We start from the raw sequence: 56,855 nt of genomic DNA on the forward strand, positions 1-56,855 counted from the left end.
CAAACAATTCAGCCGTTGGATAATTGGTATATGCAAAAACAGGAACAATCTGACCTTCCTTGTCTTCCCAGTTCCAATGCGGCAAAATATGCAGGGTTTCGGCATTTTTATTCCAAATGCTGCGGTACAAATAGTAACGGTCTTTAGGAATGCTTGCCAAATCGATAATTCCAAACATCGAACTGTGATTAGGCCAGGAATTGATACTATACGGACTTGGTTCGCCCAAATAATCAAATCCGGTCCAGACAAATTGCCCTAAAGTCCATTCTTTATCATCGGACATGGCAAAATCTAAATCCGGCAGATTAGACCAGGAACAGGCTTCAAAATCATAAGAAGAGGATTGATGATCCTCATATTTAGCATCCAGTTTTTTTTCAACCGGAAATTTATAAATCCCACGCGAACTAACCGTTGAAGTAGTTTCGGAACCTAAAAGCATGTTTTGGGATAATTTGGCATAACCTTCTTCATAACGGTTTACACGATAGTTAAATCCCGGAATATCAATCATATTAGCAAATCCGTTTTCCAGTACGCAGCTCACCTGATCCATACCGCAGGTTACCAATCTTGTTGGGTCTTCGCGGTGGCAGATGTCCTGTAAAAACTTCGCCACCTTGTAACCGTCAGCACTGCATTGGGTAGGTACTTCATTTCCAATGCTCCATAAAACTACCGATGCATTATTGCGGTACTGATGCAACATATTAATCATATCTTTCTCTGCCCATTCGTCAAAAAAGCGGTGGTAGCCGTTTTTGCATTTGGCCTTATCCCATTCGTCAAAAGGTTCAATCATCATCATAAAACCCATTTCGTCACACAAAGCAACTAATTCAGGCGCCGGCATGTTGTGCGCCGTACGAATGGCATCGCAACCCATATTTTTTAACAAAGTAAATTGACGGCGCAAAGCAGCCACATTGATTGCTGCTCCTAATGGTCCTAAATCATGGTGGTTACACACGCCCTGAAATTTACGCAGTTTTCCGTTGAGGAAAAAACCTTTATCGGCAATAAACTTAATATCACGGATGCCAAAACGGGTCGTATAAGTATCTACTAATTGGTCTTTTAAAAACACTTTAGAAACAGCATTGTATAAAATTGGTGTTTCCGGAGACCATAAAGCTGGATTGTTTACGGTGAAATTTTGAACAAATGGTTCGCCATGATTCATTTTGCGGGTATCATTTTTAGTGGCAATCACTTTTCCGCTTTTATCCAGAATGTTGGTTTCAATTCTGATTTCGGTTTTATTAGGAACATTTTCTAATTTGGTTTCTAATCGAACCGATGCATAATCTTTAGCCACATAAGGAGTGGTGATATAAGTTCCCCAAACCGGCACGTGAACGGGGTTTGTGATGACCAAATGCACATTGCGGTACAATCCGGCTCCCGGATACCAGCGGGATGATTGTTCTTTGTTTTCTAAGCGAACAGCAAGCAGGTTTTTTTGTCCGTCGGTAGTCAATAAATCGGTAACATCTACATGAAAAGAGTTGTACCCATAAGGCCAAAAAGTAGCCTCTTTGCCATTCACCGAAACACGGGCTTCGCTCATGGCTCCATCAAAAATCAGACTAATGCGTTGTCCTTTTTGATAATCAGGAACATTAAATGAAGTTCTGTACCAACCCACACCCATATAAGGCAATCCGCCGGTTCTTCCGGTTTGACGTTTGGCTTCTTTTTCTAAGTTTTGGGTAATGGCCACTTTTTGAACATCATTATTTTCGTCAAATGGACCGTAAATAGCCCAATCGTGTGGGATAGTGATTTTTTGCCATTTTTTATCGTTAAAGCCAATTTGACTGGCTTCTTTAAAATCACCTTTGGAAAATAACCAGTTTTTATTTAGTAAAATGGATTTTCGGACTTCTTGAGCCTGAATAGAAGTGATGCTTAGAATAGTTAAGAAAAGGAATAGTTTTTTATAGTTCATTTTTGGGTGTTAATTTAGATTTCTAAAAACGCGCTGCAAAATAGAAAAATGATTTAGCTTGAGTATCCTGTATTTTTTCGCGTTTAGGCTCTTTTGTAAAAAATATAATCGGAATTTAGCGGTGCTATGTTATGAGATTTTAAATCAGTTGCTATTTGAGCACGATGATAGGTAGCATGATTAATCACATGAAAAAGAATATCCTGAACCGAATTAGTAAAGGAAATTCCTTTAGAGTTTTGATAATTTATTTTTTGGCTTAAATAAATGGTTTCCAGAATGTGGAGACTTTCGCTGTAATTAGTTTCATTGATTTTTTTCAGATTTTCTAATGGACGTATTTCCCAAACTTCAATATCCGGTTTTTGGTTTAAAATTCGGGCATTCCAAATTTCCTGAGCGTTAATTAAATGATTGAGTAACTGAATGGATTTTTCGGGAATGTTTTTCTGTTCTTTTTCAAATAATTGAATAAGTTGCTGATTGCAATGATAGTTGTATTCGAAAGTGCCTTTGAAAAAAATGTTGGTTTCCATTTTTATTAGATGCTACGTTATTTTTAAGTAACAACAAAGTTATTTGTTTTTATTTGCATTTTTATTTAAAAAAAAATACTTTTGCAGCATATTTATGAAAAATACTACTTATTATATCGCCGTTACTCCGCCTTGATTTTTAATCTTTAAAATCGAAGGGCATTCCTAAAAAAGAGCATTCAATTTTTGAAGGCAATTTTGTTATACACAATAATTTCATTTGTTGTTCAACAGCGATATATTTTTCATGTTTTTACTTTCTTTCGATTTTTGTATTCACACTAAGGATAATTCCTAAACCATTTTATTAATTTTTTTCGATATGATTTCAATAATTGAAATGATATCACAAACTCAATTTTTTTTTATGAAAAAAGTATTTAATTTATTTGATTTATCTCAGAAAGTAAATTATAAAACCGAAATTTTAGCTGGTCTTACAGTCGCCATGACGATGATTCCGGAGTCGCTTTCTTTTGCTATTTTGGCTGGTTTTCCACCTTTAGTAGGTTTGTATGCGGCTTTTATTATGGGATTGGTTACGGCTATTTTTGGCGGACGTCCCGGATTGGTGTCGGGTGGAGCAGGAGCTACGGTAATTGTGCTGATTGCTCTGATGAAATCGCATGGATTGGATTATGTATTTGCTGCGGTAGCTTTAGCGGGAGTCATTCAGATTTTGATTGGTGTGTTTAAATGGGGCAAGTTTATTCGTTTGGTTCCACAACCAGTGATGTTTGGTTTTGTGAATGGTTTGGCTGTAATCATTTTTATGTCTCAGATAGAGCAGTTTAAAAAAGTGGTTAACGGGGAGAGTACCTGGCTTACAGGGGCACCGTTGATGATTATGGCGGGCTTAGTTGCTTTGACTATTGCTATTGTAATGGTTTTTCCTAAAATAACAAAGGCAGTTCCTGCTTCGTTGGTTGCTATTATTGTGGTCTTTGGATTGGTTTTAGGATTGGGAATCGAAACCAAAACGGTAGCCGATATTGCATCGGTAAGTGGTGGATTTCCACCTTTTCATATTCCGAATATTCCTTTAGATTTAGAAACTTTACAATTGATTTTTCCTTATGGTCTGATTATGGCTTGCGTAGGATTGACCGAAGGTTTACTGACTTTGAATTTGGTAGATGAAATTACCGGAACAAAAGGAAATGGAAACCGCGAATGTGTGGCTCAGGGAAGTGCTAATATCTTGAACGGATTTTTCTTTGGAATGGGAGGTTGTCCAATGATTGCACAAACTTTAGTGAATTTGTCTGCCGGTTCCAGAGCGCGTTTATCCGGAATTGTAGCTGCTTTAACAATCCTTTGTATTGTGTTATTTGGCGCTCCGGTGATTGAAAAATTGCCTATGGCGGCTTTAGTGGGCGTGATGTTTATGGTAGCCATTGGTACTTTTGAATGGATTAGTTTGAGAATCATTAACAAAATGCCTAAACAGGATATTTTTGTTGGTGTTCTGGTAGCAATAGTTACTATTTTACTGCACAATCTGGCTTTGGCTGTTTTGATAGGGGTGATTATTTCGGCCTTAGTTTTTGCCTGGGAAAGTGCCAAACGCATCAGAGCCAGAAAATATACAGACGAAAAAGGAGTGAAGCATTATGAAATTTACGGCCCGTTATTTTTTGCTTCTACGACAGCATTTGCCGAAAAATTTGATGTTTTGAATGATCCAAACGAAGTAATTATTGATTTTAAAGAAAGTAAAATTGCCGACATGAGTGCTATTGATGCCGTTCATAAAATTACGGAGCGCTATGCTAAGATTGGGAAAACCGTGCATTTACGTCATTTAAGCGATGATTGCCGCGTATTGCTTGAAAATGCCGAGGGAATCATTGAGGTAAATATTTTGGAAGACCCAACTTATAAAGTAGTACCTTAAAATAAAGGTTGCTTAAATTCTTTTTTTTTGCCACAGATTTTACAGATTAAAACAGATTTATTTAAGTAATCTTTGAAATCTATATAATCTGTGGCTTTTTTAATAAATAGTTCAACGTTATTTATTTTTATAATCCTGATAAATTTGATTAATCGGAACACTGTCAGCAGTACCATCGTGAACAATTAAACGGTATTTTAAGACCGTAGGTTTTTTGTCAGATATCGGAACGGCTGTTGCTCCCGGATAAGGATACACGGCGTTTTGCATGCTTTTTTTGACGCGTAAAATCCAGGGATTTGGAAAGCCGGGATTTTGTGGATTGCATAAAATTGTCAATCCTGCCAATTGCTTATTTTTTCCAATAGAACCCGAAATATCCATCCATTCACTGGCAGGAATGGCTAGGTTGGTCGGGATGATTTTTCCTGTTGGAGCTGTAAAGACAACGTCTTCGTTCAGTTTGATTCTTGGTGAAAAACCACCATAACCTTTTTCATCTTCCGAGCCGCCAATTCGCATGTTAGGCTCTAAAGCCAATAAACTAATTTCAATATCAATCAGGCGATAGTGGTCTTGTTTTGGATGCACTCTGATAAGTGTTGTTTCTTTAACAAAGGGTTTTTCTTTACCACTTGTTGTTTTCCATAAAGGCGATTTCCAATGAACTATAGTTTGTATGGCTTTATTGTGGTCTTTTTGTTTTTTCTTTTTTACCGAAGCCACTTTCCAATTAAAATTTTCAATTTCCCAGCCGTCGCCTATTCGTTTGTTGCCAATATATAATTGGTGCCACGCCCAGAAAATTCCCCGATGATGCAGGTGATCGGCAGGAAAATCTTCACTTAAAACACTACCGTCTAAATTGTATAAGGGATGAATATAATTGGAACGAATATATTTTCCGTTCAATGATTTTTCGGCAGCCTGATAAGTCAAAACAGAGTCTTTACCTTCGGTAAAATAACTTTGCTTTTTTTCAATTTTTAAATGAATCTGGCTAAAAGCAATTTGTCCGGCTAATAATACTAAGCCTATGATGAAATGTTTAATTGCGAGCATTATTTGGTGATTTGTTCTAAATATTCGTCCAAATTTCCCAGAGCCATCGTGAATCCTTCTTTGAATCCCATAGCGATGATTTGTTCTAAATCGGCCAGTTTTTCATATTGAGCAACGATGTTTACAGTAGTGGTTTCACCATTATCCGTAAAGGTATTGGTCCATATAGTACGGGGAAAATCGGTGTTAATTGTACCGTTTTCGTCGCAAAAAGCATCTAAACCGGAGAAATTTTTTAAAAGTTCAATTTTTTGATAATCGTTTCTGCACCAGTGAATTATTCCTTCCGGACTTACCATGCCATAAAACCAGGAGCCTCCTTCTCTAAAATCCATTGATTTTGTTTTGGTTTGATAAGGTTTTGGAGCCCACCATAAGTCTAAAATTTCTGGTTTAGTCCAGGCATCCCAAACTAAGGGAAGTTGGGCTGCAAATTCTCTTTTTACGTTTACCGTGTTGTTTTCTTTGTTGACGATAAAGTCAAATTGTAGGTTCGTTTTCATCTGTTTTATTTTTAAGGTTTGCTAATACGTTATCTAATTCATTAAATCGGTTTTCCCAAATGGCTTTAAACTGGGTAAGCCATTGGTCAATTTCTTTCATTTTTTCAAGTTCTAGCTGGTAATAAATTTCCCTTCCTTTTTGCTCTTGTTTTAAAAGTTCGCATTCTGTTAGGATTCTCAAATGTTTTGAAATGGCTTGTCGGCTGGTTTCAAAATGTTCGGCAATAGCGTTAGGTGTCATGGCTTGAATAGCAATGAGTCCTATTATAGCTCGGCGGGTGGGATCGGCAATGGCCTGAAAAATATCTCTTCTCATTTGGATTTAAATTAATGAAACCAATCGGTTGTTAATTTAATCGCAATTAATTGGTTGCGCAAATTTTTAATGTTAAATTTTATTTTAGATGTAAGTTTTTAAGAGTATTAACAACTAATGTTTTAAAATCTTTACTTATGAAAACAATTCTTATAGCAGCGACTTTTTTTATGTTATGGGCTTGAGGACCGGAATCTTCGCCGGAAGGCAGATCAAAAATCAGAGATAGAAATCTACAAGAGCAACTGGACAGTTTAAAAATGGAAAATATTCAAATGAAAAAAGAGATTCTTTTGATAAAGGAAAAATTAAAAATGACTGTTAAATGAAGCTAATCCTGAATTTTGTTACTTTGGTTTATTCTAAAATAGAGGAACAATGAACACAGTTGAAAAAGAATTTTTAGCAATTGTTTCGCAATATCAGCCGATGTTGTACAAAATTGTTCGTTTGTATCGAGACAGCTTTGAAGACCGGGAAGATTTGTTTCAGGAAATCGTGTTTCAATTGTGGAAATCCTATCCTAATTTTCGGGGAGAAGCCCAAATAAAGACCTGGATGTACCGGATAGCTTTGAATACAGCTCTGGCTTCTTTCCGAAAAAACAGTACAAAAATCAATTATCTGTCTCAATTACCCGATTTAGCCGAAGAAATCATTAGCGACGAGCAAGTGTTGAGAGAAGAACGGTTATTTGCCGTTTTAAACTTGCTTGAAGATGGCGAAAAAGCATTGATTGCTCTGTATTTTGACGAATTATCCTATCAGCAAATGGCTGAAATTTTAGGAATAAATGAAAATTATGTTGGGGTAAAACTCAATCGGATAAAGACTAAAATTAAAAATCTTTTAAAAAAATAAATCATGGAATTAGAGGATTTAAAATCGGAATGGAAAACAGTAAAAACGATTTCTAAAGAGGAGACCGCTTTGTTGTTGATGTTGCAGGAAAACCGTCACCCGGTTTTGAAAAAAATCAGAAGACAAATTCAAATAGAAGTAAGCGCTTGGATAGCTTTTTTGCTGGTTTATTTTTCCATGTTTGACGGTGATAAAAAACCGTTTTGGGTAAATTATATTTTAATTTTTTCGTTCTTATTGCCCATTTTGCATAGTTTGTATGGCTATTTTTATAATAAATATGTAACAGACGGTTCAAATGTTAAAGTTGCATTGGAATTACTTTACAATCGTTTAAAGAAATATGCTTTTATAGCAGTGTTTAGCCGTGTTGCTTTGATTTCAGGTTTTTTATTATTTTTTGCGTATTCCATTGATTTTACAATATCTAAGTTTTTGATACTGCTGTTTTTAGGTATTGTTTTTTCATTTCAATTATTTGTGTTATTTCGACTTTGGAAAAAGCGATTAAAACAAATTTATCAGGATATTCAGATGATTTCAGAGACTAAATAAGACAAATCTTAAGAATTAATTAAAAAGGCTTTAAAAAATCACTAAAAGTGGGTATTGTAAAGAAAATGGAATTACTATACTTTTACAATATAATTAAACGGGGTATTAATTAACACTGTACCAAGATGACGAATTCAGAGAAAATTAGAAAAGTAAATGAATTGCTTATTGAAGTAATCAAAGATGAAGAACATCAGTCAGAAAGTTCTTTTAACGGTTTGAAAGATGTTGTTTTAAGTATTCTCGCAGATTATTGGCAAAACGAGAGAGAGCCAGCTATTTTTATGGAAAATGCTTTAATCGATTTAGATTAATAAAAATAACAGAATTTGTCATTTTAGGGTTTGATGAATTTTTTATAGAAAGCCACTTTTTTAAAGTGGCTTTTCTTATTTTACAAAGATTTCACCAATTAGATAACATTTTGCAAAACCACTTATGCGAACCCTGTTTTCCAATAATTCACAATCCAAATAACCTTTGCGTTTCGAAAGCTGAATGGCGGAAAATTTAGTTTTGTTTAATTCTTTTGCCCAAAAAGGAGTCAGGGTAGTATGAGCCGAACCCGTAACCGGATCTTCATTAATACCGGATTGAGGCGCAAAAAAACGGGAAACAAAATCGGAAGTTTTACCTTGAGCAGTAACAATAATTCCTCTTACGGGCCATTTTGAAAGTTTTTCAAAATCAGGTTCTAAGTTCAGAATTTCATCTTCATGGTCAAAAACAAACAAATAGTCTGTTTTACCTTTAAATGTTTTTTGTGGCTTTATATTGAATCCATCCGTTATTTGAGGGGTTAACTCCAGAGGTTTCAAGGTATCAACTGGGAAATTTAACGAAAGTAAATTGCCTTCTTTTGTTACTGTTAAATCGCCGCTTCTTGGAGAGAAAAAGTTAATAAGATTATCAGTATAATTTTCATAATTAAATAATACAAAAGCGGCTGCTAAAGTTGCATGTCCGCAAAGATCAACTTCAACGGTGGGAGTAAACCATCTGATTTCGTATTGCTCGTTGTTTTTTACATAAAAAACGGTTTCGGCAAGGTTGTTTTCGGCGGCAATTTTTTGCATCAAATCTTCACTAATCCATTTGTCTAATGGACAAACAGCAGCCGGATTTCCAGAAAAAACTTCATTGGTAAAAGCATCTATTTGATAAATTTTCATTGTAATTGTTGTTTGATTAATAATCCTAAAGTTTTGAGACTGTCTTCTACTTTTTCATCCCATTTAATGGCAAAATTCAGCCGCATGCAGTTGTTGTAACGGTTATGTTGGGTAAACATTCTTCCGGGAGCAAAGCCTATTTTGTGTTGAACGGCAATATCGTATAAAACCGCGGTATCAATTCTCGGGTCGAGTTCTAACCAAAGCACAAAACCGCCCTGAGGATTGGAAATTTTAGTGTTTTCCGGGAAATATTTTTCAATCGCTTTTTTAAAATGCAGGCAGTTGTTGTAAAGGGTATTTCTTAGAGTTCTTAAATGGTGTTCATAGCGACCGTGCTCCATAAAATCGGCAATGACTTCCTGATATAAGGGCGGACTGGACATGGTATTTAGTAGTTTTTTTCGAATCGTTTTTTCTTTGAATTTGCCCGGTGCAACCCAGCCTACCCGATAGCCCGGTGCTAAGGTTTTCGATACCGAACCACACCACAACACATTTCCTGTTTCGTCAAAAGCTTTGCAGGGTTTTGGTCGGCTGGCACCAAAGAAAATATCACCGTATAAATCGTCTTCAATCAAAGGAATATTATGTTTGCTAAGTAAGTGAACTACTTCTTTTTTATTTTCTTCAGGCATACAACTTCCTAAAGGATTGTTGAAATTGGTCACAAAACAACAGGCATTTATTTTAGGCAGTACTTTTTTTAAATCTTCAATTGAAATTCCGGTAACAGGATGTGTTGGTAATTCGATAATATGTAATCCCAAAGATTTTATCATTTGCAAAATGCCAAAATAAACAGGACTTTCGATAGCCACTGTATCACCGGGCTCGGTTACGGTTATTAAGGCATAAAAAAGTGCATTTAAAGCTCCCGAAGTAGTCACAATATCATCTTCTGTCAAATGACCGTCCCAGGTAAAAGACCATTTGGCAATATTTCTTCTCAAATTAATATTTCCCTGAGCGGGTTCGTAACCGGTTCCGCTGTCTTCTAAATTGCGTAAAACTTTTACAACTCCTTTGTTGAGTTTTGCAATGGGAAGCATACTTTTATCCACAACTCCAAGCGCAAATTGTGTAAAATCTTTGTGGGTCAAAGTGTTGAATACCTTACTGATTAAGTCTTCCGGAGTTTTTTCCTGCTGACTTAATTGTAACTGGCTTACAGAAGGGAGCTCCAGTTTGCTATGGAAAGAATGGCTTACATAAAATCCGGATTTGGGTTTTGATTCAATTAACGATTTACTTTCTAATTCTAAAAAAGCCTGTTTTACTGTATTGATGCTAATATTGTATATTTTTTGAATGGTTCGGATAGAAGGCAGTTTTTCTCCGGTTTTTAACGTTCCGGAGGAAATTTGGTCTTCAATGATTCGGGCAATTTTTAAATATAAAATCTCTCTGGGCATTCTTAACTTTTTTGTATCCTATAAAAGTAATAAATATTCTAACTGTAACCGTTTTTGATTTTTTAAGAATAAGAATAGTTTAACCAGTTAATAAGTCGGGTAATGGAAGAATCCAGATTTTTATAAGCCGAATTTTTCCCTTTTTCATTTAAAAACAGTTCTGATTTTTGAATCAAATTTTCCTGAAGGAAATAATGTTCAAAAGCAGTGTCGATATATGTTTTTAACTGATACTTGTCTGAATTTAAGTTTGATGCGTAAGAATATCCAACGATTTTATCGTTTAATTCTGCTACCAAAAGTGGTAATCCAAAGTGTTGGTTGAGTTTTGAGTTTCCCTTTTTTTGCTCCTGATACAGTTTGATAATTGTATCAAGATCTGCTATTGTTATTGCTCTGAAATTAAAATTGGCTTGTTGTTGTGCTGTTGTTTCCATACGTTGCTATTTTGGGTAAAGCTATTTATTTCCTAAAAACAAGTACAGATACAGAAATAATTTTGTTTATGGTTACAGATTGTTTTTGTTTTTTCAAATTTTAAAGCAGATAAAGCAAATTAAAATAGGAGATAATTTGTGTTTTATAAACAAAAAATCCTCTTTTTAAATTGAATTTAAAAGAGGATTTTACTGTGTAAATTAGTTGAGGTTTTTATAAAACGCTTTGATTTTTTCGATTACTGTTTGATATTCAGCATCCGTAAGTTGGGTTTTGTTGGGATTCATTTCGAAAACACTTCCAAAACCATAGCCATCTTTGTATTTAGGAACTACGTGAAAATGCAAATGCGACAGGGTGTCGGCATAGGCTCCGTAATTAATTTTGTCCGGATTAAAAGCTTTGGCAATAGCTTTAGCCGCGGTGGCAACGTCATCCATAAAAGCATTACGCTCTTCGTTACTTAATTCGTGAAATTCAACGCCGTGGTCTTTGTAAACCACATTTAAACGACCGGAGTAAGATTGTTCTTTGAACAGGAACAATTGCGATACTTTCAGGTCGGTAATTTTAATCATTAGGTTGTGCAGGGTTTCATTTTCCTGACAATACAAGCATTCAGAAACTGGTGAAGGCATATCTTGAGTTTTTATGGTTTGTTGTTTGTAACAAAGCTATTGATAGTATTTTATTTTTCCAGGTAACCTTTTTCTTTTAGGCGGGCAAAAACTTTTTCTCCAATTTCTTTGCCCCATTGTTGTCCCATCGTCATCGATTCCTGTACCACCTGAGGCATCGTAGCAACCATTTTTTTTCCAATAGGAGAGTTGTAAAAATTGATTAATTGGTCGATATCAGTTTCAGTATAATATTTCGCGTAAATAGGAGTGATTAAGTTAGTAATATCGTCCGCTTTCATTTCTTGTTTGGCTTCTTCCCAAAATTCCTGAGGAACAGCAGAAAAAGATTTTTTGAAAGAATCCATCATTTGATTCATGACCTGAATGCCTATTTTTCCAGATCCGGACAATTCCAGTAGTTGTTTTATTTTCTCTTCTTTGGAATTATTTTGAGCATTTCCCGCAAAGGAAAGTATCGTTATTCCTAAAATTAAAAGTGTTTTTTTCATGGATTGGTTTCTTAGAATTAAAAAGTTATTTCGTTTTAAATGTAAGGAATTAAATTTTGTAAATAAAAATTATCTCACAAAAAAAGCGCTCTCTTTCAAGAACGCTTTCTAAATATTTAAAAAATTATGATTTAGTTGTTTTCAATCCACTTTCTGGCGTTGACAAAGGCTTCCTGCCAAGGAGTAACTTCGTCGTTTCTATGGCTTGGGTAATTTGCCCAGTTCCATTGGAAAACCGAACGCTCAATGTGCGGCATGGTTACCAGGTGACGTCCTGTTTTATCACACAACATCGCTGTGTTAAAGTCGGAACCATTAGGGTTTGCAGGATAGCTGTCGTAACCGTATTTTCCAACGATATTGTAGTTTTCTTCACCCATTGGTAAGTTAAATTTACCTTCACCATGAGAAACCCAAACTCCCAAAGTTGTTCCGGCTAAAGTTGATAACATCACAGAATTGTTTTCCTGTACGGTTACCGAAGTAAAGATACTTTCGTGCTTGTGGCTGTTGTTGTGTAGCATTTTTCCGTGTACTTCATGCTCCGGATTAATTACTTCCAATTCCATGAATAATTGGCAACCGTTACAAATTCCAACAGATAAGGTATCTTCTCTTTTGAAGAAGTTTTTCAAAGCGTTGTTGGCTTTTTCGTTGTATTTGAAAGCTCCTGCCCAACCTTTAGCAGAACCTAATACGTCAGAATTGGAGAATCCACCCACAGCACCAATAAATTGAACATCTTCTAAATTCTCACGACCTGAAATCAAATCGGTCATGTGGATGTCTTTTACATCAAAACCGGCTAAATACATGGCGTTTGCCATTTCACGCTCGGAATTAGATCCTTTTTCACGAATAATAGCCGCTTTTGGTCTTGGTTTTGTAGCATCAACTTCCGGTTTTTTTCCTGTAAAATGAGCCGGGAAACTAAAGTTTAACGGTTGGTTTTTATAGTTGTCATAACGCTCTTGTGCTGTTCCGTTTTTAGATTGTTTTTGGTCTAATAAGAACGACGTTTTAAACCAAACGTCTCTGTATTTAGCAATATCTAATTTACAAGGACCAAAGTCTAAAGTAGCTTCATTAGTTACTGTTCCTAATTTGTGGAAAGCAACTCCGTTAGCATTTAATTTGTTTTCTAAAGCAGCGTCTTCATTAGCCTGGAATACAATTCCGATGTTTTCAGCAAAAAGATATTTGATGATGTCTTTTTCTTCGAATCCCGACGCTTCGGGAGAAAAGTCAATTTTAGCTCCTAAGTTTACATCAGCAAAACACATTTCTAATAAAGTAGTGATTAAACCACCGCTTCCAATATCGTGACCTGCGACGATATTTCCTTCCAGTATTAATTCCTGAATAGTGTTGAATGCTTTTTTAAAGAAAGCAGCGTCTTTAATCGTAGGTGTTTCAGCTCCAATTTTGTTTAAGATTTGAGCAAATGAAGAACCTCCTAATTTAAATTCATCCTGAGATAAATTGATATAATAGATAGAACCACCGTCTTTTTGTAAAACAGGTTCAACTACTTTTCTAATATCAGTACAGTTACCGGCAGCCGAAATAATAACCGTTCCCGGAGCGATTACTTCGTCATTTGGATATTTTTGTTTCATTGAAAGCGAATCTTTTCCGGTTGGAATATTGATTCCTAATTCGATTGCAAAATCCGAACAACCTTCAACAGCAGCATACAAACGGGCATCTTCACCTTCGTTTTTACAAGCCCACATCCAGTTAGCCGACAATGAAATCCCGCCTAATCCGTCTTTTATTGGTGCCCAGATAATATTTGATAAAGATTCTGCAATGGCATTGCGGCTTCCTGCTACCGGATCAATTAAAGCAGCAATAGGAGCATGACCAATAGAAGTGGCAATTCCTTCTTTTCCGTTAAAATCTAAAGCGACCACACCACAGTTGTTTAGAGGCAATTGTAATGGTCCGGCACATTGTTGTTTGGCTACTTTTCCACCCACACAACGGTCCACTTTATTAGTTAACCAGTCTTTAGAAGCAACGGCTTCCAATTGTAAAACCGCTTCTAAATAAGTAGCAATTTTATCTTTAGTATAATCTAATTCAGCGTAGTTATAGTCAACAGTAGTATCGGTAATAACTGTTTTTGGCGAACTTCCGAAGAAATCTTCCAAAGCATAATCCATTGGTTTAGCTCCGGTAGTTTTTGATTCGAATGTAAAACGGTGATCTCCGGTTACATCTCCCACCTGATACATTGGCGAACGCTCTCTGTCGGCAATTCTTTGCAACGTATCAATGTTTTTTTGACCAATAACCAATCCCATTCTTTCCTGAGATTCGTTACCAATTATTTCTTTAGCCGAAAGAGTAGGGTCACCCACAGGCAATTTGTCTAAATCAATTAATCCTCCTGTTTCTTCCACTAATTCCGAAAGACAGTTTAGGTGTCCACCTGCACCGTGATCGTGTATAGAAACAATTGGGTTGTTGTCGCTTTCTACCAATCCGCGAATGGCATTAGCCGCACGTTTTTGCATTTCCGGATTTGAACGTTGAATCGCGTTTAATTCAATTCCTGAACCGAAAGCTCCGGTATCAGCCGAAGAAACAGCCGCTCCACCCATTCCGATTCTATAATTTTCTCCACCAAGAATAACGATTTTATCACCTTCCTGTGGTTTGTGTTTGATGGCCTGGTCTAATTTTCCAAAACCAATTCCTCCTGCCTGCATGATTACTTTATCATAGCCTAATTTGCGGTCATTTTCGTTATGTTCAAATGTAAGAAGTGACCCTGTAATAAGCGGTTGTCCAAATTTATTTCCAAAATCAGAAGCTCCGTTTGAAGCTTTGATTAAGATGTCCATTGGCGTTTGGTACAACCATTTTCTTTCTTCAAGACCATTTTCCCAGTCCCGATTGCTATCGGGACTATCTTTTTCTAAACGGGAGTAAGAAGTCATGTAAACCGCAGTTCCTGCCAAAGGAAGCGAACCTTGTCCTCCTGCTAAACGGTCACGAATTTCACCTCCCGAACCTGTTGCAGCACCGTTGAAAGGCTCCACAGTTGTAGGGAAGTTGTGTGTTTCTGCTTTTAAGGAAATAACCGAATCAAATTCTTTTACTTCGTAAAAGTCAGCTTTGTCAGCCGTTTTTGGAGCAAATTGTTCGATTTTAGGTCCTTTTACAAAAGCCACATTGTCTTTGTAAGCCGAAACAATATCGTTAGGATTTTCCTGAGATGTTTTTTTGATTAATTTGAAAAGAGAAGTTTCTTTTTCCTGACCGTCAATAACAAAAGTTCCGTTGAAAATTTTGTGACGACAGTGCTCTGAATTCGCTTGTGAGAAAGCAAAAATTTCAGAATCCGTTAGTTTTCTTTCTAATTTGGTTGCCAAATTATTTAGATATTCTACTTCTTCTGAGCTTAAAGCCAAACCTTCCTGCTGGTTGTAAGCCTCAATGTTATCGATTTCTAAAATAGATTCCGGTTGAATATGGATAGTAAAAATATCCTGATTTAATTCGGTGTATTTTTGAGAAAGCATCGGATCAAAATCAGTAAAATCTTCTGAAGTACGATAAAATTCTTCGATACGAATGATTCCTGAAATCCCCATATTTTGAGTGATTTCCACTGCGTTGGTACTCCAAGGTGTAATCATTGTTGCGCGGGGACCAACAAAAAAATCCGTCAATACGGATTTCTCTATTTTAATTGCATTGGCAAAAAGCCAGTTCAGTTTAGAAATATCTTGAGCCGAAATTTCGCCTTGAGTTTGTACGGCAAAAATTGCGTTGCTTTGGTTTTCAAAGAAATGAATCATCGTAAATGTATAAGTTGTTCAATTAACGCTGCAAATTTAGTTTAAAAAAATAGTACGGACAAGTGTAAAAAAGACTTTTTAAAGTGGCGGTATTTAGGCAGTTTTTTTAGTTTTTTATTTCTGAAATAAGCTTCCGGATTTTACTATTCTGTAACTTTGTGGCCAATTAAAATTTAACTTTTTTAATTTCAAAAAAGCAGTAGTATGACTTTAGTTAGCGACCAAATTAGAAGAGTTTCCACTTTTTCGGAACTTGTTAATACCGAATTTAAAGGAACAATGAACGCTTTGTGCTGGTATAGAAATCTAGAAGGTGATTTTAAGGAAATTGTTTCTCAATTGCAATTAAATGAAGATATAACCGAAGTTTTAACCGAGGATTTGCAAGCTCTTCAATTATCAGAAAAAGGAAATTTAGCAAGGGGAACTATTCTGAATGATTTGCAATTATTAACTGATTTTGGTGCTTCGCCTTCGCTTAATTTATTGAAATGTTATGAGCGGGACGAGGAATTTGATTTCATTTCGACGGATGTTTATTCTTATCATGTGGATCGTTCTCCTGTTGCGACAGATACTTTTTTGTGTACCTATTATGGAGCAGCAAGTGATATAATTTCCAATGAGCAGGCAGAACAGAAAATTTTAATTCCTGAAATCAGAAAAAAACTTCAGGAGTTGTATAATGGATCTGCAGAAGAATTTGAGGACTTCCTGAAAGAGAATTATTTTGATTTGCATTATCAGGAAAAATCGAATTCAGAGCCTGTTAACTTAGGATTAGGACATCTGTGGCGACTGGCAGTCGATCATCCTGATCAGCAGGTTTTACCTTGTATTCACCGTGCCCCAAGGGAAAACGAAGGGGAATATCGGTTGTTGTTGATTTGTTAAGAAATATTAGTCAGACCGGATTAGTATTTTGGTTCTTTGAAATTAAACTTTAGCACCAAATAATTAAGATAAAAAGGGTGGTATAAAAAGATTAATTTAGCGTACAGTTGAAGTTAAGGCAAAACCTTAATAGCTTATAAAAGAATTAGAGAATATTTTGAATCAAATTAAAAATTCAATATGGGTATTAGAGAGAAAAAAATAATTAGAGTAATTTTTTTTATGATTATTCCTTTAATAGGGTTTTTGTATGTATTGTTGAGTTTTGGAATTCAAAATAGCGGAAAGAAAATTTCAGAATCAAAGTTTGAATTAACTGTCGAGAATAAAAACAACAAGCCTAAGGATGCTCCGGAAGGAATGGTTTGGATTCCCGGAGGCGAATTTTCAATGGGAAGTGATTTTGATGACGAGAGTTTGTGCAGTATCAAAGGAGTGACCAATGATGCCCGTCCGATTCACAGGGTTTATGTGGATGGATTTTGGATGGATAAAACCGAAGTGACTAATGAAGAATTTGCCGAATTTGTCAAAGCGACAGGCTATACAACTGTTGCAGAGAAAAAGCCTCTGGCAGAAGAATTTCCAGGAGTTCCTTTAGCTGAATTAATTGCCGGTTCGGCAGTTTTTACACCAACAAAAAGTAAGGTAGATTTGAATAATTATTTAGAATGGTGGCAATATATAGGAGGAGCTGATTGGCGACATCCTACAGGTCCGGATAGTAATATAATTGGCAAGGATAATTATCCGGTTGTGCATATTGCATTTGAAGATGCTGCAGCCTATGCAAAATGGGCCGGAAAACGTTTGCCTACTGAAGCCGAATGGGAATTTGCCGCCAGAGGAGGAAAGACAGGCGCATCTTATACTTGGGGAAATGTTTTTAAGCCGGAAGGAAAGTTTCAGGCTAATATTTATCAGGGAGATTTTCCAGTTGACCAAAGCGATACCGCAAAAGACGGTTTTGTAGGTCTGGCACCTGTAGCTCAATACAAACCTAATGGTTATGGCTTGTATGATATGGCTGGTAATGTTTGGGAATGGATAAATGATTGGTATAGCGAGGATTATTATCAGATTTTGTCAGAAAGTGGAAAAGTAACAAGAAATCCGCAAGGTCCTGAATCAAGTAATTATTTTGCTGAGCCAAATGCATTAACAAAAGTTCACAGAGGAGGATCATTCCTGTGTACAGACGAATATTGTACCAGATATTTAGTAGGTTCGCGAGGACACGGTGAAATAAAATCGTCTGCAAACCATATTGGGTTCAGATGTGTTAAATAGTTTTTTAAAAATTAGCAGCTTGTTTATAGTATATAACCCGTTGGGTGAAATTAGTTTTTGATGATAATTTTTCGTCAGTTCGAGTGATTTTCTCCCGAAGCCTCGGGAAGAAAATCGTATCGGGAACAAGAAAAATTTCATTAAAAACGGTTCTCGTCCCGATAGCTATCGGGACATTTTTTGTTCCGTCCCGAAGTGTCGGGATTATACAAAAAACACTCGAACTGACGTTTTTAATAATTCTAACTAACGGGTTAGTGTATAATTTGTTTTTTATTTTCTTTTTCTAACGTCTCTGTTGATAAAAAAAAACAGGTTATTTCTTAAATTTTAGCTTTGGGTGTCATAAAAAAATAAAAGGCTGTCAATTGATAATAATAATTCGATTTTTTTACATTTGCTATTAGCAATTGTGCTACTAAGCAGTTATTTTTTTAATAGCAACCTCTCAAGATTCAATTACTTAAACATACATTATTAAATTTTATATTTATTAAGTAATTTAAATTCCGTCGAAATTTTTTTTTTTGAAACAAAGTCATTTTTACTGTACTTTTTAATTTATTGAAACTTATGTCAAGAATATATATTATTGCAAGCCTGTTATTTTTTGGGTATTTGTTCAATTCATGCAATTCATCAAATGAGAATAAAGAAACTATAACTATAGGTTTTTCACAAAGTATTGATAATGATTTGTGGAGAAAATCGATGGATCATGCAATGGAAGTTGAAACATCACTTCATCCAAACGCTAAATTGATTATTTATAATGCCGATCGAAAAGTAAAAAAACAGATTCAGGATGTTGAAAAAATGATTCAGCAAAATATGGATGTAATAATTATTGCACCTTATGAATCCGATTCCATTGTTCCTGTTATTGAAAAAGCAAATCGAAAAGGAATCCCTGTTATAATTGTTGACAGAAAGGTAAATACGTTAAATTATACCGCTTTTTTGGGGGCTGACAATGTTGAAGTTGGTAAACTTGCCGGAAAACAAATTGTTTCTTTATCTAAAGGAAAAGGTACTGTTGTAGAAATAAGAGGCGAAATTGTAACCTATCCCGGGATTGAAAGAAGCAAGGGGCTGCAACAAATTTTAGATAAATATCCCGGAATACAAAAGATAAGTATTGATGCTGATGATTTTAATTCGCCTAAAAGTAACTTTGTCAGGTTATTAGATAGTTTACCGTCTATAGATTATGTATTTGGGTTTAACGATCTGATAGCTTATAATGCCTGGAAAATAGCTAAGGAGAAGCGACCAAATAATAAAATTAAGTTCATCGGTGTTGACGGATTAAATGGTACTAATGGAGGAGTAGAATTTGTTAAGGAAGGGGTGCTAACCGGTACGATTTTGTATCCAACAGGTGGTGCTGAAGCTATTAAACTAGCTTTGAAGATAAAAAACAAAGAAATCGTTCCAAAGATAAACAAGCTTAATACCACATTGATAGACACTCTTAATGCCGAAATTATGAGTAGTCAATTTGATAAAATATCCTTACAACAATCTGATATTGAAAATCAGCAACATTTTATTAAAGAACAATTACAAAAGTATAGTAGTCAAAGTAATCTGTTGAAAGCTTTAATTGTTTTAAGTCTTGTTATCTTTTTGTTTGCCATTCATAGTATTTATTCCCGAATAATAATTAGCAGAAAAAAGAAAGAACTTGAACTAACTAACGCAAAAATTATAAGCCAGCGTAATGAAATTGAAAAATTTGCCGATGAAATAAAACGCAGTAATGAGGTTCGGCTTAACTTTTTCACGGGGCTTTCGCATGAGTTTAAAACACCTTTAACCTTAATTATGAGTTCCACAGAATCTTTGATGGAAGAAGAAAAAATTAGAGATTCAAAACTCATCGAAGAGATGAAATTGATTTATAAAAATTCAAACCGATTATTACGATTAATTAATCAACTGTTGGATTTTAGAAAGGTTGAAGAACAAAAATTTACTTTACAAGCATCAAAAACCAATATTTATGATTTTACCAATGAAGTAATGATAAACTTTAAAGCCGAAGCGGCACGCAGGAATATTGATTTTCAATTGAGCTGTAAAAATCAAAATCTGGAATTGTTTATTGACCGGAATTTGATGGATAAAGTGTATTTTAATCTGCTTTCTAATGCCTTTAAATTTACTCCTGATAATGGTAAAATAAATATTTCTATAGTAGAAAATCAAGACAATACGGTTAAAATTAGTTTTAAAGATTCCGGAATTGGAATACCTGATAATGAGTTGTCTAATGTTTTTCAGCCATTTTTTAAAGCTTCTAATAACAGTAAAAACAGTTCCGGAATAGGACTTCATCTATCTAAAGAATTTGTTTTCTTACATCATGGTGCCATTGATTTAAAATCAAAACAGGGTAGTGAATTTGTAATTACGTTATTGAAAGGAAATAATCATTTGGCTAATGATGAAATTGTTGAAAATATTGAAAATAAAAATATTGCACAAAATATAATTACCGATCATTTGGAACTTGAATCCGAGGTTGAAAACTTTAATCTTGCTGCCGATTCTGAAAAACATTCTATTTTAATTATAGAAGATAACAGTGATTTGGTTGCTTTTTTACAGGCTAAATTATCCAAAGAATATACCGTCTATACTTCAGACGGAAGTGATGCAATTGAAAAAGCTATCGAAATCATACCCGATATTATTATCTGTGATATTAATTTGGTTGACAAGGACGGTTATGAAATTAGTAAAGCGCTGAAAAAAGATTTGCGTTCTTCGCATATTCCAATTATTATTTTAACGGCTCAAAGCAGTAAAGAAGCTGTGCTGAAAGGATTGCAAAGCGGAGTAGATCAGTACCTTACGAAGCCTTTTAGCCTTTCGATTTTGAAACAATCCCTTTCAAGTTTACTTTTTAACAGGGAAAAATTACGCTATTATTATACAAATAACATTTATCGTGTGGAGCCGGAATCCCGTTTTGGTAATCCGGAACAAACTTTTATTACTAAAATGAATGAAATCATTCAGGGTAATGTAGAGAATCCAAAATTTTCAGTTGAAGATTTAGCCGATAAAATGAGTGTATCAAGAGTTCAGTTGTACAGAAAAGTAAAAGCGATTATGGGAATTAATATTAGTGATCACATTAATAACATCAAATTAGAGAAAGCAGCCGAACTTTTAAAGCTCAATGAAATGAATATTTCGGAGATTGCGTATTCGCTTGGATTCTCTTCTCCAAATTATTTTTCGACCGCTTTTAAGAATAAATTTGGAGTTTCTCCTAAAGAATATAAAACATCACTATAAGATGTAACATAATCAGCTTCTTTTTAGGTAACATTTTCATATCTAAAGTTACAAAATCATAACTATATGGTTTTCGTAACAAAAACAGAATATCTGAAAACCATTGAAAACAAAGGGGTTATGCTTAAAATGATAATCTAGTAGTAATAGAAGAAATAAATTGTAACATCATTAAAAATAAGTTGCTTTTTTTACGAATAACTTAGCAAAACGTTTTTAATACATGTACAATGAATAAGATATTAATTTGGTCTGTTACTGCTGCACTGGCAGGATTTTTATTCGGTTTTGATACCGTAGTTATTTCAGGAGCTGATAAACAATTACAGCTCTTATGGCATTCTTCTGATGCTTTTCACGGGTCTGTTGTTATGGCAATGGCGCTTTGGGGAACAGTTATCGGAGCTATTTTTGGAGGAATTCCAACCAATAAGATAGGTCGTAAAAAAACATTATTCTGGATTGGTATTCTGTATTTTGTTTCAGCTATTGGAGCTGCACTTGCGAATGATCCTTATATTTTTGCCTTTTTCCGATTTATAGGAGGTTTAGGTGTTGGTGCGTCAACCATTGCTGCTCCGGCCTATGTTTCAGAAATTGCTCCGGCTGATAAACGAGGCCGTTTGGTTGCTCTCTATCAGTTTAATATCGTATTAGGGATTTTGGTAGCCTTTATTTCTAATTACTTTTTAAAAGATATTGGCGAAAACGCCTGGCGATGGATGGTTGGTGTTCAGGCAATTCCTTCTTTTATCTATATCCTTTTTATTATTACAATTCCGGAAAGTCCAAGATGGTTATTATCCAAAAACCGTATTGATGAAGCCCGTAAAGTACTTTTTACAATTGATCCATTAGCAAGTATCGAAGATTTTAGAGATGAATCGGGTGAGAATGGTGCGGCAAAGCATGAAAATATTTTCATGAAAAAATACCGTTTTCCACTTATTCTGGCTTTTTTGATTGCTTTTTTCAATCAGTTTTCCGGAATCAATGCTTTTTTATATTACGCTCCGAGAATTTTTGAAGAAGCTGGTTTAGGTCAAAATACCGCATTGTTAAGTAGTATCGGAATCGGAATTACGAACCTTGTTTTTACTTTAGTTGGAGTAAGTTTAATTGATAAATTAGGCAGAAAGGTATTGATGTATATTGGTTCTGTAGGCTATATTATCTCTTTAGGATTAGTTTCGGCAGCTTTTTATTTTGATTGGGGAGGTTTGTCTGTACCTGTTTTTCTTTTCCTGTTTATTGCTTCTCATGCTATAGGTCAGGGAGCTGTAATCTGGGTTTTTATTTCCGAGATTTTTCCAAATCATATTCGTGCTTCCGGACAGGCTTTTGGAAGTTCGGTCCACTGGGTTTTGGCGGCGATAATTCCATCCTTAATCCCTGTATTGTTTTCTGAAATTGGACCGTCGGTAGTGTTTTTAATTTTTACCTTGATGATGGTGCTGCAATTATTATTTGTGATGTTTTTAATGCCGGAAACCAAAGGAATTTCTTTAGAAACATTGAGCGAAAATTTGATTAATAAAAATACCAACAAAGATGATTTCAAAAAAACAGCTTCAGCTCGCGTTTTGTAGTGGGATTTTAATGATAATAGCAAGTTGCAAAACAGCTTCGGTCACAGCACAAACTACTAATGTTACTGTCACAACCGAAGAACAAATATATCGTCCTAATTTTCATTTTACACCCAAAAAAGGATGGATGAATGATCCTAACGGATTGTTCTATCTTAACGGTACTTATCATTTGTTTTTCCAGCATACACCATTTCAAAGTATCCCGGATTTTAGTAAGATGCACTGGGGGCATGCTATAAGCAAAGATTTAATAAAATGGGAAGAACTAACGCCTGCAATTGCTTATGATGAGAAAGGGGCAATTTTTTCCGGAAGTGCTGTTGTGGATAAGGATAATACATCGGGATTTGGTGATGGGACGAATGTTCCGGTGGTGGCCATTTTTACTTATCATAATATGCAAAAAGAAAAAGCGGGAGAAATCGATGCACAGTCTCAGGCAATAGCTTATTCTTTGGATAATGGTAAAACATGGACAAAATATAGTAATAATCCGGTTTTAAAAAATCCCGGAATAAAAGATTTCAGAGATCCTAAAGTATTTTGGGATGCCAAAAGAGAACAATGGGTGATGGGATTGGCTGCTCAGGACAGACAGCATTTTTATGCTTCCAAAAACCTTAAAGATTGGGTTTTTCTTTCCGAATTTGGAAAAGATGTTGGTGGTCATGGTGGTGTTTGGGAATGTCCGGATCTTTTTCCAATAAAAATAGAGGGAACTGAGGAAGAAAAATGGGTTCTTATTGTGAACATCAATCCGGGTGGTCCTAATGGAGGTTCGGCAGCACAATATTTTGTGGGTGATTTTGATGGTAAAAATTTTAAAATGGATGCCCTTTTTACCCAACAATTGCAAAAAGAAAAAGTGGCCTGGCTGGATTTAGGAAGAGACAATTATGCCAGTGTATCTTTTGATAATGTACCGGATAATAAAAGAGTCATCATCGGATGGATGTCCAACTGGGATTATGCATCACAAGTTCCTACAAATCAGTGGAGAGGGACTACAACGATTGCCCGTGAATTGAAATTAATAAAAAATGAGGATCATTATAGTTTGGTAAGTGAACCAGTTCATCAATTAGAAAATTACACTTCAAAATCAGTTAAGGAGAAAGGAATAACTGCTAATGAAAAGGTGACACTTGCAGAAAATAATGAAATTGATTTAACGAAAGCAGTTGTTGAATTGAGTTTAAAAGATTTAGAATTAGCAACTTATACTTTTGCTTTATCTAATAAGGAAGGAGAATTGTTGACTTTTGGGATCAATAATGCGGAACATTATTTGTTTATCGACCGTTCAAAATCAGGAAAAAATAATTTTTCGGATAAATTTTATCAACCGCTAACCAAAGCAATTTTGGACAAAAAACAAAAAGAGGCTGTTTTTAAAATTATTTTAGATAAAACATCTCTGGAGATTTTCTTTAATAATGGAGAAAAGGTCATGACAGATATATTTTTCAACAGTAGTCCTTTTACACGGTTGGATTTACTATCAGAAGGAAAAATCAATGTTCAAAATCTTGAAATTAACCAAATAAATATTAACTAAAAACAAACTAACCAATGAAATGTAAATTAATTTATTTTTTATGTTTCCTCTTTTCGATGTCCTTTCTTCAGGCACAGGAAACAGGAATTAAAGGTACTGTAATCTCATCCGAAGACGGATTGCCTTTGCCGGGAGCAACGGTATTGATTTCGGGTACCAATAAAAGTGTAAGCACTGATATTGATGGAAACTTTGCTTTTTCCAATGTTGCTTCTAACGGAAGTTTAATTATTTCTTATGTAGGATATAATTCGCAAACGATTCAAATAAAGGGACAAAAAAACTTTAAAATTGCCTTAATAGGCGAGAGTAATCAATTAACTGAAATTGTGGTTACGGGTTATTCAAAACAAAGAAAAACCGATATTACGGGAGCGGTAAGCGTTGTGGATATGAAAGAATTGTCTAAACAACCGGAACCAAATCCATTAAAAGGATTACAAGGAAGATTGGCTGGTGTGAAAGTGACCTCTGATGGTTCTCCGAGTGGGGCAAATACTAATATTGTGATTAGAGGTGTAGGAACACTTAATAATACTTCTCCTTTATTAGTAATTGACGGAATGCCTACAAAATCAGGAATGCATGAATTAAATCCTAATGATATTGAGTCGATTCAGGTTTTAAAAGATGCTTCTTCAGCCAGTATTTATGGTTCGCGTGCTTCAAACGGGGTGATTATTATTACCACCAAAAAAGGAAAAGCCGGCAATATGAAAATTGATTTCAGCCATTATACCGCATTATCATCTTACAGCAGAAGATTGAGTGTGTTGAATGTGGAACAGTACGGACAAGCACTTTGGCAAGCCAATATCAATGACGGTTTGAATCCAAACAGCAACAATTTAAGTTATCAGTTTGACTGGGAAGTGGCGAACAACAAGCCGCAATTAAATAAAATTCTGGTTCCTGAATATTTAGATGTCAATCAAACTTTAAAATCAGCAAATACCAACTGGTACGATGAAATTTCTCAAACAGGTATAGCACAATCGTATGATTTGGCTGCTTCAAATGCTTCAGACAAGGGAAGTTATCTGTTTTCTTTGGGGTATTACAACAACCAAGGTGTGGTAAAAACCACTGAATTTGAAAGAATTTCTGCCAGAATGAACAGCTCTTATAAATATTTTGACGGAAAACTGGTTATTGGTGAAAACTTTACGTTGAATCGTACAAATGAAGTTTCAGATCCGGGAGTTTTGGATCCGGCTTTGCGTGCTTTGCCTTTAATTCCTGTTCGTACAGTTGATGGAAAAGGTTGGGGAGGTCCTGTAGGAGGAATGAACGACAGACAAAACCCGGTTCGTTTATTAGAATACAACAAAGACAATAAATACGATTATTTACGATTATTCGGGAATGCTTATGCGGATTTAGAAATTGTAAAAAATCTACATATCAAAACCAGTTTTGGGGTAGATTATGGTTTTTACAAAAAAAGAAATTTACAACGTAGTTATGTTTCGGGTTATTTGCAGAATGACCAAAATTCGGTTACGATTGATCAATCGGTTAGTGATAAATGGACATGGACCAATACCGCTTTGTACAATGTGGAATTTGGAAAACATAAATTGAATTTATTGACAGGAACCGAGATGTACAAAGATGTTTTTGATACCAATACTTTAAGAAAAAATGACTTTTTGATTGAAACTCCGGATTATATGTACCCGGATGCCGGAACAGGAGAATCCTTTACTAGTGGCTCTTCAACAAGTTATTCTTTGCTTTCTTATTTTGGAAAAGTTGATTACGAATTCGACAATCGCTTTTTGTTATCAGGTACCATTAGACGAGATGGTTCTTCCCGTTTTGGAAAAAACAATCAGTTTGGAACATTCCCAGCAGTTTCGGCAGGATGGAGAATCAGTAATGAAGCATTTATGAAAGACAAAGCCGATTTTATTTCTGATTTAAAATTACGTGCGGGTTGGGGACAAACTGGTAATCAGGAAATCAGTAACACTGCTGTTTATAGTCTGTATTTGGCTAGCTATGCCGGCGGAAGTCCTACCTGGGCAACTTCTTTTGGAACGGCTTACGATATTGCAGGAAATGGAAACGGATTATTACCTTCCGGATTTATTGCTACCCAAACCGGTAATGATGATCTAAAATGGGAAACTACTACGCAAACAAATATTGGTTTGGATTTTGGATTTTTTAATCAAAAGCTTAGTGGTTCTATTGATTATTACAACAAACAAACCAAAGATATTTTGGTATTGCCACCTTATTTAGGAGTAATTGGTGAAGGAGGAAGCCGCTGGGTAAATGGTGCCGCTATGGAAAACAAAGGTTGGGAATTTGCCTTAGCCTACCATGATGAAACTTCTTTTGGATTGAAATATGATATTTCAGCAAACTTTTCAGCCAATAGAAATAAAATTACAAAACTACCGGATGAGGTTAAAAACAATTACGGTGGAAATGGTTTGGACGACAATATTTTAGGAAGACCTATTAACTCTATGTATGGTTATGTAACTGATGGTTTATTTAAATCACAGGATGAAGTTGATAATTCACCACTTCAGGAAGGAAAAGGTTTAGGGCGTATTCGTTATGTAGATTTAAACGGAGATGGTTCGATTACTGATAAAGACAGAACCTGGATTGGGAACCCTAATCCCGGATTCCAATACGGATTCAATGTTGGTTTAGGTTACAAAAACTTTGATTTGACTACTTTTTGGGAAGGAACCGGAAATGTTGATGTTATCAATAGAACTAAATACCAAACCGATTTTTGGAGTGTAGATGATGTGGGGTCTAACAAAGGAACACGATTGTTAAATGCCTGGTCTTTAGATAATCCAAATTCTACTATTCCGGCATTGACTACCATTGATAAAAATGCCGAATCGAGATTTTCTACCTATTATGTTGAAAACGGAAGTTATTTAAAGCTGCGTGTGTTGCAATTGGGCTATAGTTTTTCGAAAGAATTATTGCAAAAAATGAAATTGAACAGTTTTAGATTTTATGTAAGTGGTCAAAATTTATTTATTCTCGATGCAAAATCATTTACAGGTGTTGATCCGGAAAATGCTGGTTTTGGTTATCCGCAACCAACCACTTTTACTATGGGACTAAACCTGACTTTATAATCCAATAAAAATTTAGCAAAATGAAAAAAATAGTATATATAGCGAGTTTTTTAGTCTTAATAATCAGCTCGTCCTGTACCGATTTTTTAGATAATAATCCAAGAGGAGTTTTATCTGAAGACGATGTGGTAACTCCGCAGTCTATTGAAGGTTTTATGAATGCGGCTTACGCCCAATTAGGAAATGATCATTATGATTCTCCTTACAGCTTGTGGCCATTTGGGAATGTCCGTTCGGATGATGCATACAAAGGAGGTAGCGGAACCAATGACATACAGAATTTTCACTTTTTCGAAGTTTCTAATAATATCCGTCCGGATTTTGGCGAATTAGATTCTTTTTGGTACATCAGCTATGTGGGTGTTTCAAGAGTGAATAAAGCATTGAAAGCATTAGAAATAATCGATGAAAATGAATATCCTTTAAAAGAAAGAAGAATTGCCGAAATGCGTTTTCTTCGTGGTCATTTTTATTTTATGCTGAAAATAATGTATCGAAATGTACCTTACATTACCGAAGATATTCCGGTGGAAGATTATAAATTAATTGCTAATAATGCGCTTTCCAATGAAGCACTTTGGGAAAAGATTGCTGAAGATTTTGAAGCCGCTGCCGAAGTTTTACCAGATACACAGTCTCAGGTAGGAAGAGCAACCAAAAAAGCAGCTTATGCTTATTTGGCTAAAACCAGATTATATCAAGCCTATACACAAGATGAAAAATACAATGTTACAGGAACTAATGCAGCACATTTGCAACAGGTAGTAGACGCTAGCGAAAAAGTAATCGGAAAAGCCAGTTTGGAAGGCGATTTTGCCAACAACTTTTTACCTGGATCTTATGAAAACGGTCCGGAATCTCTTTTTGCAATTCAATTTTCAGACAATGATGGTACATTATATGGAAGATTAAACTTTTCAGATGTGCTTTCTACTCCGCAGGGATTGGGTTGCTGTGATTTCCACAAACCAAGTCAGAATTTGGTGAATGCTTTTAAGACCGATGCGAATGGTTTACCAGAATTTGACACTTATAATAATGATGATTTTGATTATAAAAACATCGATGAATTTACAGTGGATCCCAGATTGTATCATACTGTCGCTATGCCGGGATTGCCTTATAAATACGATCCGGAATATTTGTACGTAGAAGCTTGGGTACGTAATCCGGGAACTTATGGTTATTATGCTTCGCTAAAAGAAAATGTGGCTCCAAGTTGTAGCTGTGTGGTAAATATTGATCCTTTTTATGGAAATTCAAAAAACAGAATCCAAATAAGATATGCCGATGTTCTATTATTCAGAGCTGAGGCTTTAATCGAATTGGGAAGACAAGCAGAAGCTTTGCCATTAATTAATGAGGTGAGAAACAGAGCAGCACAAAGTACAGGCCGATTGACTTATGTTACCAATTTTAAAATAAACCCTTATGTTGATGGTGTAAATTGTACCTGGACTCAGGATTTTGCCCGAAAAGCATTGCGATTTGAAAGAAGATTGGAATTTGCTATGGAAGGTAGTCGTTTCTTTGATTTGGTGCGTTGGGGAGTGACCGAGGAAGTGATGAATACTTTTTATGAAGGAGAAAAATCAAAACGCAGCTATTATAGTGATGCGCATTTTGATGCCGAAAAAGAAGAGTATTGTCCGATACCATTGGCTCAGATTAACTTTAGTCAAGGTTTATACAAACAAAATTCGAATTATTAATTCTAATATTCAGAAAAGATGAAAATAACACTTAATAAAATAGGATACCTGTGGACAGTATTTTTTATAATGCTGTTAAGCCTGGCTTCCTGCGAAGATAATTTTAATGAAAGCGGATTAGATATTGACAGTCCTTCAAATGTTGCTTCTTTGACTGTAAATGGAGTAGAAGCAACGATAAGTCAGAATACAGGGGAAATCAATTTGGTTATGCCTTATGGTTCTGATGTAACTTCTGTAATCCCTGAAGTGGTCTTAGAAGACGGTGCAACTGCTAATATTGATTTTTCAGAAGCATTGGATTTAAGAAATACAATCAAATTTAGAGTTGTAAATGGTAATCTTTTTAAGGATTATACAATCAAAACAACCGTTTTGAGTCCGATTAAATCTTTTAGCATAAATAATGTAGCCGCAATTATTAATGATGCAGCCAAAACTATAACGCTTACTTTATCGGAAGGTACTGATTTAACCAATTTAAACCCTGTTATTGAAACCACAACTGGAGTTAGTATTTCTCCAACTTCAGGTACAACAATTGATTTTTCAAATCCTGTAACATTTGTAATTACGGCTAATGGTAAAACAGTAAATTATACTGCAAAAGTAGGCGTACCGGTACAAGGATTGGTGGTTGCATTTTTAGGAACAGCAGCCAACCGTGCAGCTATAACCAATATGGACGAAATAACCGCAGCCAACTGGTTTTTTGATACTTTTAACGGAGCTGAATATATTTCATTTGATGATATTGTAAATGGAGCTTCCTTAGCTGATATTGATGTAATCTGGTGGCATTTTGATTCGGCTACCAATTTACCAACGGTGGCATTCAAACCTGCAGTTACGCAGGCCTTGCAAGCATTTCGTGCCAATGGTGGAAATTTATTACTGACTTCTTTTGCTTCTCAATATGTTGATGCTTTAGGAATTGTTCCATCCGGCAAAGGACCAAATAATGTTTTTGGAGATTTCCTGCCTGGTGGCTGGGTTGACAGTAATTCATGGGGAATGTCTTTTAGAGGTCATGAAACACATCCAATTTTTGATGGTCTTACTACTTATGAAACCGGAAAAGCTTACTTGCTTCAAAGTGGTACTTACCGACTGAACCATACTGCCTGGTGGTTTGTCCCGGAATGGGGAGGTTATGTTAATGGTGCAGGTTGGAGAGATCAAACCGGGGGAACAAACTTAGCCAGTGAAGGTTGGGATGACAATCTAGATGGTCGTGTAACTATCGCAGAATGGCCAAATAACAATACTAATAAAAATGTTGTAGTAATTTCAATGGGAGCTTATGATTGGTATAATGAAGAAAGTAATGGTGTACCAAGTCAGGCAAACGAGTTTATTACAAACATTAAATTATTAACGCAAAACAGTATCAATTATTTAGCAATAAATAACTAAAATAAAAACAGATGAAAATTAAAAATATAATTCTGGGATCTTCAATTTTCTTTTCGCTGCTTTCCTGCAGTCAAAACGATGATACCTACATAGGTGGTTCTATTTCAGGAGGCGAATCGTCAATAGCCAGTATTTATCCTATTCCTCCATCCCAATGGATGGGGGGAAAGGATCCCTATTATAGTGCCGGTTATACCGGAGATATTATGCCATTTTTTGATAGTGGAAAATTTCATATTTATTTCCTGCACGATGCACAAAACAAGCCTGCCGGAAAAGGATTTCATGATATTCATGAATTTCAAACTACCGATTTGGCTCATTTCAGTTACAACGGTCAAATGATTCCTTATGGAAATGCAGATGAGGCAGATTTTGGTGTAGGAACCGGATCGGTGGTGAAGGTTGGAAACACCTATTATTTTTATTACACAGGGCATAATGCAATTCCTGCTTTTTTAGAATCAAATCCCAGAGAAAGTGTTCTTTGCGCTACAAGTACCGATTTGAAAAACTGGACCAAGATTTCAAATTTCAAAATTACCGCTCCGGCTGGTTATTTGGATTTTGATTTTAGAGATCCTCATGTTTTCTTTAATGAAGAATTGAATAAATATTCGATGTTGGTAAGTACACAAACAGATCCGGGAAGGAAAGCCGTTTTGTTGCATTTTACTTGTAGCAATCCTGCCACTGGAAATTGGGAAGTTCAGGTACCTATTTATACAACTACAGCAGAAGAAAATTATTTGATGATGGAATGTGCCGATGTTTTCAAAATGGGTAATTATTGGTATTTGCTTTTCTCTGAAAACTGGGGGAATAGCAAAGGGACTCATTATCGAATGGCAACTTCTCTAAATGGTCCTTGGATTAATCCGGCACAGGATATGATTGACGGAGAATATTTTTATGCAGCCAAAACGGCATCCGACGGGAACAAGCGTTATGCTTTTGGTTGGACAGCCAGAAAATCACCGCAAAATGACGCCGGAAATAAAGAATGGGCAGGAAATATGGTCATTCACCAAATCAGTCAAAATACGGATGGAACCTTGTCGTTTCTGGCACCACAGGTCGTAAAGGAATTATTTACTAAAGAAATTCTTTTAGAATCTGTAAATACAACTGGGACGGTTAGCGAAAATAATGCTAACTTTCAACTCAGTGGAAATGCCAGTGTTGATTTTAAAGCAGCCGGGAAAAAAGCGAAGATTAATGCTACGATTTCTTTAGGAAATACAACAACTTCGGCAGGATTTAAATTTGAAATTAATGATGCGGGAGATTATTACAAAATAGTTTTAGAACCGGAAAACAATCGAATAGCAGCTTACAATTCGGCGATGCAGTTGGTAGCACAAATTCCTTTTGCAATAGCTGAGGATGTTAATTATGAGGTAGAATTAATTTGTGATGGCAGTATTTGTACTTTTTACATTGGTGGAAATAAGGTGCTAAGCAATCGTATTTATAGCAGAGAACTTCATAAATGGGGATTGCTTTCAGAAGGAAACCAATTTAAAGTTTCAAATTTAACACTGAAAACAACCGAATAAATCAATTAACTTTTTAGATAAAATGACTAAAAACAAAAAAATAAAAGCATTCTCATTTGGAGAGGTACTGTGGGATGTTTTTCCAACACATAAAAAAATTGGAGGAGCTCCTTTGAACGTGGCTTTGAGAATGCAATCTTTAGGTGCCGATGTAGCCATGATAAGCAAAGTAGGGTTTGACGAGGACGGAGAGGCTATCGTTACATTTGTGAAAGAAAATGGAGTGCATACCAATTATATTCAGGCAGGAGCGGATTATAAGACAGGTGTAGTTCATGTAATGGTAAATGAGAAAGGAAATGCATCTTATGATATTTTATATCCATCAGCCTGGGACAAGATAAAAGCTGAAGACGGATTGATACATCAAATTTCAGATTCCGATGTTTTTGTTTTTGGAAGTTTGAGCGCCCGTGACGAAGATTCGCGGGCTACTTTAATGCATTTGTTAGAAAATAGTACTACTTATAAAGTTTTTGATGTTAACTTGAGAGCACCATACTATACTTTTGAATTGATTAGTCATTTGATGCGTGAGGCAGATTTTATCAAATTAAATGATGAAGAATTACTGGAAATCAGTCAAAAAATGGGATCGCCTTATCATTCTTTTGAGCAAAATATCAAATTTATAGCCAAAGAAACTAATACCAAGCATATATGCGTGACCAAAGGTGCCTTTGGAGCCGTTTTGTATTATAATGATAAATTTTACTACAACAGTGGCTATTTTATCAAGGTAATGGATACGGTAGGAGCCGGTGATTCTTTTTTAGCATCGTTGCTTATTAAGTTATTAAATGGCAAATCACCTCAAAAAGCTTTGAATTTTGCTTGCGCAGTAGGTGCTTTAGTTGCCGGAAGCGAAGGGGCTAATCCTGCATTGACTAAAAAAGACATCAGTAAATTTATGATGTTAAAATCTTAATTTTACTATTTTTTCTAAAAGCCTGTGGATTTTTTACAGGCTTTTATTTTTTCACTATCTTCTTTAAAACTTTATCTGAACCAAAAGAAGAAATCATTTACTTATTTTGTGTAGCGACCTGTGTTGCTCACCTGAAAACTCATAAAGACTATTAACCGAAAAAGTATGAGTTTGCTAACTGATTACCCTGGCTTAGAAAATTAAGCAATTAACAAGTTATTTTTTAAATGTTATGAAACGGATATCTAATCATTATTTAGATGATCCTGTTTTGCTGCATTTCTGTTTTATTTTTTCATTAGTAACCAAAACCAATTAATTATATGAAAATTAAGTACTTATTACCAAAAGAATTCTGTTTAGTTGTTATTAGTTTACTACTAAATGGATGTAGCTTAGAGTCTTTAAAAGAATCTTCAATGAACTTCGAAACTGCCTCATTAACGACTTCTTCACTTAGCTGTGATGCTCAGGCAGAACAAACAGATTATAGCATATATCGAATGGTTTCTGACGGAAATCGTATAGGTGATGTTATGCCTTATTATGATTCCATTACCAGTTCGTTTTATGTTTATTATTTGAAAGACATTTGGAATGATGCAATTAATAAGAGACATCCTTGGTATGGATTTAAGACAAATGATTTTTATTCCTATTCAGAACTTTCAGCAGGTGAAATTTTAAGTTGTAGCACCAATGGTTGTTCTCAAAATTTTGCTTTAGGTACAGGAAATATCATTAAAAAAGGCAACAAATATTATGCATTTTACACTGGTCATAATCCTAATTATCCTTCTTCCTGCGTAACAAAAAAAGAAGGTGTTATGCTGGCAACTTCTACAAGTCTTAATGCCAATTTTACTCATAACTCATCTTTCACAACAATTTACCCTCCTACAGGACAGGGATTTGATGAAAATGATAATTTTAGGGATCCTTATGTGTTGTGGGATTCAGGTTCGTCTCAATATATTATGCTTGTTTCAGCCAGAAAAAATGTAAGTGGAACATGGAAAGGTGTTATCGCTAAATATACATCGACCAATTTGCTAAACTGGAATTATCAAGGGGTACTTTATGATGGAGGAACGCAAAATTTCTTTATGATGGAAACTCCTGAAATATTTAAAATAGGAAGTACTTATTATCTTATTTTTTCTGATATTAACAGTAAATACTTGTATTATCGAAAAAGTAATTCCATAAATGGTACGTGGTCTCTGCCTTCTGGTTCTGACCGATTTGAAGGAACAGGATTTTATGCCGCTAAAACAGCAACCGACGGAATTGACAGATATATTTTTGCCTGGAACAATATATTGACAGGTAATACAGATGCTGGTTCATGGGGTTGGGGAGGAAATTTAGCTGTACATAAGTTGTATCAAAAAAGTAATGGAGATTTGGCTGTAGCCATTCCACATACTTTAAAAAACAAGATGGAAACTACAAATTATACCCCTGTTCAAAACAGCCAATGGGGAAATATAACCCCATTATCAGGTGGCTTATCCTATCAATTGAGCAGCCCGGCAGATTTTGACGTGGCTAATATTATTTATGTACCAATCAATTTAGATAATTATAAAATTAGTGCCAGTGTATCATTTAGTAATTGCAATAAAGATTTCGGATTTATGATTGGTGCTTGCGATGGTTATGAAAATTTTTACAGTCTTAGATTTGTGCCTTCCCAAAATAGATTTAGTTTAGACAAAACAGTTCGTTCTGAATTAACTTCAAATACAGTTGCCTATAACGATGTACCCTATTCTTTTAGTCCAAATACTTTGTATGACATTCAAATTGTTATTGAAAATTCAATTTTAACAGTATATATTAATAACGAAGTTGCGCTTACAAATAGAGTTTACAAAGCTACTAATACTAATTGGGGAATTTTTACAGATAATAGTACCGCTTCTTTTTATGATATTAAAGTGGTTAATCCTTAAGGAGTTACAGGGTTATTGTAAAATTTTATTGTAATTATTAATTAACCTGTCAGTATTTGAGGTTTTACTTCAACTTCTGGCAGGTTTTTTCTATTTAAGTAAACGCATAATTTTTTATTCTCAATCTTAAAAATGATCATTTTTAAATTCGTCACACTCTATCTATAATATAGCTATATTTACGTTTTTAAAATTCCTAAACACAATTACTTTTTGTTACAACTCATCTTCTGAATTTTAAAAACAATACTTCTTAATTGATTTTTACATTTTATTGGCAATGAAAAAAATATTTCTATTAAAATCTTTATGCATTTTTACTGCAATAGTATTATTCAGTTATACCGGCTTATTTGCTCAGGAAAGTAAATTAAATTTAGTAGTGCAAACTATTGAGGATTCTAATAAATATGATGCAAAGAAAAAAGCTGAAATAGACAGTATTCGAACTATTTTAAAGAGCACAAAAAAAAGTGACGTTTTATCACTTTATAATCTAAATACCGAAATGTTTTATCGCTTTAAAGTTTTTCAACGGGATTCGGCATTTTATTATGGAATTCAAAGTAAAACACTGGCACAACAATTACATGATAAATCGTTTTTAGCGACTGCTAATATGAATCTGGCGGATATTTGTGTGTCATCAGGAATGTATAAAGAAGCACTGGATTTTTTGGAACCTTCTAAAATAGATGATAAAAATACCAATTACAATACGCTTTATTATGGTATTTTGGGACGTTGTTACGGTGATATGGCTGAATATAGTAATACGCCCTATTTTAATAAACAATATTTAAATTTAGCCCATTTATATCGGGAGAAAGCTCTTTCGTTAACAGAAGACGACACTTTTTTTCATTATTTTTTAGAGGCTTTTAATAAGTTTAAAGAAGACAAATTACAAGAATCATTTTCTGATTTTAAAACCCTTTTACAAAAGAAAAATCAGCCTCATGACCAGGCATTAGTGCATTATATGCTTGGCGAATTGTATCAACAATTAGGAAATAATGACAAAGCAATTTCGCATTTTTCGGAAGCTGTAATTTCTGATATTAAAACTTCAACCAAAGAATCCTTAGCCATCATCAAGCTTTCGGAACTCTTATTTAAAAAAGGTGATTTGAATAATGCTTCAATCCTCATCAAAAAGGCAAATGAAGATGCTTCTTTTTATGGCGCCCAACAGCGAAAAATTCAGGTTGGAGCTATATTGCCTCTTGTAGAACAAGAAATACTTAAACTCGTTGAAAAAGAAAAGCAAAGATTATACTGGCAATATATCATTGTAAGTATATTTTTGATTATAGCTATTTGTTTTGCAATTATTATCTACAATCAAAATAGAAAGCTTACTAAAGCAAGGAAAATTATTGCTGATGCGCATCAAAATTTAAAGCAAATTAACAAGCAGCTATTAAAAGTAAATGATAAAATCAAATCTCAGAATATAGAAATCAAACATGTTAATAGCCAACTTTCTGAGGCAAATAAAATTAAAGAAGAGTATCTCGGATTGTTTTTTACACAATACGACGGCATTTTTGAAAAATTTAATGCCTTTATAAATTCGATGAAAAAAAACATTGAAGAAGAAAGATACGACAAAGTAAACCGTACGATTTTAAGTTATAATTTAAAGAGAGAAAAAGAAAAGTTATTAGAGAATTTTGACAAAGCTTTTGTGAGTCTGTTTCCTAATTTTATAAAAGAATTTAACTCTTTAATGAAAGAAGAACATAAAATTCTATTAGACAAAGAGCAGGTTTTAACTAAGGAGTTACGAATTTACGCTTTAATTCGTCTGGGAATTACACAGAATGAAATTATAGCGCAAATTTTAGGCTATTCTGTTAATTCTATTTACGCTTACAAAACCAAAATACGAAATAATTCGTCAATTAATAAGGAAGATTTTGATAAAAAACTACTCAAAAACACTACTTTAAAGCTATAAAAACGCCTGATTTTCTATATTATTATTTGATTTTAAAATATTATAAAATGAATAAAATCAAGGTTTTATATTAAATTTAACCTAAAAACAGGCTGTATTTTTCTATACGTTTTTTTTGGAGAGTATTCTCGACATGTTATTTATGCAATTTTGTATTGAAAGTGTTTTTTACCAAACACAATCAAAACTAAAATAACTAACTAAAAAATTAATGTATTATGAAAATTACTTCATTAAACAGGGCTAAACCATCCCTGTGTTTCTTAATTTTTCTTCTCCTTCCATTCTTTATGATGGCTCAAAACGGAAAAATTAAAATTACTGGAAAAGTATTGGATGAAAGCAACCAACCTTTGCCAGGCGCCTCGGTTTTACTTAAAAACAGTAATCAGACTTCCATTACCGATTTTGATGGAAAATTCGAAATTACGGTATCTAATGAAAATGCTGTTTTAAGTATATCTTTTATTGGGTATAAGACCAAAGATATTAGCACAAATGGTCAAACAGCATTAACTGTAAATCTGGAATTAGAGTCTGAGTCATTAAATACTGTGGTTGTAATTGGGTACGGCGAGGTAAAATCAAAAGATTTAACAGGATCCATTTCCACGGTTAAACTGGCCGACATCAATAAACAGCCTGTTGCCAATGTGGGTGATGCTATTCAGGGACGTGCCGCCGGTGTTCAGGTGATTACTTCCGGAAAGCCTGGTGATAATCCAACTTTTAGAATTAGAGGTACCGGGACCATTGGGAATAATGATCCATTGATTGTTGTTGACGGAATGCCTTTAACCGGAGGACTGAATCAAATAAACATGAATGATGTTGAAAGCTTACAAATACTTAAAGATGCTTCTTCAACTGCTATTTATGGAGCAAGAGGTGCCAATGGAGTGGTAATTATCACAACTAAAAGAGGTTCTGTTGGAAAATCTTCATTATCATTTGATTTTTCTACCGGAATATCTCAAGCAACCGATATACTTCCCGTTTTAAATGCTTCCCAGTTTGCCAGTTTGCATAACGATATTTTAAATAATGCCGGATTAACACCAAATCCTGACTTTCAAAATCCTGAATCCTTAGGAAAAGGCACGGATTGGGTAGATGCCTTTTTCAAAACAGGGATTCAAAATAACTACACGATGTCCTATTCTGCCGGTAATGAGAAAACAAAAGTTTACACTTCCTTAAATGTTTTTGATCAAAAAGGAATCATCATCAATACCGATTATAAGCGTTATATTTTACAGTTTAATACAGATACTAAAATCTCTGATAACATCAAATTCGGGAATAGTTTAAAATTAAACCATGATATAAAATCACAAGGGGACTATAATATTCAAAATGCACTGATTTCACTTCCAACACAACCTATTTACAGAGAAAATGGAAATTATTCAGGACCAATAGGGCAAGCCATATATTCTGGTGATGTTGATAATCCAATTGGTAAAGCTAATATTATTGATAATTCGACTAAAGGCTATAATGTTCAAGGAAATATTTTTGGAGAGCTTACTTTTTTGAAAAACTTTAAATTCAAAACTCTTGCAGGAGCTGAAGCTAATTTTTGGAAGAGCAGAACCTGGGCACCAACCTATAATTGGGATTCTAAAATAGGACAAAATGCTTTTTTATCCGAATCTTCAAATCAGGCAATTACTTTATTATTGGATAACACATTGACTTTTTCTAAAAAGTTTGATAGTGGTATAAATCTAACGGCTGTTGTCGGAACGAGTGCACAACAAAATAAATTCGAATATATCAGTGGTTCTATTCAAGATTTTCCAAGCGAAAGTACACAAACTTTAAATAATGGTATCGCGCAAAGTACTTTACATGGTAGTGGTTCCGAATGGGCAATTTTTTCCACATTTGCCAGAGCTAATTTCGATTATAAAAGTAAGTATTATGCAACAGCAACAGTACGTAGAGACGGTTCATCACGATTTGGCACAGGAAATAAATACGGAACATTCCCTTCTGCTTCATTAGCCTGGAGAATTTCAAATGAAGATTTTTTTAAATCAAAAAGTGTAAATGATTTGAAATTACGATTAGGTTATGGAGTTACAGGAAACCAGGAAATTGGTAATTATTCCTTTTCTTCTAACTACAATACCTATCTGTATAACTTTAATGGGAATTTTGTTAGTGCCGCCATTCCAACGGTTTTGCCTAATTCGAATGTTAAATGGGAATCTCAGGAACAATATAACATTGGTTTAGATGCGTCATTTTTTAACGAGAGAGTTAATCTTACTTTGGACGCTTATATTAAAAACACTAACGATATGTTAGTGCCTCAGTCGGTACCGGTAACATCTGGTTATTCAGACATCTTTGTACCTTATATTAATGCCGGAAAAATTAGAAACAAAGGAATTGAATTGGTTATTAATACCAAAAACATTCAAAAAGATAAATTTAGTTGGAATACAGACTTTGTTTTTTCATTAAATAAAAATAAAGTAATCGATCTAAATGGTGATGCTCCACTAGTAACAGGAGGTTTAGGCTTAAATTACAATGTTTCAAGAATCAAAGAAGGATTGCCAATCAATGTATTTTACGGATTTGTTCAAGATGGTATTTTCCAAACTCAGGCTGAAGTAGATAACCATGCTATTCAAGTACAGGGAACTTCTTCGAGCAACAGTACATCAGCAGGAGATATTAGATTCAAAGATTTAAATAATGACGGTTTGATTACAGATGCTGACCGTGCCTATATTGGAAATCCAAACCCTGATTTTTCAGCTTCTTTAAACAATACACTTACATACGGTGACTTTAGTCTAAGCGTATATTTACAAGGGGTTTATGGAAATGATATTTTCAATGCTAACAGATTGTATAATGAAGCGATGTCCATCACCACCAATCAATCTACTGCTGTACTAGGAAGATGGACAGGACCGGGAACAAGTAACAGTATGCCAAGAGCTGTTTATGGAGACCCAAATAACAACAACAGAGCATCTTCAAGATATATCGAAGACGGTTCCTATTTAAGAATTAAAAATGTAAGTCTTACGTACAATATCCCAACTGATTTTGGAAAAGATAAAATTTTTGACTACGCAAAAGTATATCTGTCAGGTCAAAATTTGTTCACATTTACAAAATATAGTGGGTTTGACCCAGAAGTTTCTACTAATGGCATTGACAACAATATCTATCCTGTTACAAGAATTATTTCTCTTGGTTTAAATGTTGGATTTTAAAAAATAAAAAGATGAAATTTATAAAAATAATAGCTTTAACATTAGCAATTTTTGCTAGTACCCAATGTTCTAATGACTTTTTAGATAAAGCTCCTTTAGACACGATAAACACTTCCAATTACCCAACAAATGCAAATGAATTAGTGACGTTAGTTAATGGTGCTTACCAACCTTTGCAATGGCCTAAATTGTACAATTTAAGAATGTGGACTTCAGATATTATGGCCGGAAATAGTATTGTAGGTGCAGGAGGTGGAACAGATGGAATTGAGACACAGGATATGTCTAATTTTGTAACCAGTACAGATAATCAAGGTGTATTAGACATTTGGAGAGGTCCATGGCCTGGTATTTTAAGGTCAAACATTGTATTAAGTGTTGCTCCAGATTTAAATATTGATGAAAATATCAAAAATCGTTCAATGGGAGAAGCCTATTTCCTGAGAGCCCATTATTATTTCATTTTAGTACGCTTTTTTGGTGATGTGCCTTTAATTACAAATCCGGGAAGTTCTAATACTGATTTGTTTCCAGCTAGAGTTTCTAAAGATTTAGTTTATGAACAAATTATTTCTGATTTAGAAACTGCTGCAGAATTATTACCTAATAAAAGTGACTACTCAGGTAGTGATATTGGGAGAGCCAATAAAGGAGCAGCTTTAGGAGAATTAGCAGAGGTCTATTTGACACTGGGAAACAACTGGCAAAAAGTGGTTGATTTGACTACACAAATTGAAGGTTTAGGATTTGATTTAAATACCAACTATGCCGATAATTTTAACCCTGTAACAGAAAATTCAAAAGAGTCTTTATTTGAAGTGCAATATGCAAGTGATGGAGGTTATAGTTTTTGGGATAATGAAAATCAGGCATCGTGGACAAGTCCGTTTATGGGGCCAAGAGGAGCCAATTTTGTTGGTGGCGGTTTTGGATGGAATCAGCCAACACAGGAATTTATCGATTCTTATGAAGCGAATGACAAAAGAAAAGATGTAACTGTTTTTTATGACGGAGCGCCAGCTTTTGATGGGAAAAACTATCAAAGCAGTTATTCTACAACCGGATATAATGTTAGAAAATTTTTGGTGCCCTTAAGTGTTGTTAGTTCCTATGATAATAGTCCTATGAATTTTCCAATACTTCGTTTTTCTACTATTTTATTGATGAAAGCAGAGGCTTTAAATGAATTAGGACAAACATCTCAAGCTGAAACTCCTTTGAATAAAGTTAGAAATCGAGCCGGACTTCCAAATATTGTTACCGGATTATCAAAAGAACAGTTTAGAGAAAAGGTATTGCATGAACGTAGAGTTGAATTGGCATTTGAAGGGCAAAGATGGTTTGATTTAGTACGGGTACTCAATGGTCAATACGGACTAGATTTTCTTCATTCTATAGGAAAAACAAATGCCGCTACTAAACATTTATTATTTCCAATACCACAAATTGAAAGAGACAGAAATCCAAAATTAACTCAAAATCCTGGGTACTAAAAGATACGATTATGAAAAATATTTTTATAAAAACACTTTCTATTCTTGGTACTCTATTTTTAGTACTAATGAATGCTTCTTGTGAAGATGTATTAAATGATTCTAGCCTGAATCAAAATGACGAATTAACACTTACTGTTTCCAACTCAGAAATGGTTTTAGATGAACGTCAACCTAATGATAAATTAACATTTATTTGGACAACGGGAACAAATGAAGGGACTAGTGCTTCCATTAGTTATGTCCTTCAAATAGATAAGGAAGGAAATAATTATGCCTCAGCAATTGATTATGAAATGGGAGCCAATTCATATTCATTTTCTTTAAGTTCGGCTACTTTAAACACTATTTTAATAAATACTTTTGGTGTGCAACCGGGAGCTACGCAAAATTTTGAAGCCAGAGTTATTGCTACGGTTGCGAATGAAAATGTTGACCCTCAAATAGCCAGTGCTACGTTTTCAGTAACAACTTATTTACCGGTTTCAAAAGAATTGTATATTATCGGAAGTGCCACTTCTGTAGGTTGGGATATTGCTAATGCATTGCCATTTACACTTTCGTCCTCTAAACCTGGAATCTTTATATATCAAGGGGTTTTAAGTGTGGGTTCTTTCAAATTACCTGTTAGTAAAGAGGGGTGTTTCTGTCAGGATTTTTATACCCAAAATGCAACAGATATCACAAAAATGGTTCATAATATTGAGGGCAGCGGTGATGATTTGCAATGGGAAATTACGCAAGCCGGACAATATAAGATTACGGCAGATTTATTGAATTTAACGATTACTATAGAAGCAGTTTCAGGACCGGCATTTTCTCATATTTATATTGTGGGTGATGCTTCTCCAAGCGGATGGGATATTAATACTCCAAGAGAATTTACTCAAAGTCAAGACAATCCATTTATTTTTACTTACGAAGCTCATTTAACGCAGGGTAGTTTTAAAATTCTTGCGGGTGCTACTGGAGATTGGTGCGGCGAATGGTTCCGCCCTTTGACTGACGGTCAGGCATTATCTTCAACTGCTGTGGAACAAAATTCAGGCTGTACAGTGGATAACAAATGGAATGTTGGAGCAGGTGAGGTTGGTCGCTATAAAATCACTTTGGATACACAAAACAATACCATAAAAATACAAAAAGTAAATTTATACATCATTGGTGATGGTGGGCCAAATGGCTGGAATATCGCAACTCCAACCGCTATGACTTACACTAATGGCAATTATATTTATACCGGACCGCTTGGAAGTGATAATGCAACCGGAGAATTTAAAATTTCCAAATTTAAAGGCGACTGGTGCGATGGCGACTGGTTAAACGCTGCAACTGCCAATCAATCCATATTAAACGGGAATTATATCATTACTCATGCTTGTGATGGTCCCGATAATAAATGGAAACTGCAAACAGGAAATGCAGGTAATTACCAAATTACTATCAATTTAGACAATGGCACAATGACCGTTGTTCCTCAATAATTAAACTTTAGGCCAATCTACAACGGATTGGTCTTTTTAAACAAAAAATCATGAAATATTTTATTAAAAATAGTATTAAATGTGCTGTCCTTACACTGTGTTTTACGGCTTGCAGCAGCAATGATACCGGTTCGTCTTCTATTCCGGAACCACCTGTTGAGACAATTACATCCATCACAATAAAAACAGATTATGCAAAATATGCGCCTGGTGTAACGGTTCACTTTACGATTGATAAATTACCTGAAAACGGGGTCATACGGTATAAATATTTGAATACTATTTTATCAGAAGAAGTACTGACTGGGACGAACTGGTCCTGGACTCCTCCTGCTGAAGATTATAAAGGTTATTTGGTGGAAATATTTAAAACAGTAGATAATGTAGAAACCATTTTGGCAACAACTGCCATTGATGTTTCTTCTGATTGGACTAAATTTCCGAGATATGGTTTCTTATCCAAATTTGGAACGATGACTGATAATCAAATAACAGCCGTTTTGGATAATTTAAAAGATTATCATATTAATTCGTTGCAATATTACGATTGGGGAAATAAACATCATGCCCCATTAAAAATGAGCGGAAGTTCTCCTGCTGCCAGTTGGCTGGATATTGCCGGGAGAACCATGTCTTTTAATACCGTTAAAACGTATATTGATAAAGCACATGAAAGAAATATAGCTTCTATGAGCTATAATTTATTGTACGGAGCCTGGAGTGATTTCAGTAACGACGGGGTTTCAAGTGAATGTTTTTTATATAATGATCAAAATCATACTAACATAAACAAACATGATTTACCGGATTCCTGGCAAAGTGATATATTAGTAACTAATCCCGCTAATACGGCCTGGCAAAATTATATTTTTGATAAAACCAAATTGATTTATCAAAATTTAAATTTCGACGGCTGGCATTTGGATCAGTTAGGTGACCGTGGAAATGTTTATGATTACAACGGAAATTTGGTAAAAGTAAATGAGACATTTACTCCTTTTCTTCAAAATTTGAAACAACGTTTCCCAGATAAAAAAAACATGCTGAATGCCGTGTCTCAATACGGGCAATCAAATATTTTAAGTACCCCTGTGGATGTTGCTTATACCGAAGTTTGGGGACCACGAGACGGATACAAAGATCTGGCTGACGTGATTCAGGGAAATAATAGTCTTTCCAATAACTCATTAAACACTGTTTTAGCGGCTTATATGGATTATGATAAGGCAAATGGTACCGGATTTTTTAATACTCCCGGAGTATTGCTGACTGATGCTGTAATTTTTGCTTTTGGTGGCGCACATTTAGAATTAGGAGAACACATGTTATCCAAAGAATATTTTCCACATGATAATTTACAAATAGATGGTGAACTAAAAAAATCACTTATTGAGTATTATGATTTTTTGGTGGCTTATCAAAATCTGTTACGTGACGGAGGGGATTTTAACACTCCAATTATAGGTTCAGGAGATGGTAAAATAAATTTAAAAGCATGGCCCCCGGCTTATTCTAATGTAGCGGTGGTAGGGAAAAAAGTAGTTAACAAACAATTGATTCATTTAATCAATTTTACTAATGCAACAAGTTTAAATTGGAGAGATTCGAATGGGGAACAGGCAACTCCTGCCAAAAAGAGCAATATGATTCTTAATCTTCAGAATAATCAGGCGGTAAGCAAAGTTTGGTATGCTTCTCCGGATTTTGATGGTGGAGCTTCAAAAGAATTGTCCTTTAATCAGGTAGGAGGGAATTTAGTTTTTAAAATTCCATCCCTTCAATATTGGGGTATGATAGTAGTAGAATATTTATAAAATGAGACTGAATCTGCCTTCCAATTGAGTAAGTTTTTTATAGCAATAAAAATATCTAATTGGTTTGGTTTTAAAAAAAATGTTTGGTTATTTTTTTAATGCAATTGTAGTACAAATTAGAGAATAAATAAAAATGTTTATCCTCCCCAACAAAAGGAGGCAGATTCAATCTCATTATTAAATTAAAATCGCCTTGTGACAGAATAAATTGATACGCAGCTAAAGAATTAAAATAATAAAAAATGAAACATTCACTTTCAATACTGATTGCATTTTTGTTTGTATTACAAATATTAAGTGCCCAAAAATTACAGTCTCCTAACCAAAAACTGCAAATGGAATTTTCTTTGCAAAGTGACGGGACTCCTATATATAGCTTGACTTACAAAGGCAAAGTAGTGATAAAACCCAGTAAATTAGGTTTTCATTTGACAAATGACGCAAAGTCATTATTAAATGATTTTTCTATAATTGAAACGAAAACCAGTACTTTTGATGAAACCTGGAAACCGGTATGGGGTGAAGTTAATTCCATTCGTAATCATTATAACGAATTGGCAATAACTTTAAATCAAAATGGTTCTGACAGACAAATGCTTATTCGTTTTCGATTGTTCGATGATGGTTTAGGATTTCGATATGAATTTCCGCAACAAAAAAATCTGGTTTATTTTACCATTAAAGAAGAACGTACACAGTTTGCTATGAATGGCGATCATACGGCTTACTGGATTCCAGGAGATTATGACACGCAGGAATACAATTATTCCACTTCAAAACTTTCTGAGATTAGAGCTTTGATGGAAAAAGCTTATACTACAGGAAATGTTTCGCAAACTTCCTTTTCACCAACAGGGGTTCAGACTTCCTTAATGATGAAAAGTGATGATGGTTTGTACATCAATCTGCATGAAGCCGCTTTAATCAATTATTCCTGTATGCATCTTAATTTAGATGATAAAAATTTAGTTTTTGAGTCCTGGCTTACTCCGGATTCAAACAATGACAAGGGAAATATGCAGGCCCCTTGTCATTCGCCATGGCGTACCATTATAGTTAGTGAGGATGCCAGAGCAATTTTAGCTTCAAAAATGACCTTAAATTTAAATGAGCCTTGCAAAATTGAGGATACATCATGGATTAAGCCTACCAAATATGTTGGTGTTTGGTGGGAAATGATTTCCGGAAAAAACAGTTGGTCTTACACGGATGAATTTCCCGCAGTGCAATTAGGTGTAACCGATTTTTCGAAGGCTAAACCTAATGGAAAGCATGGAGCCACTACGACAAATGTAAAACGATATATTGATTTTGCAGCCAAAAATGGTTTTGATGCTGTTTTAGTGGAAGGATGGAATGAAGGTTGGGAAGATTGGTTTGGTCATGCTAAAGATTATGTTTTTGATTTTGTAACTCCTTATCCTGATTTTGATCTGAAAGGATTGAATGATTATGCTCATTCAAAAGGTATAAAGCTGATTATGCATCATGAAACTTCCGGCTCCATTCGAAATTACGAACGTCACATGGATGCTGCGTACAAATTAATGAAAGAATATGGTTATGATGCGGTTAAAAGCGGTTATGTTGGAAACATTATTCCAATCGGGGAAACGCATTATAGTCAGTGGACTAATAATCATTACCAATATGCAATTGAAAAAGCGGCAGATTACAAAATTATGGTTAATGCTCATGAAGCAGTACGTCCAACAGGAATTTGCAGAACCTATCCTAATTTAATTGGTAATGAAGCGGCAAGAGGTACCGAATATCAGGCATTTGGCGGAGACCGAAATAAACCAAATCACGTAACCATTTTACCCTTTACAAGATTAATAGGGGGACCAATGGATTATACTCCTGGTATTTTTGAAATGGATGTAACCAATGGTTCTCATGTAAATGCAACTATTGCCAATCAATTGGCATTGTATGTTACTATGTACAGTCCGTTACAAATGGCAGCTGATTTTCCGGAGAATTATGAGAAGTTTTCAGATGCTTTTCAATTCATCAAAGATGTAGCCGCAGATTGGGATGAGAGTAAATATCTGGAAGCAGAACCTGGTCAATATATTACAGTAGCCAGAAAAGCCAAAGGAACAAGTAACTGGTTTGTAGGTAATGTAAATGGAGAAACAGCCCGAACATCTACTATTTCATTTGACTTTTTGGATAAAGGAAAAAAATATGAAGCGACAATTTATTCAGATAGTAGTGATGCTAATTATTTGACTAATCCGCAAGCTTATACTATTCGAAAAGTGAAAATAACAAATAAAACAAAACTTAGTCAGTTTTCAGCTCCGGGAGGTGGTTATGCTATTAGTATTATTGAAAAGAAAACAAACTAATTAAATAAACTTAGTTATGCGTAAAACCACTATTTATTTGATTCTTATTCTTTTGTTGATAAAGAATACTGTTAGCGCCCAAGATATTGGAAAAGGAAATCAAACTTTAGGCAATTGTTCTTCTTATACAACAAAAAATAATCAGCTTATCTTTAATTGTGAAAACAATGCGAAAGTATTGTTGCAATTTTGTAGCGGACAGGTAGTAAAAGTTTGGATTTCAGCGGAGGGTACTTTTAAGCGAAATAATGAATCTTTTGCTGTAATTAATGAAGATTTAGGTTGGACAGGGAATATTAATGTCAATGAAGAAACTTCAGCTTACGAGGTTTTTACAGAACAATTGCGAATAAGAGTGCAAAAAAATCCTTTTAAATTGCAAATTTTTGATAAATACCAAAAGTTGTTATTTAATGATTTTAATGATAAAGGATTTGTTAAGCAAGGCAAGCATATTGCAACTTATAAAACATTAAAACCAGAAGAGCAATTTTTTGGTTTAGGAGAAAAAGCCGGAACATTAAATCGGCGCGGAAAGAGTTATAAAATGTGGAATAGTGACCAACCTTGTTATGGTGTAAATGAAGATCCGCTTTATAAAAGCATTCCCTTTTTTATGAGTACTAATCATTACGGGATTTTCTTTGATAATACTTATAAAATAGAGTTTAAGTTTGGAAGTGAATCCAACGATTATTATTCTTTCGAAGCAGCATCTGGAGAAATGATTTATTATTTCATGTATGGGGATGATTTCAAACAAATTATTCAAAATTATGTTGCTTTAACTGGAAAACCAATCATGCCGCCTAAATGGGCTTTGGGTTTTTCGCAATGCAGAGGAAATTATACAGAACAACAACAAGCCAAAGAGATTGCTGCTGAGTTTAGAAAGAGAAAAATTCCTTGCGATATTATTTATCAGGATATTGGTTGGGTTGAAGGACTTCAGGATTTTGACTGGAAGAAAAACAATTATCAAAACCCAAAAGATATGGTCAAACAATTAGGAGAACAGGGATTTAAAATGATTGTTTCTCAGGATCCTGTTATTTCTCAGGCCAATAAAAAACAATGGGAGGAGGCTGATACAAAAGGTTATTTTGTTACAGATATCCGTACTGGTAAGAGTTACGATATGCCTTGGCCTTGGGGTGGAAATTGTGGGGTAGTTGATTTTACAAAGACAGAAGTAGCCGATTGGTGGGGTAATTATCAGCAAAAGCCTTTAAGTGATGGCGTGCGTGGATTTTGGACAGATATGGGTGAACCCGCCTGGAGTAATGAAGAAGATACAGATCGCTTAAATATGAAACATTATTTAGGGATGCATGATGAAATTCATAATGTGTATGGCTTAACCTGGGATAAAGTAGTTACTGAACAATTTTATAAGCATAATCCCAATAAACGCATCTTTCAAATGACAAGAGCTGCTTATGCAGGATTGCAGCGATATACATTTGGTTGGTCGGGAGATTCCGGGAATGGTAATAACGTATTGGAAGGGTGGAGCCAATTTGCGAATCAAATTCCGGTTGGACTTTCTGCCGGAATGGGTATCATTCCTTTTTGGACTTCAGATATTTCCGGATATTGTGGAGATATTAAAAATTATGATGCTATGGCAGAATTGTATGTACGTTGGATGCAATTCGGTATTTTTAATCCTTTGAGTAGGGCACATCACGAAGGTGGAAATGCTGTTGAGCCTTGGCTTTTTGGAACTGAAGCTGAAAATATTACCAGAGCTGCAATTGAGCTAAAATATAGGTTATTCCCTTATATCTATAATTATGCCCGCGAGGCACATGATAGCGGTATGCCTATAATGAGAGCTTTGTTTTTGGAATATCCTAATGATACGGAAACCTATAATTTAGACGGACAGTTTCTTTTTGGGAGGGAATTACTGGTTGCACCGGTAGTTGAAAAAGAAGCCACTACAAAAAAACTATACTTACCCGAAGGAGATTGGATAAATTATAATGATGGAAAAACTCATTATAAAGGGAAACAATGGATTACGGTTGAAGCGCCATTAAATGTGATACCAATGTTTGTCAAAAAAGGAGCTGTTATTCCAAGTATGCCTGTTATGCAATACATACACGAAAAACCTAATTATCCCGTTAGTTTTGATATTTATCCAGATAAAGTTGGAAAAGAATCTTCCTTTGTTTTGTACGAAGACGATGGAGAAAGCAGGGATTATGAAAAGGATATTTATTGTAAAACTAAAATTAGTGCTCAAAGCAAAACTTCGGCTTATACAATTCATTTGAATGCCAGAGAAGAAAAGGGATATAAGCCATCAGGAGCAAGAAACTATATTGTAAAATTGCATAGTGGTACTAAACCTAAATCGGTAATGGTGCATTCTTCAAAAATTAAGAAAGAGAAAACAGAGATTTTACTTCAAAATGCAGATTTAGTAAATGAAAAGATTACTTATAGTTGGGATGAAAAAGAAGGTATTGTTTATGTTAAATTACCAGATACCGGTCAGGATTATCAAATAGAAATTAGCTACGTATTATAAAACCATTTTGATAATCAAATGGTTAGAATCCTGCTGGGATAATATAACAGAACATCCAAACCATTATATATTAGAAGTTTAAAGATTTTGCGTGATTTTATAAATATTGAAAAGTGGTATAAAAGGAAAAACCCTGCAAATCAAACGATTTGCAGGGTTTAAATTATTAGAATACTAAAGAAAGAGCTTTCCTTGTGAGGCTCTTTCTATTTTTTAGAATTGTTTCATTCAGGGTTAAAGCATCTAAAATAATTAATTCTTTAACATCGTTTTTCGATATTGTGAAGGCACGTATCCCATATTTTTTTTAAATGTTTTATTGAAATGTGAAATAGTATCAAAACCGCATTGACTACTTAACTGAGAAATACTAATGTCTTCCATTAATAATAATTTGCAGGCATAACCAATTCGCATATCCAATATATAGTTTTTAAAAGACTTACCTGTTTTACTTTTAAAATACCGACAAAATGCAGCTGCATTCATAGCTGCAAAAGAGGCGATTTCTTCAAGGCTGATGTGTCGGGTGTAGTTTTTATTCAAATAAGAAATTATTTTGTCAATCCTTGCCGTATCATAAATGGTTTCGTTGATAAAATCAGAAGTCGAAATAATTTGCCTGTTATCAGTTTCCGACATTTCTTTCAGTATTTCCAAAAAAAGCATTAGTTGGTTCAAACCGTTTTCCAAAGGCAATTTTGCTAATAAATCCTGTAGTTTAGCTGAAGAAAAGTAAATCCCTCTGATAGAATCCTGCAATAATTTTTTGATTTTGATAAAATGCGGATAATGATTAATCGCATAATACATAAAATCTTTTTCAAATTGAATGATGGTGCCTTTCACTCTTAAGTCAGTATTTCCGGTATGGTAAATAGCATCACTTTTCAAAAAGTGGGGTAAATTAGAACCAATAAGCAATATATCGCCCGCTTGATATTGAGCGATGTTGTTACCTAAAAATCGGGTTCCTGTACTTTCTTTAATGTAAATTATCTCATATTCAGAATGAAAATGCAAAGGATATGAAAAATGTTCATAGTCAAAAAAACGGACTTTTAAAGGAAAAGACTTCGAAATAGGAAGCCTTTCGTTCATAATATCTTTCATAGATTACTTTTATAATTTGCAAAAATAGAATCAGTGTATGCAAATTTAGGAAATAAAATTAGCTTTACTTCTCTTTAAATTTGTATTTCTATTAATCTAAAAATAAAGAAAATATGAACGATACGTTTAGTATTGAAGGGAAAGTAGCAATTGTTACCGGTGGTGGCGGAGTACTTGGCGGAAGTATTGCAAAACACTTAATCAGTACAGGATGTAAGGTAGTTGTACTGGATATCAGAGAAGAAAATGTAAATGATTGTGTTGAGGAACTGAAACAGTTGGGTGGCGAAGCTATTGGTTTTGTTTCGAATGTTTTGGATGTTGAAGAAATGAAAGAAACCAGAGCAAAAATAGTGGAAAACTGGGGAACAATTGATATCTTAATCAATGCAGCAGGAGGGAATATGCCGGGTGCAACATTAACTGAGGAACAAACTGTTTTTGATATGAAAATTAGTGATTTTGAAAAAGTAACTGATTTGAATTTGAACGGAAGTGTTTATCCTTGCATTGTTTTTGGTGAAGTTATGGCTAACCAAGGGAGCGGAAGTATAATTAATGTATCTTCCATGGCAACTTTATCAGCTATAACAAGAGTTCCGGGTTATTCGGTAGCTAAGAGCGGAATTGATATTTTTACAAAATGGCTGGCAATGGAATTAGGAACTAAATTTGGAGAAAAAGTGAGAGTAAATGCAATTTCTCCGGGATTTTTTATCGGTGACCAAAATAGAAGAGTATTAATTAATGAGGATGGCTCTTACACTGAAAGAAGTAAAAAAGTATTGGCAAGAACACCAATGAAACGTTTTGGAGATATCAATGAATTGAACGGAATTGTTCAGTTTTTATGTTCAGATGCGGCAAGTTTTATAACAGGAACTATTATCCCTATTGATGGAGGTTTTAGTTCTTTTAGCGGAGTTTAAAAAAATAATAAAATGGAATTAAAAAAGACATTAAGATGGTTTGGGGCAAAGGATCCTATTAGTCTGGAGCAAATTAAACAAACAGGAGCAACGGGAATTGTTACCGCTTTGCATCATATTCCAAATGGCGAAATTTGGTCAGTAGAAGAGATTTTGAAGACTAAAAATAATATCGAATCCTACGGACTTACATGGGATGTGGTTGAAAGTTTGCCTGTTCATGAAGATATTAAGAAAGGAAAAGCCAGCCGCGACAGAATTATTGCTAATTATAAGGAAAGCGTTAAAAATTTAGGGAAATGTGGCGTAACAACCATTTGCTATAATTTTATGCCGGTATTGGATTGGGCACGAACCAATTTGAATTATACGCTCGAAAATGGTACGGTAGCAATGTATTTTGGAGCCGATTTATTCGCTGCATTTGATTTATTTATTTTAGAAAGACCAAATGCTGCTAAGGATTATTCCGAAGAGCAAATTAAAAAAGCGGAAGCTCTCTATCAAACGTTAACCAAAGAAGATGCCAGAGCTCTTGCTTATAACATTATTGTTGCTACCCAGTCTTTTATTGACGGAGCTGTGGGAGAAGATGAAAAAGAGCCCATCAAAATATTTTTAAAATTATTGGCTGAATATGACGGAATTGATAAAGATAAATTAAGAGAAAATTTTGCTTTTTTCTTAAGTGAAGTCATTCCTGTTGCTGAAGAATCAGGCGTTAAATTAGCGGTACATCCTGATGATCCTCCTTTTCCATTATTAGGATTACCACGTATTATGAGTTCAGGAGATGATTTCGAATGGTTGTCTACTGTTTGTCCGTCTTTACATAACGGAATTACTTTTTGTACCGGTTCATTAGGAGCGAGAAAAGACAATAATTTGGCTGAAATTTTCAGAAAATATGCTGAAAGAGTACATTTTCTACATTTAAGAAGTACTAAAATATTAGACAACGGCGATTTTTATGAAACAGAACATTTAGATCCAACAGTAGATTTACCGGGAGTAATGAAAGCTATCGTAGAAGAGCAAATCAGAAGAAAGTCTGAAGGAAGAACCGATTATAATTTGCCTATTCGTCCGGATCACGGACATAAAATGTTAGACGATTTTAACAGAGCAGGAAATCCTGGTTATCCATTAATTGGAAGGTTAAAAGGACTGGCTGAACTGGCAGGACTCGAAATGGGAATTCGTTATTCGATTCTTAAGTAAAAAATAAAAGGAGTCGGGAGTTCGTTATTTTGTGTCAAAAAGTTAATCTCATTCAGATTAGAAGGAGATAAATACTAATTCTAATTCATCATGTTTTGCATCAAAAATTAGGGGGCAAAACATTGATTATAAGTGTATTTTATAAAATGTCTTATTTTGATAAGCATTGGCAATATATGATAATACCCAAATTAAGGCTTAAGTTAATTTTGAAAAAAATATAGACTTGGGACTACTTCTTTAGTTTATTTTTTTAAAATCAAAAACATATTTATTGAACTTTTTTAATTCGAAATGAAATTAACAATTACAATTAAACACATTCTGTTTTCTGTTTTATGTGTTGCATTATTATTTCCGGCGTATTCCCAGAAAAAACAACAGGTTGATATATCACGAAAAGTATTATTCGATAACGACTGGCATTTTTATAAAGGAAGTGTAAAAAACGCACAAGATCCATCTTTTAATGACAGCGCATGGAGATTATTGGATTTACCTCATGATTGGAGTATTGAACCTATGCCAAATCAAAAGAAAGATTCTGTAGTAGGACCTTTTAGCAGGGCAAGTGTTGGCGGATTTGCTACCGGGCAAACTGTGGGTGGTGAAGGCTGGTATCGAAAAACATTTGTTATTTCTCCAAAAAATAAAGGACAACGACACGAATTGTACTTTGAAGGGGTCTATAATCAGGCTGAAGTTTGGGTAAATGGTCAAAAAGTGGGACAAAATGTATATGGTTATTCGAGTTTTAGATTTGACATCACTCCATTTTGTAATCCTGCTGGTCAGCAGAATGTGGTGGCTGTAAAAGTTTTGAATGAGGGTAAAAATTCCCGTTGGTATTCCGGTTCCGGGATTTACCGTCATGTGTGGTTATTGCAGACACCGCAAACTTATATTGAAGATTGGGGAACTTTTATTACCACAAAAAAGATAGCAAATAATCAGGCAGAAGTTGCCTTATCAACAACTATAGTTGAAGGAAATGCTAAAAATGATGATTTTACAGTCATAACTACTATCGTTGCTGCTGATGGAAAAAACGTGGGGCAAGAGTCGCAGAAAATCAAAATTAATAGTAAAGCGAAAAAAGAAGTTCCGTTTATCATAACGATTAAAAATCCTTCTTTATGGTCAATAGAAAAACCTAATTTGTATGAAGCAAAAATTGCACTTTGGGAAGGGAAAACAAAAATAGATGAGTTAGCTATTCCATTTGGAATCAGAACTATTGAATTTTCTGTAATCGAAGGATTTAAATTAAATGGTGTGAAAACATTATTAAAAGGCGGTTGTGTGCATCATGACAACGGACTTTTAGGTTCGGCAGCTTTTAACAGAGCGGAAGAACGAAAAATAGAATTATTGAAAAAGAGTGGTTTTAATGCTATTCGAACTTCTCATAATCCTATGTCGGAAAGTTTTTTAGATGCCTGTGACCGATTAGGAATGTTAGTTATCAATGAAGCTTTCGACCAATGGAAAAAGAAGAAAAACGCTAATGATTATCATCAGTATTTTGAGGAATGGAGTGCCAAAGATATTCGCTCATTGGTATTGAGAGACCGAAATCATCCTTCTGTGATTATGTGGAGTCTGGGGAATGAAATTCCGGAACGCATTACCGATGCAGGAAGTGAAACGGCCTTGTATTTGAAAAATGAAATTTTAAAATACGATACAACGCGACCTATTACTGCCGGGGTTAACAAACATTGGGATAAAGAACACAAAAACATGCTCCCGTTAGATAATGCCTTAAAACATTTAGATATATCGGGTTATAATTACATGTGGCGTTTTTATGAAGAAGAACATGCTAAAACTCCTGATAAAGTGATGTTCAGTAGCGAAAGTGTGGCTACAGAAGCTTCTGAAAACTGGGATAAGGTAGAAAAATTACCGTATGTAATAGGCGATTTTATCTGGACAGCCATGGATTATTTGGGAGAGTCAGGTTTAGGCAATTCTTTTGAAGTTGATCCTCAGGAAAACGTGCATCAGTTTATGGGCTGGCCCTGGTACAACGGCTGGTGTGGTGATATTGATTTAATTGGAGTAAAGAAACCACAGTCCTATTACAGAGATATTCTTTGGAGAGAAAAAAAGATTAGCATGGCAGTAGAATTGCCTGTTGCCGAAGGAAAGATAAAAAAGGTGAGTTTTTGGGGCTGGCCTGAAGAATCACTTTCGTGGACGTTTCCAAATATGGAAAACAAAGAATTGAATGTTAATGTTTATTCTCGTGCTCCAAAAGTAAGATTGTATCTTAATGACCAATTAATTGGCGAAAAAGAAACGAATGCTCAATATAAAACCGGGTTTAAAGTGCCTTACAAACCAGGTACATTAAAAGCGGTAGAATTAGTTGATGGAAAAGAAGGTGCAAGTACGCTGTTACAAACTGTGGGTACCGCTGCGGCTATAAAATTAAAAGCAGATCGTGCGACTATAAAAGCGGATGGTCAGGATCTTTCCTATGTTTTAATTGAATTGACTGACCAAAATGGAAATACGATTCTTGATGCCAATCAGCAAGTTGTAATTAGTTCTAAGGGAGCGGGTAAAATAATTGGTTCAGGGAATGGGGCACCAACAGATATGGCCAGTTTTGGTTCACTTCAGCCTTCTTTGTTTAAAGGCAGGGCGATGGTAATTATAAGGGCTGGAAAAGAAGCAGGGAAAACAGAATTGATTGTTACTTCAAATGGAGTTCCAACTGCAACGATTGTCATAAATTCACTTTGATTTAAATAAAAGATATGAAAAATTTTATAAAGTTTTTTTGTCTGATTTTGTTTGTAAATAGCATTCAGGCAACGAATAGTATCATCAAAATTAAGAATATTGATCCTTCGTTTGAAATCTATACAGCTAAATTTCAGGCGGTAATTTTATATGATAAAGAAGGTTCTCCACTTGATTCTATTGCTGCTCATTTATTAGCAGAGGATATTTACAAAGTAACCCATTATAAACCTAAGGTGATTACCAATAGTAAGGATGCTGAAGGGAATGTAATTGTTATAGGAAGTATCTCTTCTAAGCTGATGAATCCATTTATTGATAAAAAGTTGATAAAAGGAAACTTTTCAAATCAATGGGAAAGTTATCTCTATAAAACGATTCTTAATCCCAACAAAAAGATTAACAAAGCTTTTGTTATTGCCGGTACAAATCCAAGAGGAACGGCTTATGGGGTTTTTGAATTATCCAAAAAAATAGGAGTATCTCCGTGGTATTGGTGGGCTGATGTGCCTGCTAAAGAGCAAAAAGAATTGGTACTGAATCAAAATGATTTCCAGTCCAAAGAACCTTCCGTGAAGTATAGAGGAATCTTTTTAAACGATGAAGATTGGGGATTGCAGCCTTGGGCGGCGAAAACATTTGAGCCGGAAACAAAAGACATTGGTCCAAAAACCTATGCCAAAATTTTTGAATTGTTGTTGCGATTGAAAGCCAATACCATTTGGCCAGCCATGCATTCCAGTACCAAAGCTTTTTTCCATTACCCGGGTAATGCAAAAATGGCAACTTTATATAATATTGTGTTGGGGACTTCACATGCCGAACCGATGTTGCGCAATAATGTTGACGAATGGAATGAAAAAGTTTTTGGAAGATTTAATTACAAAACCAATAGCGATAAGGTTTTCAAATATTGGGAAGACCGTGTGAAAGAAGCCAAAGGAATAGATGGAATTTA

General features: G+C 34.7%; 38 protein-coding genes (1 of these 38 only partly in view). 26 read left to right on the plus strand and 12 right to left on the minus strand.

Annotated features, from left to right (window positions below):
• Window positions 1–1,954: the 5' portion of a DUF4982 domain-containing protein gene (locus tag H599_RS0111465; protein ID WP_026714268.1), read on the minus strand. 500 nt of this gene lie to the left of the window's left edge; 1,954 of the gene's 2,454 nt are visible here — the first part of the coding sequence; its start codon is at window positions 1,952–1,954; its stop codon lies beyond the left edge, outside the window.
• 83 nt (window positions 1,955–2,037) lie between these two features.
• On the minus strand, window positions 2,038–2,490 hold the full coding sequence (locus tag H599_RS0111470; protein ID WP_026714269.1) for a DinB family protein: 453 nt from the start codon (window positions 2,488–2,490) through the stop codon (window positions 2,038–2,040).
• A gap of 367 nt (window positions 2,491–2,857) precedes the next feature.
• On the opposite strand from H599_RS0111470, the gene H599_RS0111475 reads away from it, so the two are divergent.
• Window positions 2,858–4,387 (plus strand): SulP family inorganic anion transporter, encoded by a 1,530-nt coding sequence (locus H599_RS0111475; protein ID WP_026714270.1) that lies wholly within the window; start codon window positions 2,858–2,860, stop codon window positions 4,385–4,387.
• Window positions 4,388–4,504: 117 nt separating this feature from the next.
• Here the strand turns inward: H599_RS0111475 and H599_RS0111480 are convergent, their stop codons facing one another.
• The 3 genes from H599_RS0111480 to H599_RS0111490 are packed head-to-tail and all read right to left on the minus strand — an operon-like array spanning window position 4,505 to window position 6,268.
• Window positions 4,505–5,449, minus strand: a complete 945-nt coding sequence (locus tag H599_RS0111480; protein WP_035141504.1) for a DUF6807 family protein — start codon at window positions 5,447–5,449, stop codon at window positions 4,505–4,507.
• A complete protein-coding gene (locus tag H599_RS0111485) occupies window positions 5,449–5,952 on the minus strand; it encodes an SRPBCC family protein (protein ID WP_026714272.1) in 504 nt (167 codons plus the stop codon). The genes H599_RS0111480 and H599_RS0111485 overlap by 1 nt, the downstream gene beginning before the upstream one ends.
• The gene (locus H599_RS0111490) at window positions 5,930–6,268 is read right to left on the minus strand and encodes an ArsR/SmtB family transcription factor (protein ID WP_026714273.1); all 339 of its coding nucleotides are present in this window, start codon (window positions 6,266–6,268) and stop codon (window positions 5,930–5,932) included. Before H599_RS0111490 ends, H599_RS0111485 begins: the two co-directional genes overlap by 23 nt.
• Before the next feature lie 378 nt (window positions 6,269–6,646).
• On the opposite strand from H599_RS0111490, the gene H599_RS0111495 reads away from it, so the two are divergent.
• The 3 genes from H599_RS0111495 to H599_RS0111505 all read left to right on the plus strand — a co-directional run bounded on the left by H599_RS0111495 (window position 6,647) and on the right by H599_RS0111505 (window position 7,998).
• Window positions 6,647–7,129 (plus strand): RNA polymerase sigma factor, encoded by a 483-nt coding sequence (locus tag H599_RS0111495; RefSeq protein ID WP_026714274.1) that lies wholly within the window; start codon window positions 6,647–6,649, stop codon window positions 7,127–7,129.
• Between the two features lie 3 nt (window positions 7,130–7,132).
• A complete protein-coding gene (locus H599_RS0111500) occupies window positions 7,133–7,684 on the plus strand; it encodes a hypothetical protein (protein ID WP_026714275.1) in 552 nt (183 codons plus the stop codon).
• A gap of 125 nt (window positions 7,685–7,809) precedes the next feature.
• Window positions 7,810–7,998, plus strand: coding sequence for a hypothetical protein (locus H599_RS0111505; RefSeq protein ID WP_026714276.1), 189 nt, complete (start codon window positions 7,810–7,812; stop codon window positions 7,996–7,998).
• Between the two features lie 75 nt (window positions 7,999–8,073).
• Here the strand turns inward: H599_RS0111505 and H599_RS0111510 are convergent, their stop codons facing one another.
• The 6 genes from H599_RS0111510 to purL form a co-directional block, all read right to left on the minus strand.
• The gene (locus tag H599_RS0111510) at window positions 8,074–8,856 is read right to left on the minus strand and encodes a PhzF family phenazine biosynthesis protein (RefSeq protein ID WP_035141505.1); all 783 of its coding nucleotides are present in this window, start codon (window positions 8,854–8,856) and stop codon (window positions 8,074–8,076) included.
• On the minus strand, window positions 8,853–10,271 hold the full coding sequence (locus tag H599_RS0111515; RefSeq protein ID WP_026714278.1) for an aminotransferase-like domain-containing protein: 1,419 nt from the start codon (window positions 10,269–10,271) through the stop codon (window positions 8,853–8,855). The genes H599_RS0111510 and H599_RS0111515 overlap by 4 nt, the downstream gene beginning before the upstream one ends.
• Before the next feature lie 62 nt (window positions 10,272–10,333).
• Window positions 10,334–10,708 carry a hypothetical protein gene (locus tag H599_RS0111520; RefSeq protein WP_026714279.1) on the minus strand — a complete coding sequence of 125 codons (375 nt, stop codon included), beginning with the start codon at window positions 10,706–10,708 and terminating at the stop codon, window positions 10,334–10,336.
• A 201-nt stretch (window positions 10,709–10,909) separates the two neighbouring features.
• Window positions 10,910–11,347 (minus strand): HIT family protein, encoded by a 438-nt coding sequence (locus tag H599_RS0111525; protein WP_026714280.1) that lies wholly within the window; start codon window positions 11,345–11,347, stop codon window positions 10,910–10,912.
• 50 nt (window positions 11,348–11,397) lie between these two features.
• Complete coding sequence (locus tag H599_RS0111530; RefSeq protein ID WP_026714281.1) at window positions 11,398–11,838, minus strand: DUF2059 domain-containing protein; 441 nt, start codon at window positions 11,836–11,838, stop codon at window positions 11,398–11,400.
• A gap of 131 nt (window positions 11,839–11,969) precedes the next feature.
• A complete protein-coding gene (gene purL, locus H599_RS0111535; RefSeq protein WP_026714282.1) occupies window positions 11,970–15,650 on the minus strand; it encodes a phosphoribosylformylglycinamidine synthase in 3,681 nt (1,226 codons plus the stop codon).
• Between the two features lie 204 nt (window positions 15,651–15,854).
• Here purL and H599_RS0111540 point away from each other — a divergent pair, with 204 nt between their 5' ends.
• The 18 genes from H599_RS0111540 to H599_RS0111625 all read left to right on the plus strand — a co-directional run bounded on the left by H599_RS0111540 (window position 15,855) and on the right by H599_RS0111625 (window position 49,880).
• Window positions 15,855–16,544 (plus strand): hypothetical protein, encoded by a 690-nt coding sequence (locus H599_RS0111540; RefSeq protein ID WP_026714283.1) that lies wholly within the window; start codon window positions 15,855–15,857, stop codon window positions 16,542–16,544.
• A 222-nt stretch (window positions 16,545–16,766) separates the two neighbouring features.
• Window positions 16,767–17,834: a formylglycine-generating enzyme family protein gene (locus tag H599_RS0111545; protein ID WP_245600515.1), complete on the plus strand. Its 1,068-nt coding sequence runs from the start codon at window positions 16,767–16,769 to the stop codon at window positions 17,832–17,834.
• A gap of 573 nt (window positions 17,835–18,407) precedes the next feature.
• The gene (locus H599_RS0111550; RefSeq protein ID WP_026714285.1) at window positions 18,408–21,143 is read left to right on the plus strand and encodes a substrate-binding domain-containing protein; all 2,736 of its coding nucleotides are present in this window, start codon (window positions 18,408–18,410) and stop codon (window positions 21,141–21,143) included.
• A 230-nt stretch (window positions 21,144–21,373) separates the two neighbouring features.
• Window positions 21,374–22,732: a sugar porter family MFS transporter gene (locus tag H599_RS0111555; protein WP_026714286.1), complete on the plus strand. Its 1,359-nt coding sequence runs from the start codon at window positions 21,374–21,376 to the stop codon at window positions 22,730–22,732.
• Complete coding sequence (locus H599_RS0111560; protein ID WP_035141508.1) at window positions 22,695–24,293, plus strand: glycoside hydrolase family 32 protein; 1,599 nt, start codon at window positions 22,695–22,697, stop codon at window positions 24,291–24,293. Before H599_RS0111555 ends, H599_RS0111560 begins: the two co-directional genes overlap by 38 nt.
• 14 nt (window positions 24,294–24,307) lie before the next feature.
• Window positions 24,308–27,412, plus strand: a complete 3,105-nt coding sequence (locus H599_RS0111565; RefSeq protein WP_026714288.1) for a SusC/RagA family TonB-linked outer membrane protein — start codon at window positions 24,308–24,310, stop codon at window positions 27,410–27,412.
• A 20-nt stretch (window positions 27,413–27,432) separates the two neighbouring features.
• Window positions 27,433–29,124 (plus strand): RagB/SusD family nutrient uptake outer membrane protein, encoded by a 1,692-nt coding sequence (locus H599_RS0111570; RefSeq protein WP_026714289.1) that lies wholly within the window; start codon window positions 27,433–27,435, stop codon window positions 29,122–29,124.
• Window positions 29,125–29,142: 18 nt separating this feature from the next.
• Entirely contained in the window at window positions 29,143–30,540 is a 1,398-nt protein-coding gene (locus H599_RS0111575) for a DUF4960 domain-containing protein (RefSeq protein WP_081810551.1), read from the plus strand.
• Between the two features lie 11 nt (window positions 30,541–30,551).
• Window positions 30,552–32,099 carry a glycoside hydrolase family 32 protein gene (locus tag H599_RS20320; RefSeq protein WP_051590723.1) on the plus strand — a complete coding sequence of 516 codons (1,548 nt, stop codon included), beginning with the start codon at window positions 30,552–30,554 and terminating at the stop codon, window positions 32,097–32,099.
• 22 nt (window positions 32,100–32,121) lie between these two features.
• A complete protein-coding gene (locus H599_RS0111585; RefSeq protein ID WP_026714291.1) occupies window positions 32,122–33,027 on the plus strand; it encodes a carbohydrate kinase family protein in 906 nt (301 codons plus the stop codon).
• Window positions 33,028–33,446: 419 nt separating this feature from the next.
• A complete protein-coding gene (locus H599_RS0111590; RefSeq protein WP_162174259.1) occupies window positions 33,447–34,985 on the plus strand; it encodes a glycoside hydrolase family 32 protein in 1,539 nt (512 codons plus the stop codon).
• A 280-nt stretch (window positions 34,986–35,265) separates the two neighbouring features.
• Complete coding sequence (locus tag H599_RS0111595) at window positions 35,266–36,948, plus strand: DUF6377 domain-containing protein (protein ID WP_026714293.1); 1,683 nt, start codon at window positions 35,266–35,268, stop codon at window positions 36,946–36,948.
• A gap of 218 nt (window positions 36,949–37,166) precedes the next feature.
• Window positions 37,167–40,190: a SusC/RagA family TonB-linked outer membrane protein gene (locus tag H599_RS0111600; protein WP_051590724.1), complete on the plus strand. Its 3,024-nt coding sequence runs from the start codon at window positions 37,167–37,169 to the stop codon at window positions 40,188–40,190.
• Between the two features lie 11 nt (window positions 40,191–40,201).
• On the plus strand, window positions 40,202–41,683 hold the full coding sequence (locus H599_RS0111605; RefSeq protein ID WP_026714295.1) for a RagB/SusD family nutrient uptake outer membrane protein: 1,482 nt from the start codon (window positions 40,202–40,204) through the stop codon (window positions 41,681–41,683).
• Window positions 41,684–41,694: 11 nt separating this feature from the next.
• Window positions 41,695–43,167: a SusF/SusE family outer membrane protein gene (locus H599_RS0111610; RefSeq protein WP_081810552.1), complete on the plus strand. Its 1,473-nt coding sequence runs from the start codon at window positions 41,695–41,697 to the stop codon at window positions 43,165–43,167.
• A 50-nt stretch (window positions 43,168–43,217) separates the two neighbouring features.
• Window positions 43,218–44,981 (plus strand): endo-dextranase, encoded by a 1,764-nt coding sequence (locus H599_RS0111615; protein WP_051590725.1) that lies wholly within the window; start codon window positions 43,218–43,220, stop codon window positions 44,979–44,981.
• Window positions 44,982–45,223: 242 nt separating this feature from the next.
• Window positions 45,224–47,338: a glycoside hydrolase family 97 protein gene (locus H599_RS0111620; RefSeq protein ID WP_026714298.1), complete on the plus strand. Its 2,115-nt coding sequence runs from the start codon at window positions 45,224–45,226 to the stop codon at window positions 47,336–47,338.
• A gap of 16 nt (window positions 47,339–47,354) precedes the next feature.
• Window positions 47,355–49,880 (plus strand): glycoside hydrolase family 31 protein, encoded by a 2,526-nt coding sequence (locus H599_RS0111625; RefSeq protein ID WP_026714299.1) that lies wholly within the window; start codon window positions 47,355–47,357, stop codon window positions 49,878–49,880.
• 252 nt (window positions 49,881–50,132) lie between these two features.
• Here the strand turns inward: H599_RS0111625 and H599_RS0111630 are convergent, their stop codons facing one another.
• A complete protein-coding gene (locus tag H599_RS0111630) occupies window positions 50,133–50,993 on the minus strand; it encodes an AraC family transcriptional regulator (RefSeq protein WP_026714300.1) in 861 nt (286 codons plus the stop codon).
• Between the two features lie 113 nt (window positions 50,994–51,106).
• On the opposite strand from H599_RS0111630, the gene H599_RS0111635 reads away from it, so the two are divergent.
• From H599_RS0111635 to H599_RS0111650, 4 genes are all read left to right on the plus strand, one after another.
• A complete protein-coding gene (locus H599_RS0111635) occupies window positions 51,107–51,922 on the plus strand; it encodes an SDR family oxidoreductase (protein ID WP_026714301.1) in 816 nt (271 codons plus the stop codon).
• A gap of 12 nt (window positions 51,923–51,934) precedes the next feature.
• Complete coding sequence (gene uxuA / locus H599_RS0111640; protein WP_026714302.1) at window positions 51,935–53,143, plus strand: mannonate dehydratase; 1,209 nt, start codon at window positions 51,935–51,937, stop codon at window positions 53,141–53,143.
• Between the two features lie 294 nt (window positions 53,144–53,437).
• Window positions 53,438–55,897 (plus strand): glycoside hydrolase family 2 TIM barrel-domain containing protein, encoded by a 2,460-nt coding sequence (locus H599_RS0111645; RefSeq protein ID WP_026714303.1) that lies wholly within the window; start codon window positions 53,438–53,440, stop codon window positions 55,895–55,897.
• Window positions 55,898–55,911: 14 nt separating this feature from the next.
• A partial coding sequence (locus H599_RS0111650) for a glycosyl hydrolase 115 family protein (RefSeq protein ID WP_026714304.1) occupies window positions 55,912–56,855 on the plus strand: 944 nt, incomplete at its 3' end.

The sequence above is a fragment of the Flavobacterium daejeonense DSM 17708 genome (assembly GCF_000425425.1).
Classification (GTDB): Bacteria; Bacteroidota; Bacteroidia; order Flavobacteriales; family Flavobacteriaceae; genus Flavobacterium; species Flavobacterium daejeonense.

What these genes read in the sequence shown, in the direction of transcription:
- H599_RS0111470 (WP_026714269.1), bottom strand. Translation starts at nt 2,490, where the DNA reads ATGGAAACCAACATTTTTTTCAAAGGCACTTTCGAATACAACTATCAT.
- H599_RS0111475 (WP_026714270.1), top strand. Translation starts at nt 2,858, where the DNA reads ATGAAAAAAGTATTTAATTTATTTGATTTATCTCAGAAAGTAAATTAT.
- H599_RS0111480 (WP_035141504.1), bottom strand. Translation starts at nt 5,449, where the DNA reads ATGCTCGCAATTAAACATTTCATCATAGGCTTAGTATTATTAGCCGGA.
- H599_RS0111485 (WP_026714272.1), bottom strand. Translation starts at nt 5,952, where the DNA reads ATGAAAACGAACCTACAATTTGACTTTATCGTCAACAAAGAAAACAAC.
- H599_RS0111490 (WP_026714273.1), bottom strand. Translation starts at nt 6,268, where the DNA reads ATGAGAAGAGATATTTTTCAGGCCATTGCCGATCCCACCCGCCGAGCT.
- H599_RS0111495 (WP_026714274.1), top strand. Translation starts at nt 6,647, where the DNA reads ATGAACACAGTTGAAAAAGAATTTTTAGCAATTGTTTCGCAATATCAG.
- H599_RS0111500 (WP_026714275.1), top strand. Translation starts at nt 7,133, where the DNA reads ATGGAATTAGAGGATTTAAAATCGGAATGGAAAACAGTAAAAACGATT.
- H599_RS0111505 (WP_026714276.1), top strand. Translation starts at nt 7,810, where the DNA reads ATGACGAATTCAGAGAAAATTAGAAAAGTAAATGAATTGCTTATTGAA.
- H599_RS0111510 (WP_035141505.1), bottom strand. Translation starts at nt 8,856, where the DNA reads ATGAAAATTTATCAAATAGATGCTTTTACCAATGAAGTTTTTTCTGGA.
- H599_RS0111515 (WP_026714278.1), bottom strand. Translation starts at nt 10,271, where the DNA reads ATGCCCAGAGAGATTTTATATTTAAAAATTGCCCGAATCATTGAAGAC.
- H599_RS0111520 (WP_026714279.1), bottom strand. Translation starts at nt 10,708, where the DNA reads ATGGAAACAACAGCACAACAACAAGCCAATTTTAATTTCAGAGCAATA.
- H599_RS0111525 (WP_026714280.1), bottom strand. Translation starts at nt 11,347, where the DNA reads ATGCCTTCACCAGTTTCTGAATGCTTGTATTGTCAGGAAAATGAAACC.
- H599_RS0111530 (WP_026714281.1), bottom strand. Translation starts at nt 11,838, where the DNA reads ATGAAAAAAACACTTTTAATTTTAGGAATAACGATACTTTCCTTTGCG.
- purL (WP_026714282.1), bottom strand. Translation starts at nt 15,650, where the DNA reads ATGATTCATTTCTTTGAAAACCAAAGCAACGCAATTTTTGCCGTACAA.
- H599_RS0111540 (WP_026714283.1), top strand. Translation starts at nt 15,855, where the DNA reads ATGACTTTAGTTAGCGACCAAATTAGAAGAGTTTCCACTTTTTCGGAA.
- H599_RS0111545 (WP_245600515.1), top strand. Translation starts at nt 16,767, where the DNA reads ATGATTATTCCTTTAATAGGGTTTTTGTATGTATTGTTGAGTTTTGGA.
- H599_RS0111550 (WP_026714285.1), top strand. Translation starts at nt 18,408, where the DNA reads ATGTCAAGAATATATATTATTGCAAGCCTGTTATTTTTTGGGTATTTG.
- H599_RS0111555 (WP_026714286.1), top strand. Translation starts at nt 21,374, where the DNA reads ATGAATAAGATATTAATTTGGTCTGTTACTGCTGCACTGGCAGGATTT.
- H599_RS0111560 (WP_035141508.1), top strand. Translation starts at nt 22,695, where the DNA reads ATGATTTCAAAAAAACAGCTTCAGCTCGCGTTTTGTAGTGGGATTTTA.
- H599_RS0111565 (WP_026714288.1), top strand. Translation starts at nt 24,308, where the DNA reads ATGAAATGTAAATTAATTTATTTTTTATGTTTCCTCTTTTCGATGTCC.
- H599_RS0111570 (WP_026714289.1), top strand. Translation starts at nt 27,433, where the DNA reads ATGAAAAAAATAGTATATATAGCGAGTTTTTTAGTCTTAATAATCAGC.
- H599_RS0111575 (WP_081810551.1), top strand. Translation starts at nt 29,143, where the DNA reads ATGAAAATAACACTTAATAAAATAGGATACCTGTGGACAGTATTTTTT.
- H599_RS20320 (WP_051590723.1), top strand. Translation starts at nt 30,552, where the DNA reads ATGAAAATTAAAAATATAATTCTGGGATCTTCAATTTTCTTTTCGCTG.
- H599_RS0111585 (WP_026714291.1), top strand. Translation starts at nt 32,122, where the DNA reads ATGACTAAAAACAAAAAAATAAAAGCATTCTCATTTGGAGAGGTACTG.
- H599_RS0111590 (WP_162174259.1), top strand. Translation starts at nt 33,447, where the DNA reads ATGAACTTCGAAACTGCCTCATTAACGACTTCTTCACTTAGCTGTGAT.
- H599_RS0111595 (WP_026714293.1), top strand. Translation starts at nt 35,266, where the DNA reads ATGAAAAAAATATTTCTATTAAAATCTTTATGCATTTTTACTGCAATA.
- H599_RS0111600 (WP_051590724.1), top strand. Translation starts at nt 37,167, where the DNA reads ATGAAAATTACTTCATTAAACAGGGCTAAACCATCCCTGTGTTTCTTA.
- H599_RS0111605 (WP_026714295.1), top strand. Translation starts at nt 40,202, where the DNA reads ATGAAATTTATAAAAATAATAGCTTTAACATTAGCAATTTTTGCTAGT.
- H599_RS0111610 (WP_081810552.1), top strand. Translation starts at nt 41,695, where the DNA reads ATGAAAAATATTTTTATAAAAACACTTTCTATTCTTGGTACTCTATTT.
- H599_RS0111615 (WP_051590725.1), top strand. Translation starts at nt 43,218, where the DNA reads ATGAAATATTTTATTAAAAATAGTATTAAATGTGCTGTCCTTACACTG.
- H599_RS0111620 (WP_026714298.1), top strand. Translation starts at nt 45,224, where the DNA reads ATGAAACATTCACTTTCAATACTGATTGCATTTTTGTTTGTATTACAA.
- H599_RS0111625 (WP_026714299.1), top strand. Translation starts at nt 47,355, where the DNA reads ATGCGTAAAACCACTATTTATTTGATTCTTATTCTTTTGTTGATAAAG.
- H599_RS0111630 (WP_026714300.1), bottom strand. Translation starts at nt 50,993, where the DNA reads ATGAAAGATATTATGAACGAAAGGCTTCCTATTTCGAAGTCTTTTCCT.
- H599_RS0111635 (WP_026714301.1), top strand. Translation starts at nt 51,107, where the DNA reads ATGAACGATACGTTTAGTATTGAAGGGAAAGTAGCAATTGTTACCGGT.
- uxuA (WP_026714302.1), top strand. Translation starts at nt 51,935, where the DNA reads ATGGAATTAAAAAAGACATTAAGATGGTTTGGGGCAAAGGATCCTATT.
- H599_RS0111645 (WP_026714303.1), top strand. Translation starts at nt 53,438, where the DNA reads ATGAAATTAACAATTACAATTAAACACATTCTGTTTTCTGTTTTATGT.